The sequence below is a fragment of the Emticicia agri genome (genome assembly GCF_004168285.1).
Taxonomy (GTDB): domain Bacteria; phylum Bacteroidota; class Bacteroidia; order Cytophagales; family Spirosomataceae; genus Emticicia; species Emticicia agri.
Genome location: NZ_SEWF01000028.1, coordinates 1 through 57,671, shown reverse-complemented (window position 1 = coordinate 57,671; position 57,671 = coordinate 1). Strand labels below are relative to the sequence as shown.

General features: G+C 39.2%; 53 protein-coding genes (1 of these 53 running past the window's edge). 21 read left to right on the top strand and 32 right to left on the bottom strand.

What is annotated here, in order from left to right; all coding sequences use genetic code 11:
- The 7 genes from EWM59_RS17910 to EWM59_RS17880 all read left to right on the top strand — a co-directional run.
- Positions 1 to 511, top strand: the final stretch of a protein-coding gene (locus EWM59_RS17910; RefSeq protein WP_130022627.1) for a TolC family protein. The gene continues 947 nt to the left of window position 1, outside the view; 511 of the gene's 1,458 nt are visible here — the last part of the coding sequence; the start codon falls outside the window, past its left edge; its stop codon occupies positions 509 to 511.
- A gap of 164 nt (positions 512 to 675) precedes the next feature.
- Complete coding sequence (locus EWM59_RS17905) at positions 676 to 1,341, top strand: ABC transporter ATP-binding protein (RefSeq protein WP_130022626.1); 666 nt, start codon at positions 676 to 678, stop codon at positions 1,339 to 1,341.
- A gap of 211 nt (positions 1,342 to 1,552) precedes the next feature.
- Positions 1,553 to 2,806 (top strand): ABC transporter permease, encoded by a 1,254-nt coding sequence (locus EWM59_RS17900; protein WP_130022625.1) that lies wholly within the window; start codon positions 1,553 to 1,555, stop codon positions 2,804 to 2,806.
- 39 nt (positions 2,807 to 2,845) lie between these two features.
- Positions 2,846 to 4,003 (top strand): ABC transporter permease, encoded by a 1,158-nt coding sequence (locus EWM59_RS17895; protein ID WP_130022624.1) that lies wholly within the window; start codon positions 2,846 to 2,848, stop codon positions 4,001 to 4,003.
- A 249-nt stretch (positions 4,004 to 4,252) separates the two neighbouring features.
- The gene (locus tag EWM59_RS17890) at positions 4,253 to 4,624 is read left to right on the top strand and encodes a four helix bundle protein (RefSeq protein WP_130022623.1); all 372 of its coding nucleotides are present in this window, start codon (positions 4,253 to 4,255) and stop codon (positions 4,622 to 4,624) included.
- 199 nt (positions 4,625 to 4,823) lie between these two features.
- Positions 4,824 to 6,197: a sigma-54-dependent transcriptional regulator gene (locus EWM59_RS17885; RefSeq protein ID WP_130022622.1), complete on the top strand. Its 1,374-nt coding sequence runs from the start codon at positions 4,824 to 4,826 to the stop codon at positions 6,195 to 6,197.
- Positions 6,178 to 7,494 (top strand): sensor histidine kinase, encoded by a 1,317-nt coding sequence (locus EWM59_RS17880; protein WP_229239383.1) that lies wholly within the window; start codon positions 6,178 to 6,180, stop codon positions 7,492 to 7,494. The genes EWM59_RS17885 and EWM59_RS17880 overlap by 20 nt, the downstream gene beginning before the upstream one ends.
- A 124-nt stretch (positions 7,495 to 7,618) precedes the next feature.
- On the opposite strand, the gene EWM59_RS17875 is transcribed toward EWM59_RS17880, so the two are convergent.
- The 7 genes from EWM59_RS17875 to EWM59_RS17845 all read right to left on the bottom strand — a co-directional run bounded on the left by EWM59_RS17875 (position 7,619) and on the right by EWM59_RS17845 (position 17,316).
- On the bottom strand, positions 7,619 to 8,251 hold the full coding sequence (locus tag EWM59_RS17875) for an outer membrane beta-barrel protein (protein WP_130022621.1): 633 nt from the start codon (positions 8,249 to 8,251) through the stop codon (positions 7,619 to 7,621).
- 19 nt (positions 8,252 to 8,270) lie between these two features.
- A complete protein-coding gene (locus EWM59_RS17870) occupies positions 8,271 to 10,073 on the bottom strand; it encodes a serine/threonine protein kinase (RefSeq protein ID WP_130022620.1) in 1,803 nt (600 codons plus the stop codon).
- Positions 10,070 to 10,930 (bottom strand): Stp1/IreP family PP2C-type Ser/Thr phosphatase, encoded by an 861-nt coding sequence (locus EWM59_RS17865; protein ID WP_130022619.1) that lies wholly within the window; start codon positions 10,928 to 10,930, stop codon positions 10,070 to 10,072. The genes EWM59_RS17870 and EWM59_RS17865 overlap by 4 nt, the downstream gene beginning before the upstream one ends.
- 214 nt (positions 10,931 to 11,144) lie before the next feature.
- Positions 11,145 to 11,996 (bottom strand): serine/threonine protein kinase, encoded by an 852-nt coding sequence (locus tag EWM59_RS17860; protein ID WP_130022618.1) that lies wholly within the window; start codon positions 11,994 to 11,996, stop codon positions 11,145 to 11,147.
- Between the two features lie 220 nt (positions 11,997 to 12,216).
- Positions 12,217 to 13,908 carry a trypsin-like peptidase domain-containing protein gene (locus tag EWM59_RS17855; RefSeq protein WP_130022617.1) on the bottom strand — a complete coding sequence of 564 codons (1,692 nt, stop codon included), beginning with the start codon at positions 13,906 to 13,908 and terminating at the stop codon, positions 12,217 to 12,219.
- A gap of 155 nt (positions 13,909 to 14,063) precedes the next feature.
- On the bottom strand, positions 14,064 to 15,845 hold the full coding sequence (locus tag EWM59_RS17850; protein WP_130022616.1) for an ABC transporter ATP-binding protein: 1,782 nt from the start codon (positions 15,843 to 15,845) through the stop codon (positions 14,064 to 14,066).
- A gap of 172 nt (positions 15,846 to 16,017) precedes the next feature.
- Positions 16,018 to 17,316 (bottom strand): hypothetical protein, encoded by a 1,299-nt coding sequence (locus EWM59_RS17845; protein ID WP_130022615.1) that lies wholly within the window; start codon positions 17,314 to 17,316, stop codon positions 16,018 to 16,020.
- A 434-nt stretch (positions 17,317 to 17,750) separates the two neighbouring features.
- Here EWM59_RS17845 and EWM59_RS17840 point away from each other — a divergent pair, with 434 nt between their 5' ends.
- Positions 17,751 to 19,622, top strand: a complete 1,872-nt coding sequence (locus tag EWM59_RS17840) for a sensor histidine kinase (protein ID WP_130022614.1) — start codon at positions 17,751 to 17,753, stop codon at positions 19,620 to 19,622.
- An 11-nt stretch (positions 19,623 to 19,633) separates the two neighbouring features.
- Here the strand turns inward: EWM59_RS17840 and EWM59_RS17835 are convergent, their stop codons facing one another.
- Positions 19,634 to 20,281: a response regulator gene (locus tag EWM59_RS17835; protein ID WP_130022613.1), complete on the bottom strand. Its 648-nt coding sequence runs from the start codon at positions 20,279 to 20,281 to the stop codon at positions 19,634 to 19,636.
- Between the two features lie 373 nt (positions 20,282 to 20,654).
- Between EWM59_RS17835 and EWM59_RS17830 the strand changes: the two genes are divergently transcribed.
- Positions 20,655 to 21,413 (top strand): NotI family restriction endonuclease, encoded by a 759-nt coding sequence (locus tag EWM59_RS17830; RefSeq protein WP_130022612.1) that lies wholly within the window; start codon positions 20,655 to 20,657, stop codon positions 21,411 to 21,413.
- Positions 21,414 to 21,534: 121 nt separating this feature from the next.
- A complete protein-coding gene (locus tag EWM59_RS17825; protein WP_207220012.1) occupies positions 21,535 to 22,440 on the top strand; it encodes a DNA adenine methylase in 906 nt (301 codons plus the stop codon).
- On the opposite strand, the gene EWM59_RS17820 is transcribed toward EWM59_RS17825, so the two are convergent.
- The 5 genes from EWM59_RS17820 to EWM59_RS17800 all read right to left on the bottom strand — a co-directional run bounded on the left by EWM59_RS17820 (position 22,433) and on the right by EWM59_RS17800 (position 26,201).
- Positions 22,433 to 23,002, bottom strand: a complete 570-nt coding sequence (locus tag EWM59_RS17820; RefSeq protein ID WP_130022611.1) for a Crp/Fnr family transcriptional regulator — start codon at positions 23,000 to 23,002, stop codon at positions 22,433 to 22,435. The genes EWM59_RS17825 and EWM59_RS17820 overlap by 8 nt on opposite strands.
- A gap of 7 nt (positions 23,003 to 23,009) precedes the next feature.
- Positions 23,010 to 23,822: an oxidoreductase gene (locus tag EWM59_RS17815; protein WP_130022610.1), complete on the bottom strand. Its 813-nt coding sequence runs from the start codon at positions 23,820 to 23,822 to the stop codon at positions 23,010 to 23,012.
- Between the two features lie 238 nt (positions 23,823 to 24,060).
- The gene (locus EWM59_RS17810; protein ID WP_130022609.1) at positions 24,061 to 24,441 is read right to left on the bottom strand and encodes a hypothetical protein; all 381 of its coding nucleotides are present in this window, start codon (positions 24,439 to 24,441) and stop codon (positions 24,061 to 24,063) included.
- A 135-nt stretch (positions 24,442 to 24,576) separates the two neighbouring features.
- Positions 24,577 to 25,194, bottom strand: coding sequence for a hypothetical protein (locus EWM59_RS17805; protein WP_130022608.1), 618 nt, complete (start codon positions 25,192 to 25,194; stop codon positions 24,577 to 24,579).
- A gap of 68 nt (positions 25,195 to 25,262) precedes the next feature.
- Positions 25,263 to 26,201 carry a sugar phosphate isomerase/epimerase family protein gene (locus EWM59_RS17800; RefSeq protein WP_130022607.1) on the bottom strand — a complete coding sequence of 313 codons (939 nt, stop codon included), beginning with the start codon at positions 26,199 to 26,201 and terminating at the stop codon, positions 25,263 to 25,265.
- Positions 26,202 to 26,527: 326 nt separating this feature from the next.
- Here EWM59_RS17800 and EWM59_RS17795 point away from each other — a divergent pair, with 326 nt between their 5' ends.
- Positions 26,528 to 27,853 carry an alpha-L-fucosidase gene (locus EWM59_RS17795; protein ID WP_130022606.1) on the top strand — a complete coding sequence of 442 codons (1,326 nt, stop codon included), beginning with the start codon at positions 26,528 to 26,530 and terminating at the stop codon, positions 27,851 to 27,853.
- 181 nt (positions 27,854 to 28,034) lie between these two features.
- Here EWM59_RS17795 and bla read toward each other — a convergent pair whose 3' ends face one another.
- The 6 genes from bla to EWM59_RS17765 form a co-directional block, all read right to left on the bottom strand.
- Positions 28,035 to 28,793 carry a subclass B1 metallo-beta-lactamase gene (bla, locus tag EWM59_RS17790; RefSeq protein WP_130022605.1) on the bottom strand — a complete coding sequence of 253 codons (759 nt, stop codon included), beginning with the start codon at positions 28,791 to 28,793 and terminating at the stop codon, positions 28,035 to 28,037.
- A 116-nt stretch (positions 28,794 to 28,909) separates the two neighbouring features.
- Complete coding sequence (locus EWM59_RS17785) at positions 28,910 to 29,296, bottom strand: contact-dependent growth inhibition system immunity protein (protein WP_130022604.1); 387 nt, start codon at positions 29,294 to 29,296, stop codon at positions 28,910 to 28,912.
- Between the two features lie 2 nt (positions 29,297 to 29,298).
- A complete protein-coding gene (locus EWM59_RS17780) occupies positions 29,299 to 29,754 on the bottom strand; it encodes a hypothetical protein (RefSeq protein ID WP_130022603.1) in 456 nt (151 codons plus the stop codon).
- Between the two features lie 222 nt (positions 29,755 to 29,976).
- Positions 29,977 to 30,993 carry a tetratricopeptide repeat protein gene (locus EWM59_RS17775; protein ID WP_130022602.1) on the bottom strand — a complete coding sequence of 339 codons (1,017 nt, stop codon included), beginning with the start codon at positions 30,991 to 30,993 and terminating at the stop codon, positions 29,977 to 29,979.
- A 170-nt stretch (positions 30,994 to 31,163) separates the two neighbouring features.
- Positions 31,164 to 33,638 (bottom strand): zinc-dependent metalloprotease, encoded by a 2,475-nt coding sequence (locus EWM59_RS17770; protein WP_130022601.1) that lies wholly within the window; start codon positions 33,636 to 33,638, stop codon positions 31,164 to 31,166.
- A 295-nt stretch (positions 33,639 to 33,933) separates the two neighbouring features.
- Positions 33,934 to 34,524 carry a DUF1684 domain-containing protein gene (locus EWM59_RS17765; protein WP_130022600.1) on the bottom strand — a complete coding sequence of 197 codons (591 nt, stop codon included), beginning with the start codon at positions 34,522 to 34,524 and terminating at the stop codon, positions 33,934 to 33,936.
- Between the two features lie 198 nt (positions 34,525 to 34,722).
- On the opposite strand from EWM59_RS17765, the gene EWM59_RS17760 reads away from it, so the two are divergent.
- Together EWM59_RS17760 and EWM59_RS17755 are read left to right on the top strand one after the other, a co-directional pair.
- Complete coding sequence (locus tag EWM59_RS17760) at positions 34,723 to 35,355, top strand: riboflavin synthase (RefSeq protein ID WP_130022599.1); 633 nt, start codon at positions 34,723 to 34,725, stop codon at positions 35,353 to 35,355.
- A gap of 2 nt (positions 35,356 to 35,357) precedes the next feature.
- Positions 35,358 to 35,945 (top strand): Crp/Fnr family transcriptional regulator, encoded by a 588-nt coding sequence (locus tag EWM59_RS17755; protein WP_207220011.1) that lies wholly within the window; start codon positions 35,358 to 35,360, stop codon positions 35,943 to 35,945.
- A gap of 127 nt (positions 35,946 to 36,072) precedes the next feature.
- On the opposite strand, the gene EWM59_RS17750 is transcribed toward EWM59_RS17755, so the two are convergent.
- Entirely contained in the window at positions 36,073 to 36,714 is a 642-nt protein-coding gene (locus EWM59_RS17750; protein WP_165372210.1) for a DUF4386 domain-containing protein, read from the bottom strand.
- A gap of 183 nt (positions 36,715 to 36,897) precedes the next feature.
- A complete protein-coding gene (locus EWM59_RS17745; RefSeq protein WP_130022597.1) occupies positions 36,898 to 38,181 on the bottom strand; it encodes a citrate synthase in 1,284 nt (427 codons plus the stop codon).
- Between the two features lie 279 nt (positions 38,182 to 38,460).
- Between EWM59_RS17745 and EWM59_RS17740 the strand changes: the two genes are divergently transcribed.
- From EWM59_RS17740 to EWM59_RS17725, 4 genes are all read left to right on the top strand, one after another.
- Positions 38,461 to 39,204 carry a LytR/AlgR family response regulator transcription factor gene (locus EWM59_RS17740; RefSeq protein WP_130022596.1) on the top strand — a complete coding sequence of 248 codons (744 nt, stop codon included), beginning with the start codon at positions 38,461 to 38,463 and terminating at the stop codon, positions 39,202 to 39,204.
- 230 nt (positions 39,205 to 39,434) lie between these two features.
- The gene (locus EWM59_RS17735) at positions 39,435 to 41,345 is read left to right on the top strand and encodes a histidine kinase (RefSeq protein WP_165372209.1); all 1,911 of its coding nucleotides are present in this window, start codon (positions 39,435 to 39,437) and stop codon (positions 41,343 to 41,345) included.
- A complete protein-coding gene (locus EWM59_RS17730; protein WP_130022594.1) occupies positions 41,346 to 43,358 on the top strand; it encodes a histidine kinase in 2,013 nt (670 codons plus the stop codon).
- Between the two features lie 286 nt (positions 43,359 to 43,644).
- Positions 43,645 to 43,953, top strand: a complete 309-nt coding sequence (locus EWM59_RS17725) for a LytR/AlgR family response regulator transcription factor (protein WP_165372208.1) — start codon at positions 43,645 to 43,647, stop codon at positions 43,951 to 43,953.
- A 137-nt stretch (positions 43,954 to 44,090) separates the two neighbouring features.
- Here the strand turns inward: EWM59_RS17725 and EWM59_RS17720 are convergent, their stop codons facing one another.
- The 7 genes from EWM59_RS17720 to EWM59_RS17690 all read right to left on the bottom strand — a co-directional run bounded on the left by EWM59_RS17720 (position 44,091) and on the right by EWM59_RS17690 (position 51,418).
- Positions 44,091 to 44,558, bottom strand: a complete 468-nt coding sequence (locus EWM59_RS17720) for a hypothetical protein (protein ID WP_130022592.1) — start codon at positions 44,556 to 44,558, stop codon at positions 44,091 to 44,093.
- Positions 44,559 to 44,681: 123 nt separating this feature from the next.
- A complete protein-coding gene (locus EWM59_RS17715) occupies positions 44,682 to 45,083 on the bottom strand; it encodes a hypothetical protein (protein WP_130022591.1) in 402 nt (133 codons plus the stop codon).
- A 210-nt stretch (positions 45,084 to 45,293) separates the two neighbouring features.
- A complete protein-coding gene (locus tag EWM59_RS17710; protein ID WP_130022590.1) occupies positions 45,294 to 46,376 on the bottom strand; it encodes a ligand-binding sensor domain-containing protein in 1,083 nt (360 codons plus the stop codon).
- 287 nt (positions 46,377 to 46,663) lie between these two features.
- Positions 46,664 to 47,764 carry a WD40/YVTN/BNR-like repeat-containing protein gene (locus EWM59_RS17705; protein ID WP_130022589.1) on the bottom strand — a complete coding sequence of 367 codons (1,101 nt, stop codon included), beginning with the start codon at positions 47,762 to 47,764 and terminating at the stop codon, positions 46,664 to 46,666.
- A 50-nt stretch (positions 47,765 to 47,814) separates the two neighbouring features.
- Complete coding sequence (locus tag EWM59_RS17700; RefSeq protein ID WP_229239382.1) at positions 47,815 to 49,740, bottom strand: serine hydrolase; 1,926 nt, start codon at positions 49,738 to 49,740, stop codon at positions 47,815 to 47,817.
- Between the two features lie 132 nt (positions 49,741 to 49,872).
- Positions 49,873 to 50,502: a hypothetical protein gene (locus EWM59_RS17695; protein ID WP_130022588.1), complete on the bottom strand. Its 630-nt coding sequence runs from the start codon at positions 50,500 to 50,502 to the stop codon at positions 49,873 to 49,875.
- Positions 50,486 to 51,418: a fatty acid desaturase family protein gene (locus tag EWM59_RS17690; RefSeq protein ID WP_130022587.1), complete on the bottom strand. Its 933-nt coding sequence runs from the start codon at positions 51,416 to 51,418 to the stop codon at positions 50,486 to 50,488. The genes EWM59_RS17695 and EWM59_RS17690 overlap by 17 nt, the downstream gene beginning before the upstream one ends.
- Before the next feature lie 631 nt (positions 51,419 to 52,049).
- Between EWM59_RS17690 and EWM59_RS17685 the strand changes: the two genes are divergently transcribed.
- The 4 genes from EWM59_RS17685 (at position 52,050) to EWM59_RS17670 (ending at position 54,642) form a co-directional block, all read left to right on the top strand.
- Positions 52,050 to 52,958, top strand: coding sequence for a LysR substrate-binding domain-containing protein (locus EWM59_RS17685; protein WP_207220010.1), 909 nt, complete (start codon positions 52,050 to 52,052; stop codon positions 52,956 to 52,958).
- 187 nt (positions 52,959 to 53,145) lie between these two features.
- Positions 53,146 to 53,637, top strand: a complete 492-nt coding sequence (locus EWM59_RS17680; protein WP_130022586.1) for a hypothetical protein — start codon at positions 53,146 to 53,148, stop codon at positions 53,635 to 53,637.
- Between the two features lie 198 nt (positions 53,638 to 53,835).
- Positions 53,836 to 54,144 (top strand): ArsR/SmtB family transcription factor, encoded by a 309-nt coding sequence (locus tag EWM59_RS17675; RefSeq protein WP_130022585.1) that lies wholly within the window; start codon positions 53,836 to 53,838, stop codon positions 54,142 to 54,144.
- A gap of 12 nt (positions 54,145 to 54,156) precedes the next feature.
- Positions 54,157 to 54,642: an SRPBCC domain-containing protein gene (locus tag EWM59_RS17670; protein ID WP_130022584.1), complete on the top strand. Its 486-nt coding sequence runs from the start codon at positions 54,157 to 54,159 to the stop codon at positions 54,640 to 54,642.
- 213 nt (positions 54,643 to 54,855) lie between these two features.
- Here the strand turns inward: EWM59_RS17670 and EWM59_RS17665 are convergent, their stop codons facing one another.
- The 4 genes from EWM59_RS17665 to EWM59_RS28430 all read right to left on the bottom strand — a co-directional run bounded on the left by EWM59_RS17665 (position 54,856) and on the right by EWM59_RS28430 (position 57,626).
- Entirely contained in the window at positions 54,856 to 55,122 is a 267-nt protein-coding gene (locus EWM59_RS17665) for a hypothetical protein (protein ID WP_130022583.1), read from the bottom strand.
- Between the two features lie 167 nt (positions 55,123 to 55,289).
- The gene (locus tag EWM59_RS17660) at positions 55,290 to 56,237 is read right to left on the bottom strand and encodes a 3-keto-disaccharide hydrolase (RefSeq protein WP_130022582.1); all 948 of its coding nucleotides are present in this window, start codon (positions 56,235 to 56,237) and stop codon (positions 55,290 to 55,292) included.
- A gap of 367 nt (positions 56,238 to 56,604) precedes the next feature.
- Positions 56,605 to 57,255: an IS630 family transposase gene (locus EWM59_RS17655; protein ID WP_229239289.1), complete on the bottom strand. Its 651-nt coding sequence runs from the start codon at positions 57,253 to 57,255 to the stop codon at positions 56,605 to 56,607.
- Positions 57,195 to 57,626, bottom strand: a complete 432-nt coding sequence (locus EWM59_RS28430) for a helix-turn-helix domain-containing protein (RefSeq protein ID WP_130021386.1) — start codon at positions 57,624 to 57,626, stop codon at positions 57,195 to 57,197. The genes EWM59_RS17655 and EWM59_RS28430 overlap by 61 nt, the downstream gene beginning before the upstream one ends.
- Positions 57,627 to 57,671: the final 45 nt, after the last annotated feature.

Below are 57,671 nucleotides of genomic sequence, written 5' to 3'. Positions count from 1 at the left end.
CATCGGTGATAACGGGCTGAATATGACTTTGACAGCTACTTTAGGCTTCTCGAACAGAGGCTTGACGATACCGGAATTGTATCAGAAACCTCAAAGTCAGGAGTCGGTGCAATTGCAGTTAGATATTCCGATTCTGGACTGGGGACGCTCGAAATCAAGAACTAAAACTGCCGAGGCGCAAAAAAAACTGACAGAATATACAGTTGAACAAGCTAAACAGACTTTCAGGCAGGAAATTTATACGCAGGTTACGCTTTTAGAAATGTTGCGTAATCAGTTAAGTCTGACCGCTCAGGCCGATAGTATTGCTTCTGAAAAATACCAGATTGCGCAAGACCGCTATGTATTAGGCAACCTGAGTATCACGGATTTAAGTATCGCTTTTCAGGAAAAAGACCAGGCCAAACGTGATTACATCAATGCCTTACAGGATTACTGGAAAACACACTATGAATTACGGTATCTGACGCTTTATGATTTTGAAAAGAACCGGAAAATAGCGGTGGAATAATAACGAATTAGCGAATGGTGAATTAGCGAATAAATAATTGCTACAATTTAACATGACCTTATTCACTATCATCATTCGCTAATTAATCATTAAATTATTCACTAATTCACCATTCGCTAATTCGCCATTAACATATTTACCCATTCACTAATTCGCAGTTAATTATGATTAAGTTAAAGAACATCGAAAAAGTTTATCGTACCAGTACTATCGAAACCCTTGCCCTGAACGAGATTAACCTTGAAGTAGGAAAAGGAGAATTTCTCTCTATCATGGGGCCATCGGGCTGTGGAAAAAGTACACTGCTCAACATTATGGGTTTGTTAGATGAACCCTCTAAAGGAGAAATAACCGTAGATAATGAGACTATTAGTGGTTTTTCTGACAAAAAACTGGCGCATTTCCGCAATCAGAAGTTAGGGTTTATTTTCCAGAGCTACCACCTCATTAATGATTTGCCCGTGCTTGATAACGTAGAGTTACCGTTGCTGTATCGGTCGTCGTCGGCAAGTGAACGTACGCAACTGGCCACTGAAGCTCTGCAAAAAGTAGGGTTGAGCAATCGGATGAAACACTACCCTACCCAATTATCGGGCGGACAAAAACAACGGGTAGCCATTGCCCGTGCCATTGTAGGTCGTCCGGAAATTATCTTAGCCGATGAGCCTACCGGAAACCTTGACAGTGCGATGGGTAATGAAATTATGGATATACTCATCAACCTCAACAAGAATGATGGTACTACCATTGTGATGGTAACGCACGACGAAAATATGGCAAAAAAGACCAATCGTCTGGTAAGGCTATTTGACGGAACGCAGGTTATGTGAGGAATTTAGTGATTGTGTGAATGTGTGATTTAGTGATTAATAATAGCATTTTAAAAAATGGTCACTATGGACATGATTAGGCACTATGTTTCACAATAATTCACTAAATTAAAAACAATCACTTATTTACCAGTCGGCATTTGCTCAGTCACTAACTAAAAAATAATCACTCATTCACTCATTCACTCATTCGCTCAATCAATAAATTCTTATGTTAAAGAATTATCTAAAAATAACATTCGCCGTACTGAAACGTAGAAAGTTCTTCACGTTTATCAGTCTGTTCGGCATTAGTTTCACCTTATTGGTGCTGGTAGTCATTACTTCTTTTCTCGACCACCTTGTTTCGGCTGGCTATCCTGAGCTTAACAGGGACAGGTCTTTGTACATCGAAAAAATGTTGCAGCAAGACACCACTCAAAATGGGAGCAGAAGCGGCCCCGTGAGTATGTACTTCATTCAGAATTATGTACTGAAGATGACAACACCTGAAATGATTGGCTTTGCTTCGTACCCGAACACGATTAATGCCTATGCCAATCAGAATAAGGTAAAGTTGATGTATAAATATACAGATGGCAATTTCTGGGACATTACCAGTTTTGATTTTATAGAGGGTAAACCATTTACCAAACAGAATATTGATAATAATGATTATGTAATGGTTATTAACGACGACACCCGTGATAAATACTTCGGTAAGGGGGTATCGGCAGTAGGAAAAACCATGGAGCTTGACAATGTGAACTACCGTATTATCGGGGTTGTGCGGGGCTGTCCTGTTACCCGTATTTATGTGGCTTCAGATGTTTATCTGCCTTATAATACGGCCAAAAGAGACCAGACCAAGAAAGACCTGAACGGCAATTACCTGGTTTTCTTATTAGCTAAAAGCAGCGGTGATTTTCCGAAAATCAAGGCCGAGTTTCAGTCAATTATGAGCAAAGTACCTATCGGTAGTGAAGAAAAGTGGTTCAAACCAAATAAGATAGCCTCTACTGCCGATACTTATGTCGGTTCATTTTTAAGTCAGTTTACACATTCAGACGGCGACACCAAAAAGCAATATCTATACATGGCATTGATAGGCTTCGCTTTGCTTTTCATGTCGTTACCTGCCATTAATTTAGTCAATGTCAATATCAGCCGTATCATGGAGCGGGCTTCTGAAATTGGTATCCGTAAGGCATTCGGGGCTTCATCAAAAGTACTTACCTATCAGTTTATTACCGAAAATATCATTCTCACGCTGATTGGTGGGGTCATTGCGTTGATTCTCTCGGTAGGTGTTATCTATTTTATCAATACCAGTGGCATGATTAACTACGCCGATTTGACCATCAACTGGAAGGTTTTTGTAGTAGCTATCTTAGTAAGCCTGGTATTCGGGCTATTGTCTGGGGTTTATCCGGCATGGCGTATGTCTCGTTTGCAAGTGGTTACAGCATTGAGAGGGGGCGAATAGGCGAAGATTCAATCAATTACATTTAAAATCATTACAACTATGTTTAAACATCTTTTTAAATTAATATGGAAGAAGAAAAAGAGCAATTTTCTGATGATGCTCGAAATCTTTGTTTCCTTTCTGATATTGTTTGCAGTCTGGACACTTAGTTTCTATAACTATCGTAATTATTCAAAGCCTTCAGGCATTGACCACGAAAACGTCTGGGCAGTTTTTATAGATTTTAATACCGATAGCGACAGCCTTAAAAATATCTACCGTGATTTGGTAAGGCAAAAACTAAAAACCTATCCTGAAATTGAAGCCTTTGCGTTCAGTTCAAGTAATATGCCTTATAGTTTCAGCTCATCTAATAACAATATTTCCTATAAAGGCAATACAACTCACGCCGAAATCATGAGCGTTGACCCAAGTTACCCGGATGTACTGAAAATGAAATTAACGGAGGGTCGTTGGTTTACAGAAGGAGACAAAGTAAACAAAATCAAACCTATAATTGTCACGAGGCGTATGAAAGAAGAATTATTCGGTAATGAAAATGCGTTGGGTAAAATAATAGGAGAAAAGGACGACAAAAGACAGGTTGTAGGGGTAGTAAGTCATTTTAAATTTGAAAATGATTTTCAGCCGGAATCCAGTTGTATGATAGAACCTCTCGGTGGCTGGCCATCAGATATGTTGGTACGGATAAAACCCGGCACTACGGTAGAAACCGAAATGAAAATATCAAAAGCACTGGTACAATTAGGCAAAGACTGGTCGGTAGAGATTCAGCACCTCGACAATATGAAAGCCAATAAAAATCGTATCATCTGGGTACCTATCCTGATATTGTTTATTGTATGCAGCTTCCTGATTTTCAATGTGGCATTGGGTCTTTTCGGAGTATTGTTTCAGACCATTAGTCGCCGTAAACAAGAAATCGGCGTGCGCCGTGCCATTGGTGCCACTAAAGGTCATATCTTGTGGCATTTTGTAGGCGAAACAGCCGTTATTACTACTTTCGGCATTATTTTAGGCTTATTCTTTGCCATTCAATTCCCATTATTAAATGTTTTTGATTTAGAGGCTTTTGTTTATATAGTAGGAATTGTGCTGGCAATTATCTCTATTTATGTATTAGTGATTGCGTGCGCTTTATTTCCAAGCAAGCAGGCTTCAGAGATTTATCCTGCTGTTGCGTTGCATGAGGAGTGATTTTGCATAGGGCAGAGGGCATGGAGCAGAGGGGTAAGGGCTTGGAGCAAAGGGCATGGGGTAAGAGTAGAGGGTTGTAAGAGGTATTGAGAATTTTTGCGCAAGGCATAAGGACTAATACTAGAGAGTTCAACCAAGATTTTTACCCTATACCCCATACTCCCTAATTATTACCCCATGCTCCGCACCCTATGCCCCATGCAAAAATTACCTATATTTGTAAAAATAAATACCTAACACTCTATGCTTATGGCTTCGATAAAACGAAAGTTTCGTTTTGAAGATTTAGAAATATGGCAATCAGCCATTGAGGTCGGAGATCATCTTTGTAATATTTCTGATACTTTGGAAAATAAAAAACTTTTTCGTTTTGCAGAACAGCTAAGGGGTTGTGGTATGAGTATTTCGAATAATATTGCCGAGGGTGCGGGCTCTTTTTCTGACAAGGAATTTATTTTGTTCTTAAACTATGCCCGACGTTCCTGCTTTGAAAGTGCCAATATTCTTATCATTCTATTAAGAAGGAATCTCATTGATGAAATGGTGAAAAATCAACTGTTTGAAGAATTAGAAGTGCTAAGTAGAAAAATAACAAATTTCCAGAAAACATTACGTGGGTGATTGGGCATGGGGCGTGGAGCAGAGGGGAAAGGGCAGAGGGTGATTTGCGTAGGGCGTTGAGCGAGGAGGAAATAAAATTATAGAGTATAAAGATTTACTCTTTATTTCCATTTCCATCTTTACCATACCCTTAGCCACCTGCCCACGCCCTATGCTCTTTCCCACCGCTCCTTGCCCCATGCCCTATGCCCTATGCTCCATGCTTCTTATTATCGACGATGACATAGCTGTTAGAACCTCTCTTTCATTACTCATGAAAAAAGAAGGGTTTGAGTTTGTTGCTGTGGGTTCACAGCAGGAGGCTTTGGCGTTTCTGCAACTGGAAGTGCCTGATTTGGTTATTCTTGACATGAATTTCTCGAATGATACGTCGGGTGATGATGGCCTGAGTCTATTAGCCAAAATCAAGAAAATCAATAATGCTATTCCGGTGATATTGATTACCGGTTGGGCTACTATTGATTTGGCCGTAAAAGGTATGAAATTAGGTGCAAGCGATTTTATCAATAAACCCTGGCAAAATGCGCATCTGATGCAATCTATCAGAACTATATTAGATTTATCAGAAAAGAAAACCCTGACCCTGACACGCAAGAAATTAGATGCCCAGTATAATTTCAGTCAGTTGATAGGGGAAGATGCCGAGTTTCTGAAAATATTAGAAACCATTGGCAGGGTTGCCTCTACTGATGCTTCGGTGCTGATTATGGGGGAGAGTGGCACAGGTAAAGAACTGATTGCCGAGGCCATTCACCAGAATAGTCAGCGTAACCGGAAGCCCTTTGTGAAAGTGAATCTGGGGGGAGTTTCTACCAGTCTGTTTGAATCTGAAATGTTCGGACACGTGCGGGGAGCCTTTACAGATGCTCGCTACGACCGTGTGGGGCGTTTTGAAATGGCCAATAAAGGCACAATTTTTCTGGACGAAATCGGTGATTTAGATATGAGCAGTCAGGTGAAATTATTACGGGTATTGCAAGACCGCACCTATGAGGTACTGGGTAGCAGCCGTACCAAAACCCTTGATGTAAGGGTAGTATGTGCTACCAACAAAAATCTGGAAGAAAGCGTACAGAAAAACGCTTTCAGAGAAGATTTGCTGTATCGGATTAACCTGATTACGATTCACCTTCCTCCCCTACGCAAACGTCCGAACGATATTCCATTACTGGTGAATTTCTTTGTGCAGAATCTGCGTGAAATTTATAACCGTCCGAATCTGCGAGTTACACAAGAAGCCATGAAGTGGCTGAAACAATTGCCGCTACCGGGGAATATCCGTCAGTTAAAAAACTTAGTGGAACGCACTATTTTAGTGAGCAACCACGATACTTTAGAAGTAGCCGATTTTCAGGCACAATGGCAACCAACAGCACGCAAACCAAGCTCGGTAGCCTTGCCCGAAGTAGGTAGCATGACTCTTGAGGAAATGGAAGTGCAGATGATACGCAGGGCATTAGAGTTTCATAAGGGAAAGGTAATGACGGTAGCCAAAGCATTAGGCTTGACACGCAGTGCTTTATATCGTAGATTGGAGAAATATAATATCCCGCATGATGAAGATTCGGACTAAGTTTTTACTTTTTATGGTGGTCATTCACTCGGTAATGATTGGCCTTTCTTTCTATATTTTTCAGGATAATAAAGAGATATTTATCGTTTCAGAGGTTTTTGTATTAATCTCTATCTTCATAGGGTGGCAGTTGTACAATGATTTAATTGCACCAATCCGATTATTAATGACGGGCGTCGATGCCATGCGGGACAAGGATTTCAGTGTGAAATTTCTGAAAATAGGCAAGATTGAAATGGATACGCTGATTGATGTGTACAACGGTATGGTTGACCAGCTCAGGCATGAACGGACACAACAGGAACAGCAACATTATTTCCTCGAAAAATTAGTACAAACCTCTCCTACGGGTATTCTGATTCTTGATTTTGATGATAAAATTGCCAATATCAATCCGAAGGTTTGTGAGATATTGGGTATGGAAGCAAAAGACCTGATAGGGCAATCTATTTTTGATTTTGACAAAGTACTGCTACAAGCCATTGGTACCCTGAAAACGGGTGAATCAAGGACGATTTCGTTGAATGGAATCCAGACCTATAAGTGTCAGAAATCGCATTTTATCGACAGAGGTTTCCCAAGGTTTTTTGTAATGATAGAAGAACTGACGGCCGAGATTCTGACCGCTGAAAAGAAAGCCTACGGCAAGGTAATACGGATGATGGCGCATGAGGTAAACAATTCCATAGGCTCGGTTAATTCTATTTTAGATACTACTATTCAGCTACAGGAAAATGAATCAGATATAAAGTATGCCCTTGAAATAGCCATTCAGCGGAACGACCATCTGAATTATTTCATGCGGAATTTTGCCGATATGGTTCGTCTGCCTGAACCTCGCCCTGAAAAAGTAGATTTGAATGAATTGATGAGAAACGCTATCCGGCTGATGGAATTCAGGGCAACGCAATCGGGAATTACCTTGGTGGTACAACTCACCGAAATGCCTTTTCTGATTTCAGCAGATTTGCATCAGTTAGAGCAGGTCGTTATCAATATCATCAAAAATGCTATTGAATCAATAGAAATACGTCAACTACGCAATCGTGATGCTGCTTCTGATGGAGTAATCACTATCCGGACTTCTTATAAGCCCAAGCAATTGGTAATCGTAGACAATGGCATGGGTATCTCGCCGGAAGTAGAGCAACAGCTTTTCTCACCTTTCTTCACCACCAAAGAAAACGGACAAGGCATCGGCCTGACACTCATCCGTGAGGTATTAGTCAATCATGGATTTCAGTACTCTTTAAAGACGAATGAGAATGGTTTGACGGGTTTTCAGATACGGTTTTGATGTTTTTGTTTTTAACCACGGAGTGGCTCGGAGTTAAGCACGAAGCTTACACGGAGGCAAAAAAATACTCTGTGACACTCCGTGCCAAACTCCGAGGTACTCCGTGGTTAAGCCATATATAGTATCAATTAAAAAAATAATTCAACCCTAACCCAAACTGAAAAGTCTTTACATCGGGGCGGTCTTCTATGCCGCTTTCGTTTAAGAGGAAGCTATTAAATTTGCCTAAGTTGGCTCCGCCTTTAAGATTTATGGCAAATCTGGGCGATACAAAGAAATTAATCCCACCGCCCAACGAAAGTGCGCCACCACTCAGTTCATATTTAAACAATTGTCCATTCAACTGCACAGGGCTAACCACCAGATACTGATAATTATAGGCTAATTCGGCATAAGGTCGTACTTTTTGCAGTGTACCTCCAAAATTATAACGGGTTCCTACACCAGCAATGGTCATACCATAAGCGTCCCAGTCGTTCTGAAAAGCAAAAGTATGGTAATCGAGCGTTGCAAAAAGTTCTATATGCTGATTCAGCCCGAAACCTAAGTTGAGCCCTCCCCCGATACCTGTAGGTTCCAGTTCATCTAATTGATTGAAGTATGACGAAATCCAGTGTTTATAGCCACCACTCAGCCCAATATGAAAGCCCTCTGTATTGGACCGCAACGTGAGTGCATCCTGTGCAAAGCAAGAAAGACTTATGGTGGAGCATAACCATGCAAGAGCCATGTATTTTTTTACCAAGATAGTTTTCATAAAGATTATGTTTTTAAGTTTACAGTGTAATAGTTAAGATAGCATTAGCGGTTTTCGGGTCGGGTAAGATGCGCATCCCTCTTGTAAAAACAACAGGTTCAGTAGAACTCCCTGATTTGCCTAAATCAGGACTTCTGAGCGGTACCCAGTCACCATTGACGGCCTGTACACGCTCGGGTCTGAACTCCAGGAATGACTTTCCGGCATCACTCGAACGGGCACTGGTTACTTTTCCGGTAGCTCGGGCACCTGCGGCAATTACCACAATTCCATCTACCCGTATATCGTTCAATACCCGCAGGTTAATACTCTTGCCTCTGATACCCGGGTCGTTAGAAGAAATGGTTTCGTCTAATACCACTGCTACCGATAAGCCCCTGATAGAAACATTCTGCGTATGTTTGGCTTTGGGTTCTTCTCTCACAGGTTCAGGCTCTTTGACTGGTTCTGTTACAGGTTGTTTCACAATAGGTTCAGTAGGAGATGGCTTAGGTTCTTCTTTCTTTTTTTCCTCCTCTTTTTTCTCTATCGGCTGTTTGCCCTTGTCTTTCTCCTTTCCTTTTTCTTTATTGTCTGTCGGAGGTATATTTATAGGTTTGGTTTCTTTTTTTTCAGTCGGATTAACTACCTTATCCAAAGGCTGTTGGAAACCTATATCCTGATTGCTGACCTTTTGCGAATCTGTATTGGCAACTGTCTGCGGAATTACTACTTCAGTAGTGGGAGTAAAACTCTGCTCTTGCTTGTCCGGCTTTTCAGGCGACATAAAGAATACACCACCAATGACAATCATAATCGCCACCAGCACTGCCCCACCTAAAATCATTCCCTCGGTTGATAACATGCTTGATTTAACCGTTTGTACTACTGTTGGCTTAGACCCTGTTTTTCGTTGTTGCTGATGTTCAGCCAATCGGGTCGGGTTGGTATTGGCCTTGGTATACATTTCTGTAGGGGCAATGTTTACTTCTACTTTTTTTGGTTGCAATGTTTGCGGTATTACTTTGCCCGGCGTTACAATTGTACTAAGTAAATAGCGCAAGTCTGCTGCACTTTCAAAGCGTTTTTCGGGTTTCTTTTGCAGCAATGTATCCAGTATTTCCTCTACCTTTTTGGGCAGATTACCTATGCGTGAGCGCAATGGAATTGGCTTCTTAGTGAGAATCTGAGTAATGAGTGTTGAGTCCGTTGAGGCTTCAAAAGGCATTTTGCCAGATAGTAATTCGTACATCAGAACACCAATGGCATACAGGTCTGATTGTACACCTGGCTCGCTGCCATCTAATAGTTCGGGAGCCATGTATTCAAGTGTTCCTACAATTCTATCTGCCCGTGTAAGTCTTTGAGAGCCTACCATACGGGCAATCCCAAAGTCCATGAGCTTCACGATACCGTCACGGGTGAGCATAAGATTAGCAGGCTTTATATCACGGTGCAGAATACCCTTTTCGTGGGCGTGATGCAAGCCATCTAAAGTCTGCATCATGATTTTAAGCACCGACTCCAAGGGTAAGCCTCCGTTTTGCTTGAGCAACTTCTCTAAGGTCATGCCGTCGATATACTCCATTACCATGAAGTTGTCGTTGCGGTCTCTGAGGAAGTTATACAACACAGCCACATTGGAGTGATTCAGCTTGGCTGACAGGATGGCCTCATTGCGGAAACGCTCAAAGAATGTCGTGTCTCGCACCAGATGTGGGTGCAGAATTTTAACTGCCACCGAACGTTGTAACAAGGTATCAGTAGCCCGATAGACGGTTCCCATGCCCCCTTCGCCCAGTAGTTCTTCTACGTTATAATTTTGTATCTTCTGGCCTATCATGGTATGTCAATATTTTCGGTGGGTTTGGCAGGCTGAAACTCTTCGGGGTTTACACGCTCTACCAGCAGCACAGTTATGTTGTCGTGTCCGCCTCTCTGCTTGGCCGCATCTACCATTTGTTGTGCGGCTTCATTCAGCGCAGGAATCGTTAGAAAAGTAGCAATTTCTGCCAGGCTGAAATAGTCGTAGAGTCCATCGCTACAAAGCATAATCCGGTCGTTGTTCTCAAAAAGCGTCGAAATAGCCTGTACATCTACTTCTACTTTGTTGTGCGTACCCATAGCACGGGTCAACATATTGCGGTCGGGGTGCTTTTCGGCCTCTTCTGCCGAAATAACGCCCTGCTGAATGAGTTCCTGCACATAAGTATGGTCGGTTGATAACTGAATCAGTTGGCCATCTTTAAACAGGTACAGCCGACTGTCGCCTACATGTGCCATATACAGCCTATTCTGGCAAATGGCAACAGCCGTGCATGTTGTACCCATTCCTTTTTGCATCACGTTTTTATTAGCCGTTTGCCAGATAGCTCTGTTGGCTTTAGCAAACGCCACAAACAAACTTGATTCTGGCGTATCTTCCTGCTGATAATAGGCTTTGGCAATGGTTTCAACAGCCATTTGCGAGGCTATCTCTCCGGCGGCGTGTCCACCCATGCCATCAGCCACAAGGGCTAAGAAACCTTTTTGTATTCTTATCAGAATTTTTGATGGACGTACAAACCGGGCCGCATCTTCATTGTTGGTGCGTACTCGCCCTACATCGGTTACCACCACCGCCCTCAGGTCTTCTTCTCTGATGGAGTGTTCTTCTGTAGGCTTAGGCTCGCCTCCCGATAACCATTTTTTCCAAAACATCTTTATAGATGGTTAAATGATTGATGTTAAATGTATCTTGCTTATGGTCTCACCGACTGAAGTCGGCGGCTAAGCAAACAAAGGAATAGTTTTAGTAGCGTGATGCGGACCGGGCGTCGGTCGCTTAAGTCCGCATATGTAAGATGATATTTCCATTGTTATCTTAGGCGGCGAATTCTATTCGCTGTCAGTCGCAGTAATTAGGTTTACCATGCTAAAACGCATTCCTCACCCAGTCACTAACCCTATTGAATAAATTATTCGGGTCAGTTTCACCTCTCAATTCGCTTAAAAGTGCTTCGGCGGTCATGCGTTTTTTAGGATTATGCTGTAACAATTTCTCTATCAGCCGCTTGCTCTTTTTTGAAATATGCGGATTAATCAGATTCGGTGCCATGTACTCGCCACGCTCAATTCTGATACGGGTTTCTGTGTCTGTTTTGCCGTCAAAAGGCAGTTGTCCGGTCAGCATTTCGTAGAGAATCACACCTAATGCCCAACAGTCTGACTGTACATTCCCTTTGCCCTGAAACTGTTCAGGAGCCATGTAGTACGATGTACCAACAATATATCCCTCCTGTGTAAGTTTGGGGGTATAAGCGGCTTTGGCAATACCAAAATCCAACAGCTTTACCACACTCTCTTTGGTTACTTTGATATTAGCAGGTTTTAAATCCCGATGAAAAATGGTATTGGTATGCAGGTGCGCTACTGCGGCAGCCATTTGTTCCAATACTTTCCAGACAAAGGTTTCAGGCAATGCTCCCTGTCTTTTTATGAGCCTTTCGAGTGTCAGTCCCTCTACATACTCCATTACAATGCAAGGGATGCCATTTTCGACCGAATACTCGTAAAGTGCGGCAATATTCGGGTGCTTCACCGACGATTGCACATAGGCTTCATTACGGAAACGCTCTACCTGGTCGATACGATTCAGTACTTTTACAGCAGCAGTCTGACGAGAGTGTTGATGTTGTGCCTGATATACTTCTCCCATCCCACCCGAACCCAACCATTGCGTGAGTATGTATCCTCTGATATTCTTATTTAAAAATGGTTCCTGCATGTTGAGATAAAAATTAATTGAGTGATTTATTGAATGATTTAGTGATTAAATAATTCACTGTAATCGAGTTGCTACTATGCATACAAATGCACGGAGACACCCAGTCTATATTCCACAATTATTCCTTCGCTAATTCTTAACTAAAAACATTTACCGTGCGGCGGCTAAATCACCAGCGTTTTAATCATTAAATCACTCATTCACTAAATCACTAAATTCTCTAAAGCACCTTCGTATTTCCCATCAATTCCATACCGTATTTAATCGGAACGGCGAAGGAGATTTGTGTACCACGGGCATCGCTTTTGCCAGCGTAGTAAATGCCTATCACACGCCCTTTATCATCGAACATCGGGCCGCCGCTGTTACCGCCACCTGTAGCGTTGATAGTGAGTTGATAGGAGTCGCCAAAGGTGCTATATAGATTGTTTTTCTCAGTTGAAGTTTTAATCAGGCGACCGATATTCCCCGGTGTAACAGTAGGCGACGGTACGCTGTTGAAATCCATATTCGGTTTGAATGGGTCGCTTGATTTACGCACTACGTATTGCTCCGGTGCTACACCCGGATAACCCATTACAGTTACGGCTTGTCCGGCTTTTATATCGTCGTAATTATCCAGAAGCTCTACGCTTGCCAGTTTGCCCGGCATCGATACTTTAATCATGGCAGCATCATGGTTGTCTGATACAGCTTCTACGGTAGCATTACGACGCAATACATTGTTGGCAAAGGTTACTTTGAGATAAGTATTACGACCTTCTACTCTTGAATTAAGCGCCCGCCCGCCCAGCATAGAAGTTTCAGAGGGCACCCAACCATACACATCTCCTGCCGAAATCATCTGATTGGTAGCTTTGCCTTGTGCATCTAACAACACTCCCGGAAAGGCATATTCAGGAAAAGAGAAGCCTGTATTCCATGAGGCGGCCACATGGCGGTTGGTGAGGATAAACCCTGCATCTGATACTACAAAGCCTGAGCCGGAAGCACCTGTCATACCGATAGGTACACCCATAGCTACATTTCTTTTGGTATTCAGATAAGGCTCAATGCGTCCTTGAGAATTTTGTATATAAGCTGCCATGTAACGCTCGCTACCATCCTGCATTTTCATTGGAATATACACGTGCCAGATTTCATCGCTAGTACTTGGGTCAAACAACTGCCAGCCAAACTCAATTTTTACCACTTTGTCCTGATTGGCCGCTACAATTTCTTCCGGCGATAAAGATTCTCCCTTCTGTTGTTTGATAGATACTGAGTTTTTTAACGAATCTAATTGTTTGCTGGCATTACCCATTTGTGCCGCCATTTCATCGTTTTTATCTTTTCCGTTTTTCCAGACAACAAAACTCACGGCACTCACCAATACCAATGCAGCGGCTAATCCTGTCCACAACATGCGTTGCGATTTTTTGCGTTCGTGAGTAATCACACGCTCAAAGGTTTGTTTACCAATGCCTGTTTTACCTGTGTTAGCAGTATTGGCTACCTCTGTCGGAATAAACTCGGCTGTTGGTTTGCTGATGTCCACCATGCGGGTTTGTGGCATAAATTCCTGCGGACGAGGGTCAAGGTCGAATACGAAAATCGGGCCGTTGTTTCCCAACTGAATTTCATCGCCGGGGTATAGTCTGGTAGAACCTTTTACCTTGATTTTGTTAACCATAATGCCATTACGGCTATTATTATCAATCAGCATAAACGAAAGCGGGTCAATTGAATCTTTCACAATTTTGCCGTGCTCACGGCTTACTACAGTATCAAGGTCAGGGTCAAACTGCACATCGCTGGTGCTGGCTCTGCCTAATGACAGCTCGTTATGTTTCTGAAAATCAAATTCTTCAATCTGGTTGGCTTTTGCACCCGCCATATGGCGAATGACAAAATTTTGTACTGTGGTGCTCATGGTCTTTGTTAGATATTAAATAATGTTATTTTAATAGATTTTTTTGATGTTTTTCCTCATCCCAACCCTTCTCCTGAAAAAGGAGAAGGGCATTTAGTTCAAGGGTCTTAAAATCTCCCGCTCCTTTTTTCAGGAGAGGGCCGGGGTGAGGTATTTTACCCCAACACAGTAGCCGCCAGGCGACCAATGTTAAGGGTTCTTGCATTAGAGTCAATAATCTGGCTATACAAGCCGCCTTCTTTATAGAGCGACTCATGGGTGCCGTGCCCTACTATCTCGCCTTCGCTCAGTACATAGATATGGTCGGCATCCATTATCTGGCTGATGTTATGAGAGATAATCAACACGGTACGGTTATTTTTTACAGCGTCAATACTTTCTTTAATCTGCTCAGTTGTAATGGCATCAAGGCTTGCCGTAGGCTCATCTAAAAAGATGATAGGCGGATTTTTGAGGAACAATCGGGCAATGGCAATGCGCTGTTGCTGTCCGCCTGAGAGTTCACGTGCCTGTGTTTCGTAGCCATTGGGCATTCTTAAAATCTGGTCGTGCAGACTGGCTTTTTTAGCGGCTTCTTCAATGGCCTCGCGGGTAGCATTCAATTCACCATAGCGGATATTCTCTTCGATAGTACCCGAGAATATATGGTTTTTCTGCATCACCAGGCCAATGTTTTCACGCACAAAGTCGGTATCATAATCGGCTAAGGGTTTGCCGTCTAATAAGATGCTTCCCTGCGTTGGGTCATAGAACCCTGCCAGAAGATTCATGGCTGAACTTTTACCTGCACCCGACAATCCTACCAAAGCAGTTGTTTTGCCATTTTTCAGTTCAAACCTTACATCTTTCAAGGCTTGTTTTCCATTAGGATACACAAAATCTACGTGCTGAAAACTGAAATTTCCCTGTAGATTGTTAGAACGAATACCTCCTTTTTTCGACAGATATTTATCATTTTCTATCATATCAAAAAAACCTTCCGAATAGGTCAATGCCTCTGTATATTCATCATAGATGCGGTGCAGATGGCGCACGGGTGAAGATACATTGTTGAACAGCATGATATGCAACAGAATGGCTCCAACGGTCATTTCTTTGTTCAATACAAAGAAGATTGTCAGTGTAAATACCATCACAACCCCCAATTGCTCGGCTATGCTTTTAAGCCCGTCAAACAAATAATTGGTGCGATGATGCTTGATTTCGTTTTCGGTCAGTTTCAGGTTAATGCCTTGCTGGCGGCCTGTTTCGTAGCGTTCTCTTACAAATGATTTCACCACAAAAATCGACTCTAATAATCCGAACAATGAGTTAGCCTTTTCTTCTCTTACATGCTGAATATTATGGCGGATACTCTTCTGCCGGAGTGTCTGCTCACGGCTGATATAAATATAGCAAGGCAGAATAATGGTAGCAACCAGACCTACCCATACATTCTTTTTATAAATCAGCATCAGCGCAAAAGCAGCGTTGGCGAGCATCGGCAGAATATCTACAAAAATATTCTTCACGGTTTTGGTCAGGCTCTCAATGCCCTTATCAATTCTTTTTTCGAGTTTTCCCGTCTGGTTCTGCGACAGTGCAAAAAAGCTCAGATGATAAGAGGTAATGCGGTTAATGGTATAATCGTATAAGTCACCTGCCATACGGAAACGGATTCGGTCGCTCAGAAATTTCTGTCCTAAAGCCACTAATAAACTCAGTATTTCTTTCCCTAATAAGATGGCCACAAGCGTACCTACTATTATATATATACGTTGTTTATCGACGGGCTTGTCAAGCATCCCTTGCACCGTGTTTACCGAGTACTCCATCACCAGTGGTGTTACCTGCGAGAGCAATGCACCAACGGTCGTCAGCACCAATGCCAGTATCAGACTACCTCGGTATTTTCTGATAAAAGGGAATAATTTTTTTAATATATGGATGGTGTTCATTGAGTATTTTTTTTTCGTAGAGACGTATTGCAATACGTCTCATGGGTCTGTCTATATCAGATTAATCATCTATTTTTTCGATACATTCCTCGTAAGTTATTTATGGAATTGGATAGACCCTTGGAGACGTATTGCAATACGTCTCTACGGAACGTCGTTTTCATTATATCCCCTACACCAATGGCCGGATAAACTCTTTCGTATTCATCTGTGCATCATTCTCATAATCATAGAATAGCTCTGTCATAGATGCGACAATATGTGGGTCATCAGTCAGGAAGGCTGTTAGTTTTGAGGCTCTGCCGCTGGTACTTGAGCCACTACCTAAAATACACACACACAAGCCTTTATAAATACCCGGTTTATTTTCTAAAGGAGCGGAGATAAACAACTGAATCGGCAAGGTTTTATTAATTTTGGTAACTTTGATACCTAATTCCTGCATTTCCTTAATCGCCTGTACCTGTTGGTCGTATAATTGACGTACCAGATATGCCTGCGGATTATCTACATCAGTCGTATTGCTTGGTACCAGAAAGCGGTTATGGTGCGGTACACTGTCTAAGTTACTCAATAAGGCATTGCTTCCGCTACGGTAGGTTTCCACCACTACATGCTCGTTGAAAACCTTGCCTAAATATTTCAGAAACGCATGAGTAGCGCCTTCACTCTGGTCATTAAGGGTTACATAATCTACCTTTGCATCGCTACCCATGTTTTGCAGATAGATAGATACTTCTTTCAGTTTATTTTCTATATCGGTGGCATCTCGTTGCAAGGCTTCTGCTTTACGGGCATAGTCAAACTGGGTAGCGTTTTTCAGTTCATGTGGTTTCAATCCGGCATGTTTCGCTACGTACTCCATTCTATAAGGTGAGATGCCTTCAATACGTGCAGTATTCGACAAAACTAATAAGTTGTTACCCTGATTTTTGGAAGATTCTATCACTTTTGAAATACCGTCTAGTAGTTCGGTAGTGCCTTCCATCAACTGTACCTTTTCGTTTACCTTGCCGCTTACATCAATCATCAGCGTGTTTAATGATTGCGTAGCCTGTACCAGCAGGCTTGTTTGGGTTTTAATGCGCTCCATGTCCTGCTGATTGGTACGCTCTTTCTGGCGGTTGATTTTCTCGGTAGATACTGCTACATACAAACCAATGAAAATACCTACAATACCACCCATCAAACCTGCGATGTCGAGCTCTCTGATATAGCGGTCAATACCCGGACTGAAATAAACGCTTGTATCATTCCATTTACCATTTACTACTGAGTAGTCTGACAGGTAGTGCATCGAATCGCTGAACACATAATGCCATTTGAAGGCCATTGAAATCAACAAGGCAATCAATGGTATCAGGAACAACAATGTAAAAATCATCGGGTGTTTTTGAATAATATCATAAAGTATTGTCCAGAATCCATCATCATCGGTAGCTTCAGTTGGGGGGGTGTGCTGGCGTTTCATAAATTTGATTGGGTATTAGTTTAATCGCTATGCTTTTTGAACGATACAAAATTAGAGCGAATACCAACGCCTGTAAATCTGCAAACGCCTACATTTTGGGGGTAGGTTTCCCTACATTTTTTTTATGTAGGGAAACCTATAGCTCAGAAGGATAATTGAAATAAATAATTATTTGGAGACATTGTACAAGGAATGAGCCGTTTGCATACTATGACTTACTACAAAGTTCTGTCTTAGGGCAATACCAGTAAATCTATAAACCTCTACATTTCACCTACAGGAAACCCTGTATTTCACTATAGAAGTAATATAGGTTTCCCTACATTTTGTGCCAAACGCTTGGAAATAATGGCTCTCTGATTGTATCTTTTGAGAGAATTACCTAACATAAAAACTCTTTTTGCTAAATCCTGTAGAATTAAACCCTTTGCCTTATGAAGAGCGTTTTTCTCTTTTTACTATTCTGCTTCACATCTCAGGTTTTATCAGCACAAACGCCTGATAAAACCCTTGATTCGCTCAGAACCGTTTTTGAAACGCTGAAAAAAGAAAAGGTTTCTATTGCAAGAGACTCATTGATGATTAGGACGCTTGGCGATATGGTTTATGAAATACCTGCAGGAGATACAGCACTATATAATGAGGCAAAACGCCATTTTCAACAGCTATTAGCAACTACCCAATGGAATAAAGCGCAGGCACATTATGCTTATATGAGTGGCACTATGCACCTGTTCGCCAACGAATTGTATTCAGCTTTTTATGAGTTAGAGCGGGCCATGCTCATGTTTAAGGAACAGAAAGACTACAGGAATTACCTTAAAGTCAACAACAAATTTATTCCGCTTATCAGTTGGAATATCATTGAAAACGAAATTCCGAGAGATGCCCAGCAACGGTATCTGCAATACATTAAAGATGCGCTGGCCTTGCCACAGGTAAAGAAAGATACAGCAGTATGGGCCAATATTCAGATTACACTGGCAGGCTACTACATTTTTGTTTTAAAAGACTACGAGGAATGTTACCGCAATGCCGGAGAAGTGATACAACTGATAGAAAAGAAAAACCGCAGGCAATGGTTTGATTATTACTATATCAGCAAATTGGGGCAAAGCCTGAGCCTGCTGAATATGGGCAAAGAAAAACAAGGCCGGGCTATGCTCGACGAGATAATTGCCGTATGCCAGCAAAACAAAAACCTTAACGAAGCGAAATATGTATTGAGCCAGATAGGTGCCTTTGCCGGACGCTATTATTTAGAAAAGAAAGACTATCAGAATGCCCTGCAACTCTCTTTACTTGGCGAGAAGAATGCCAATTTCCTGAATTTCCCTTATTATAACAATGCCCTGAACAAAACGCTCTATCAGACCTACAAAGCACTTAACCAACCCGCCAAAGCGTTTATTTATCTGGAAAAAGTAAAGGAGTATGAAGAGGAAGCAGAAGCCAAAAAACTGAATCAGAATTTTGGGGAATGGCAGGTAAAATATGAAGACGAAAAGCAGAAAAACCAGATAAAAACCCTTGAAAACGAGAATCTGAAACGTGCCAACGAACGTGATGAATGGATTAGAAACACCTTGCTTGTCAGCCTGTTGATTGGGTTGGGGCTGGTAGCTTATGTTTTCTCAAACAACAGACAGTTGAAAACCAAAAATGAAGAACTAAAAGCCAAAAACGACGAAATTTCAGGAGCCATGTTTAAGGGGCAAACACTTGAGCGCAAACGGGTAGCTTCTGAACTGCACGACAACCTGAACACCAAAATAGTAGCCTTGAAATGGCGTTTTGAAGCGTTAGATACTTCTAAATACAGCGCATACGACCAGAAAGTCTTGTCAGACTTTGTACAGGTATTAGACGATATTTACATGGATGTACGCCTGATTGCACACAACCTGCTACCTGCCGAACTCGAAACACAAGGTTTACCGGTAGCTCTGCAAAAATTACTGAACAATATCAGCAACCGACACATTCATTTTCATTTTCTGACCGAAGGCGTTACGCAAAGGCTTGAACCCCAGTTAGAACACGAACTTTACAACATTGCTTTAGAGTTGATTAACAATATTCTGAAACACGCACAAGCCACACAGGCCTGGGTAAGCCTTACACAGCAAGACGATAGAATTTCGCTGACGGTATCAGACAACGGCAAAGGGATAGATTTAGACCAGCATATAAATGGCGTTGGCTTGCGGAATGTACGCTCAAGAGTAGATAACCTGAACGGCAGGGTACAGATAACCCGACAAAGTACCCACGGCACCAATGTACAGGTAGATGTAACACTGTAAGAAAAAGGTTCTTAAATCAAACGGTACTTAATAGCATATTTAATAATACCGATGGTATTCTTTACAGCCAGTTTCTGCAGAATATTGTGGCGGTGATTTTCTACTGTACCCACACTGATAAACAATCGGTCAGCAATCTGAGACGAAGACAATTCCTGCGCAATCAGTTTTACAATCTCTAATTCCCGTAAAGTCAAAGCTTTAGGTTCCGGCTGAATTTCTTCTATCGGACCTGCATTAAACGAGACAGGTGTCAGCAATTCTTTCAATACGGCTTCACTAAAATATTTTTCGCCTTTGCTGATAGTCGTAAGTGCCCGTTCTAACTCAGCACGATTGGCTTTTTTGGTAACATAGCCTGATATACCTGCCTGAAACGCATGACGGATATTCTCGGCCTCATCGTTTACAGTCAGCATCAGAATTTTCAGATTCGGATATTGATTTCGCAATTTCAGGGTAAGGTCAATGCCTGTCAGATAGGGCATATTCATATCACTTACCAGTATATCTATTTCATGATTTTCCAGGAAATCCGGTACTTTCCGGCTGTCGTACAAGGTACCTACTACATCCATATTCGGGATAGATGAAATCAATAAAGACAGGCTATCCAATAGAATCTGGTGGTCGTCTACAATGAGGATTCTGATGGGCATTGCAGTTTCGGGTTAGAGGGCTATAATTATCAGGCCCAAAACTAATCAATTGTTAGTTGATAATCAATTGTTTAGCGGATTTGTTGAATATTTGCAAATGGCGAATGAATATAGTTTGTAAATTGAAATATTTTTTGTGTGAGAATAAGAGATTTGGGTAAATTTGCATGTCTTATACCTAAACAATACAATAATTTACTGAAATTCAACAGCCTAAAAAATAATATCTAATCTTTTGTGTAGGTATTTTTTATCAATTAGGTTAAATAGTATTTAGATTCAGGATATTATTAATAAATGATTGTTGCTAACTAACCCTCAACAATTATTATTTGAAAGGCCTAAAGATGAGTAATATATATTATTTTTAACAATGAGTTTAGACAAAAAAGATTTACATCCTTTAGGCGAAGTTTTTGGCTTTCCTATTGACAATGAAAGCGATAGAGCAATGCGGTATAGGGATAATAAGTTATGCCCATTTAATAATATCGTTTCAAACTGCACTAAAAATAGCATAGAGTTTCCTTTGGGCGTTTGTAGTCTAAAACATAAAGGAAAACAAGTAATCATTTGTCCAATACGATTCAGGGAAGACTGGATAATTATTAGCAATGCTGCAAACTTTATCTTTGGAGATAAAGCTACCTGGACACATGTAGGCGAAGTGAAATTGAAAGACAAACATGGTAAATCAGCAGGAAATATTGACTATGTTTTAGTTTCTTATGATGAAAAAGGTCAAGTTGTAGATTTTGGTTCTCTTGAAGTTCAGGCAGTATACATTTCAGGAAATTTAATGGGTCCTTTTACTACTTATTTAGAAAACCCTGTATCAGATTTTACTTGGACAAAGGCTTTTAAATATCCAAAACCTGACTATCTATCTTCGTCCAGGAAAAGACTTATTCCGCAAATAATTGCTAAAGGGTCAATCTTGAATCAATGGAATAAAAGCAAGTTGTTGCATTGCAGACAAGCTTTTATTACACCTTACCCGCACTTCCAGAGGTTGAAAAGACAGAATCAGATTTTGCCTTCTTTCTTTACGAGCTTATTCCTGACAATAAAACAAGAATACTTTCTCTTAAACTTCAGAGAATTGTTTATACAAAATTCTCAAATGCTTTAGAGCAGATTGCAAAATTTGAAGCCGGATCTATTAGCTATTTTACAGAACTATTGCAGAAGAAACTTGATGCCAAAAGAACAAGTGCTTCTGATATCTATAACCTTGAAAACATAGTTGTAGAATGAAGAACCAAATGACTATGTTCGATATTAGCGAACAAACAAATGGACAATCTATTAGCAACGTTGCATCAGTACCGCAACGCAGTCCATTCCGGTATCCAGGTGGCAAGACATGGCTAATCCCAACTGTGAGGAAATGGCTAAAACAAGAAAAAAAAATAGCAAATGAATTAATTGAACCTTTTGCAGGTGGTGGTATTGTTAGTTTAACAGCGGCATTTGAGAAATTGGCTAAACAAATTATAATGGTTGAGATGGACGAAGAAATTGCAGCAGTCTGGGAAGTTATATTTAATGGAAAAAACCAATGGTTGGCGGATAAAATTTACTCCTACGACTTGACTCATGCAAATGTAAAAGCTGAATTAGAAAACCCAAACAAAGAGCTTCAGGACATTGCATTTTGTACTATTTTAAAAAACAGGGTTTTTCATGGTGGTATTATTGCGAAAGGTTCGGGAATGATTAAGAATGGCGAGAATGGGAAGGGATTATCTTCACGTTGGTATCCGAAAACTTTGCGCGACAGAATACTTTCCATCAATTTCGTAAAAGATAAAATTAAATTTATAACTGGCGATGCATTTAATGTTTTAGAACAGAATCTAAGCAATGAAAGTGCCTATTTCTTTATTGATCCTCCATATACAATTGCAGGAAAACGACTTTATACTTATTTCGACATTAACCATGAAAAACTTTTTGAATTAACTTCAAAGCTCAAAGGAAAATTTATGTTGACCTATGATGATACACCTGAAATACGACAACTCGCAGATAAATATAACTTACAATATAGGACAATCCCAATGAAGACAACTCTTCATTTTGAGAAGAATGAACTCATTATTTCAGATAACTTCTTATGGTGGGAAAACAGTACCAGCCCAAGGTCTTTCACCTAATATTCTTTCTTATCCTACTCAATGAAGACTGTGTAATACCCAGATAGGAAGCTAAATATGAAAGCGGAATGCGGTTAGCCAGTTTAGGGAATTTTTCAAGAAAAGACAGATATCGCTCGGTGGCATCTTCAGCCATCATCGGACTAATTTTATTTACCTTATCTGCCAGCCCTTTGGCTGTTATTTTGGCAACAATGGCGTCCCATTCAATAATCGTCATCGACAGGTCTTTCATGGCACTTTTAGATAGTACCAGATAGGTACAAGGTGTTATGGCTTGTATATATTCAGTAGAAGGAATTTCCTGATTATAGCTATTAATATCTGCCACAAAATTGTTTTCATCTATAAAGTACTTCGTAATCTCATCGCCTTTGTTGTTATAATAACAAACCCGCATAATTCCCTCTGTCAGAAAAATCACCTCACGAGGTATTCTTCCCGCTTCATGAAAATATTCGTCTTTTTTGAGTTCCTTTACCACAGCCTTGCTTTTAATTAAATCAATCTGCTGTTGGTTCAGATGGGCGAATTGTAATAAATAGTTAATCAGTATTTCCATAAAATGATTATTTCATCTGACTCATAATGAGCCTGTCAAATAATTTATCTGATAAAATTTTTCTGAGAAACAATATCAGTTTTGCGCCTGCAGCACCTGCATATCTTGTTTTCGGATGCGTGGCTTCAATTCCTTGTTTAATCAATTTAGCAATCACAATCGGGTCGGCAGCATCCTTTTGCATAGTTGCATACATTTTACTCACTCCCTTTGCCAAAGAACTGTAAACGGTATTGCCTGAAACCCCTGTCATATATTCGTCGCCTAAAGCTGTCATTTCTGATTTTGTACCGCCCGGTTCAATTACAATTACGTCCACACCGAATGGCTTTACTTCTTTCCGAAGGGCATCACTTAAACCCTCAATGGCAAATTTACTGGCATGATACCACGCCCCCATTGGCAAGGTTACCTTACCGCCAACCGATGAAATATTGACGATTTTCCCATAGTTATTCTTTCGCATAGTCGGTAACACCAGTTGTATCAGTCGGGCCACGCCAAAAACGTTTACTTCTATCTGGTATTTTGCGTCAGCCATCGGCATATCTTCCAAAGCGCCATAATAGCCTGACCCGGCATTATTAATGAGAATATCTATACTTCCTGCTTCTTTCAGCATCTGTTCAACACACGCTACCATGCTTTCTTCTTTGGTAACATCTAAAGCAATCGGATGAATGCCGTATGTTTTTAGGTCTTGCATTTTTTCTACTCTGCGAGCCGCACCATATACATTGTATCCATTCTGTGCCAGATATATAGCAGTTGCTTTACCGATTCCTGACGATGCGCCTGTAACTAAAACTGTCTTTCCCATATTTTTAATTTTTTGAATTAACTAATTATGGGACAAAGGTGCTACATTAAAAAATAAAACTTTTTGCCAAATGGCAAAAAGTGAGGTTTGGGGAGTTAGAATCTTTGTTTGGCTTACGCACGAGGAAACATAAAATATGTATGACGATTTTTCAAATCGTCGCTACGTAAATCGTCAAAATTCAGAAGGATTTTATCGTTATTGTTGAAATGTAGTTGCAGATAAATTAGTCCAAAACTTACTCTTTCACCCGAATCCCTTCCACAGTATAGGCTTCCAGTAAGTTTCCTGCCACGTGTTCATCGTCTTTTCTGGTTAGAAGCAACACCGCATCTACATCATTTGCATTGTAATAAATGGTTATTTCGTTGTCTTTTACTTCCACTTTTGAAATTTTGGCGATTTCTTTTCCGGTTGCGTCATCTTTCACAACGCCCGATAAGCCATTATCTTTTTTCTCAAGAATGATTAACCGCTTTAAATCTCCCAAGGGTGTTCCGGGTATGGCTATTTTCCATTTTCCCTCAAAATAATCAACTCCTTTTTTTGTCTGGGCATTAACCTGTAGCGAGAGCAGGAGTAACATTAGTCCTGCAAAGAATGTATTTAGTTTTTTCATATAGGTTTGAGTTTTAGATTCTGTCAGAATAAGTATGTTTCAGGAAAGTCTTTGATTGGCTTTTATGTATAAATGTCATCTACTTCTGAAACAGATAATAGTATTTTTTTTGTATGACAAGTCGAACTAAGAACATTAATCCGGGTATAATATTTTTCTTATATTTTCATTACCAATCGAATCAACAGATGTTATGTTATAAAATAAAACACTGTCTTTTTTGAGTCTATTTTCTTCAATTACCCAAAAGTTAAATACAATATCCCTATTTGTTGATTTTTGTTTAATTTTTATGCTATTCATCCCAGTTTTATTTACAGGCACATAATATAAACTGACACGTCCTGTTACTTCCTTAGTAATGATATGATAATTTTTGTAAAATAGGCGGTAAATATCATCATTATTATATATGCTGATTTTTAGTTTTTGACTAATTGAAATAGTATCGTCTGAAAAAGAAATAAAGGTGTTTTTAGCATATTTTTCCGGAAATGCCAAAAATGATTTCAAATACAGTTGGTCAGTATGATAGTAATAAGCCTTCATGCTATCATTTAAACTTTTATAGTGGTAGTCAATGAAATTGTATTTAGGCAGAATCAAACCATCTTTATTCTTTTCAAAAACATTATAGGTAGGTCCACGCCCAGGCAAAGATGCATCAAGTATCAAGTTATTATTATCTTGAGTATTACATGAAGATATGCATAAAGCAATTGCTAAGTATAGAACAGTAATTATGTTTTTCATTTTTTCTGATGGTTAAATAACCATTCATCGGCTGTTGGGGTACACATTGTGAGTCCAGACATTTATTCTCACAAATACCGCTCAAGCAAGGCAATTGTTTTACGTACGCCCTCTTCTTCATCGCCTTTAACTCCTTCAAACTCTATCCCGATATACCCTTTAAAGCCTGATTTTTTTACGATGTCTATTAATCTTTTGTAGTCCATGATGGGTTGTTCTCCTTTAGCATCAAAGTCATAGGTTTTTGCGCTCACGCCTTTGGCAAATGGCAGTAATTCACCCAAACCTTTATAGCGGTCATATTCCTCCTGACAACCTTCTTGTGTGGTTCCCCACGGATGTGAAATACAGAAATTACCAAAATCAGGAAGCGTACCTACATTCGGTTTATTTACCTGCTTCATTACTTCAGCCACCCAGAAACCCTTTGATGAATCACTCCCATGATTTTCAACAACCACATTTATATTCATCGTGCTGGCAAATTCTCCCAATCTTGCAAGCGAATCTATGGAGGCCGTCTTTTTGGCATTCGTCTCTCCGTCTCCATGCAGGTTCACACGCACGGTCAGGCAACCTAAAAATCTGGCGGCTTCTATCCATTTCTTATGGTTGTCCACAGCCTGCAATCTTTCTTTATCATTGGGCAATGCCAACGACCCTTCTTCATCAACCATAATCAGGTGATTAAATACGCCAGCATCTTTGCTTCGCTTCAACACTTCATTCAGGTAATTCTGGTTTTTTGCAGCTTCTTTAAAATTCATGGTTTTACCACCAAAGAATCCATTTACATACTCTACGGCATCAATACCAAATTCATTTTTGGCTTTGGCAGCAAAATCCAGATGATCCAGTTTGCCTGACTGAAGCATTCTGTGGAACGACCATTGAGCCAGCGATAATTTTAACCCTGCCTCTCTGGCTGCGGCAAACACGGGGATATTCATTACCAATGCACCTGTACTTAATAAAGCCTGCTTCATAAAAAGTCTTCGTGTTGACATATAAACTTATTGAGTTAAAGTATTATGGATTGCAATATAAGTTAATATTGCAAAGTCTTAAAACAGGTTCGTGTAAACTTATTTCTGGATTATATGTGTCCATAACTTTTGTTCTCTCAGTCTCCCATTCACTGAGGAAAGAATTAATCAATGAGACGCTGAGGGCAAGGGGCTTAACCATTAGGAAAGTGATTTTTCCTGAAATAGATTTTCGCAAAACATTTCCTCCCATAAAAATACTATTAAACAAATGCAAATTCACTAATTTTGACCCTACAAAAAATAGCCGATACCCATCGGTCAACACACTCTACTACAAAACACTCATGAGAAAAATCCTCTTTTTATGCTTGCTTGCAGGCATTTCAATGGCTCAAACCCCTAAGCCTTATGGTGCCACACCCTCTGCTGACCAACTCAAATGGCATAAGATGGAATACTATGCTTTTGTGCATTTCGGGCCGAATTCCTTTACTGATAAAGAATGGGGCGATGGTACAGAAAAGGAAGAAGTATTTAATCCCACACAATTAGATTGCCGTCAATGGGCAAGGGTTGCCAAAGCTGCAGGCATGAAAGGCATTATTATTACCGCCAAACACCACGATGGTTTTGCGCTCTATCCAAGCAAATATTCAACCCATACCGTAAGAGAATCGAAATGGAAAGATGGGAAGGGCGATGTACTGAAAGAATTATCAGCCGCATGTAAAGAATATGGGCTAAAAATGGGCATCTATATCTCTCCGTGGGACAGAAACCACCCTACCTACGGCACACTAGAATACAATCAGGTATATGTAAATATGCTGAAAGAAATCACTACCCAATACGGCGATTTATTTGAAGTATGGTTTGACGGTGCCAATGGCGAAGGCCCTAATGGCAAAAAACAGGTATATGATTTTCCGTTGTTTAATAAAACCGTGAAAACCTACCAACCACATGCCCTTATTTTCAGTGATGCAGGCCCTGATATTCGTTGGGTGGGTAATGAAAGAGGATTTGCCGGAGAAACTTGCTGGAGTACTATTAACGGGGCACAGTTGTTTCCTGCCTATGATAAACCCAAACACCTGAATGTAGGCGATGCGAATGGCACCCACTGGATTCCGGCAGAATGTGATGTGTCTATTCGTCCGGGCTGGTTTTATCACAAAAACGAGGACGACAAAGTAAAAACGCCTGAAGCATTGATGGACATCTGGAATAAATCAGTGGGCAGAGGGGCTAATTTATTATTGAATCTTCCGGTAGATGGTCGTGGACTGGTACATGAAAACGACGAAAAATCGTTGGTGGAATTCAAGAAAATGCGTGATGAATATTTTAAGAAAAATCTTTTAACCAAGGGTACTTTCACGAAAACTGTGGGCGAAAACAGTGTGGATATTAAAATGAACAAAGCACACAATTTTAATTGTCTGGTGGTGCAGGAAGATATTCGTTACGGGCAAAGAGTAAGTGATTTTGCAGTACAGGTAAAAGAAAACAATGAGTGGAAAACTGTTGCCACAGCTACTACCATCGGCAACAAACGCATTGTGTATTTCCCGAGAACAAATAGCAAGGAAGTGCGTGTAGCTATTCAAGGCACATTAGCCAAACCTTTGATTGCGAATGTAGAATTGTATGATACGCCTGCGAATTGAGGTAGTTGTTTTCATTTGTATAACGATTTTTTAAATCGTTGTTTAGCCCATGCAACGTGTAATTTCTGATTACCGATGTGCGAAGCGAAACGATTAATAAATCGTTATACAAACAATTTTTTCTTCCGGTGGAATGTTAAAGAATATTCACATAAAGGCTGTAGTAGGTACAAAATTTCCTCTACCTGGTCTTGAATAAATTAATAGTAAAATCCAATAATTTTCCACTTCCATAGTTTCCATGTCCCGGAACAACAATTTTTACATCGGGGTAGGCCTTTTTAACTTTTCCAACTGTATTAGACCATTCTGCCACATTTGCATCGCCCAAATAACCTTTTCCGGCCTCTAATTCTTTAATTAAACAACCACCAAATAGAATATGGTCGCCCGGAAAATACCCTACTACATTATCTTTGGTATGCCCTTCTCCGAAAAACTTAGCAGTAATATATTCTTCGCCTACTTTCAGTTTAAGTGAATCCTTAAAACTGTTTCCGGGAACGGTATATTTATTCTGCGTGGCCAGTTCTATGGTTGTAAAATTAGCAAAAGATGGAATCGAATGTTCGTGAAACGCTTTCAGCCCGCCCAAACAATCATCGTGAAAATGGGTGGGAATAATGGCATTTATCTGACAATGAAGTGAGTCCTGAACCCATTTGATTAACTCTTCTGAGCTTTTATCGTTAGTAGGTGTGTCAAAAATAATGGTTTCATTCCCATTTCTCACCACAAGGCCATTACAAGGCACGTATCCAAAATCGTTGGTTTGTTTAAATGAGGTATGCTGAAAGGAGTTTTCGGCAATCTGGTTAATCACTAAGCCCTTTGATTTGTAAACCTCACCGGGTTTAAATACTTGTTGTTTTTGAGGCGTGCAATTTAAAATTGTGAGAGCAACTGCAATCAGTAATAGCGTTTTTGCAAGGATTTTCATGCTGGATTTATTGATTTTAAGCGTTTATGGAAAGTACGTCAAAGTATTATCAAAATTAATAAATTTATAGGCCTGCAATAGGTTTTTGTAAATCTATTTCAGAGGAAAACTTAATTTCAGAAATTATCAGCTAAAGATTGAAGCATAGCTTTTATTTCATCAGTAGTCTCAATCTTATTCATATCAAAATCCTGTTGTATAATTTCTTTAAGCCTTAAATAAAGGTCATTATTCTTTGTCCAGAAAACTTTATCAATTGATAAAACATTTTGCAACAAGTCTCCTTCATAAAAATCTCCTTCTGCAAAAATATTCTCTTGCAAAACCTGAATAGCCATTGGTACTAAGTATGCCAAACCTGTTTTTTGACCAATCATGAATCGCAAGTCTTTCAATTTCTTTATTAGTAAGGCATTATGATTCTGTACTAAGGGCGTAGGTTCACTAGTAGCAAGCTTCAGGGAATTATCCAATTCAAATAATGACTGGTAGTTATTTTCCATGCTTACTCAGGTGAAATAACCTTAATTTTATCATACCAAAAAACTTGGGCTTCTTCAGGTATTTCTTTAGTAAAACGATTGCGTGGTATTCCTTTTTCTTTAGAAAATCTTCCGGTGACTTTAATGGTAAGAGGAAGATGCTCGCCATCCCATATAGTATTCGCATCAATTAAATCTTTACTTATCGGCTCTACATAGAACTTTCCAACACCTTCTAAAAATGCTATATCCTTAAATTTTGTTTCAAACCATTGTGGACAACCACATGCTATGGCAGCATAAGAAACAGTTATGGTGTTTTCTTTCTCAGACAATCCACTTCTTAAAGAGTCAATAATCTTTACTGTGTCTTTTCTTGCTATGGCTAATGTATCTTTATTTTGAACATAACTGGGCTTATCTGTACCACCACAAGCAATTACAAAATTGACTATTGATATAATCAGAAGAGCTTTCATTATGGTTGTTTTATATGTAGTAATTTCTGCAATAGATTTGTGTAAATCTATTGCAGAGGAAGTTTATTTAATTAAAATCCTACACTCTTTCAAATCTGTAAACTGATAACTATGACTCTTTCATAAGGTATTTCGTGTTTTTCGATTTCTTATTTCATGGGGGAGGTTATTTATTAATTAGAATATTGTTTATCTGTTGCTTAACAACCAACAATCTATCTTTTATCTATTCCTTATTTCTTTTAGTTTACGGTTTGCATCTTTGTAATTAGACTTACTCAGCCAATAAACCGCTTTATTATATTGTTTTAAAGTTGCATAAATTTCACCCATTCTGAACCTTGCCTCTCCAATATCATTAGAATAATCATCCACTAATTGATACATACTAATAGCTTTCTGATATGCTTTTTTTTCAACGTAAATAGCCCCCAAACGAAATAATGAAGAATTTTTAGTATGGTTGTATTTTTCCGATAAGAGATAGGCTTTATCAAAATAGTAAATTGCTTTATCTAAGTCTCGTTCAACTTCTTTTCCCTCATAATAAAAATAACCTAAACTCCAGGCCGCCTTTCCCCAGCCAGTTTCCAAGGATTTAGAAAAGCAATCAAGCGCCTTACTAATATCTTTTTTTAACCACTTTCCCTTACTATATAGTGCTCCTAATTGATAAAGGGCCTCACTATGTTTATTATCGGCGGCCATATTCAACCATTTAATACCTTCTAAGGAGTCTCCTCTTAATAGTAACCCTGTTGAATACATTAATTGGGCATCTAAAATGTTTTTCTCCGCGGCTTTTCTGATGATTCCTATTCGTTTTTCTTCCTTAAATATAAGTGAGCCCTCTGGTGCAAGATTTCCAGTTGAAGTATAATCAGGGTTGTGAGAAATAGCAACATATTGAGTTCTAATGGAGTCTTCATCCGAAGGGTTTTTAGTCAATAGCCAATCATGGTTATTAGCTTTTCCAAGCCAATTCTTTGCTTGTACGACTCCTTCATCATATCTCTTTCCATTTAAGTCAATTATCTTAATTCCTATAAGCTTCGTCATTAAATATTGTGCTTCTGCATCGCCATTTTCTGCATATTCCATGACCAATTTTTCAGCCTCTTTCCAATTGTCTTTTTCAAGCAGTTTGTGAGCCCGCAACATGGTTTCTTTTTTTGTTTTCTGCGTTAATGCCGGAAAACAAAGCAATAAAAGGATAATGAGTAATGATATTTTTAGCATGATTGAAGTTTCTTTTTTAGTCTAAAAAATTTCACAATTATACCCGAAAATTTTCAATCTCAATTAGGTCAATTAAAATTTCTTATACTCCCTAAATAAATAGTTCTGCAATAGATTTATTAAATCTATTGCAGAATTAAAATTCCCCTTTAGGGGTTAGGGGCGGTTTCTCACTTCCACTCACAATCCTCATTCAACCACTCATAGCCCGGGTCGATTGGGGCACCATCAGGGGCAGCTAAAGCATTAGTCGGGATAGTAATATCAGGGTTTTCTTCAAATTGTTTGATTTTCAATAATGCCAGACGAGCAAAGCCTGCACCGTCAACGGTATTGCTTTTCAGCCAATCCTGTATATCGTCAATAGCACCATAAGCATTGGCACGGGCTTCCATAGCGGCATCTTTGTTATTTGCCAGACTCATCAACTGGTCTAAAAACAACATGGCTACCATCCGGTCTATTTGTGCATAATAACTGTTATTTTTAAACATTTCCGGCTTTTTCCACAATTTTTGCACCATCAGGCTTGAAATTTCTGCCAGAGTCGGCAAATCAGGTTTCATCACTTTCTGGCTCACTAATCTGGCACTACGTTCAGGGTTCAGCATCAGTCGTAGCGTAAAAGCTGCCGATGCTTCTGCCGGAGCCAATGGGTCAAATCCCAAACCTGTATGACGTTTAAAAACTTCTCTTGGATTAGCCTGGTAACGGAATGCCCTTGGCGGAATCATTTTCAGAATATGGTCTGGCACGGCTAAAAACTCCGGTGTGAGGGTTTGCATTAACGCATTGAAGGCTTCACGCTGTTTAGCGGCAGGTACAGGGTCATAAATAACCTGTCCGTCACCACGCAAGGCAAAATTATAATCGGCACCACCTAATACCTTAGCCGCCGATTCGGTCTGATAGCGGTGAAACATATATATCGGCACCAATACTTCTTCTACAGATGACATAGGTGTATTAACTCTGATTTTGTTGTCAGTAAACTCTCTCAAAGCAATTTTACGCAGTTCTGTTACTCTTTTTAATTCTGTAACAGCATCGCCGCCATTGTCCCACAAGTGCGCCGACGGACTCACCGAGCCTTCAGGACGGGCATCCTGGTCGGTTAAAAAGCGTAATCCTTTTCTAAGTGTATTCTGTACAATTTTCTCTAACTCTGCTTTCTCGTTTACATGATCAGGGAAATCCTGATAACCCCAGATAATAGAGGCTTTATCGTACTCACCAATGCCCATTGCGTACGCACGGGAAAGGTCGAACTTACCATTGGCATAGCTGATAAGCGGATGCGGATAGTCCATTACTGAAGCACGGCCATTAATACTTGAAATATAGTTATGCGGCAACCCCAGCGTATGTCCGATTTCATGAGCAGATAGCTGTTTCAATCTGTCTAAGGCCATTTGGTTGATTTCACCGACTTTTGAAGTATCAGTTTCATAATTGCCGATGAAACCCTGCGCAATCAGGAAGTCCTGACGAACACGCAATGACCCCAAAGTTACTTTACCTTTTAGTATTTCTCCGGTACGAGGGTCTATAATACTGGCGCCATAAGACCAGCCACGTGTACTGCGATGCACCCATTGAATAAGGTTGTAGCGAACATCCATTGGGTCGGCATCAGCTGGGAGTAGTTTTACCTGAAAAGCATCTTTGTATCCGGCCGCTTCATAAGCCTGATTCCACCAGGCACCACCCTCCATCAATGCCGAGCGTATGGGTTCAGGCGCACCCGGATCCATGTAATAGATAATCGGTTTTACAGGTTCGCTCAGAATGGAAGTCGGGTCTTTCTTTTGTAGCCGATGGCGAGAGATATATCGTTTCATGATAGGCTCGCTAATAGGCGTGGCATAATCAAAGTATTCTATGCCGCCATACCCAATGCGTGGATCAAACTCTCTGGGAGTAAAAGCTTTTGTTTTTCTGTCGGCTTCTATGTCAGGCAACTCCACAAATGAGTGGTGCTGGTGCATGGTTACGATGTTAGCAATAGGTACTACCTCACGCAGATAGCCTCCCGGATTATCGCCTGTTAAAGTAATGATTACTTCAAACTCAGAGTTCTTAGGAAAGTTTTTGGTATTAGGAAGGTATAATGCCGAGCGGGAAGCATCTAAACGAAAAGCCCCTTGTCGGGTTCGGGCAATATCCTGTATAGCTCCTACGGCATCCTGAATCAGAAAAGGCGTCAAATCCACTAATACTCTGCCATAGGTTTCAGCCTTTACTTCAAAACCAAAATGAACTGATTTGGCAAACGATTGCTCTACGGCTCTGCGTTCCAGAGGGTCTTCAGAAATGGCTCTGTACGAATAGTTCGGCTCAATCATCAAAACCTTATTGCCGCTTCTTTGAAACTTCACTACATGTTCTTGCCCCAAACGCCCACGGTCTAAACCAATGTCGTTTGAGCCTACACCCTGCGCCAATGAGGGATAATACAATAGTTCGGTATCGAACTTGTCGATTTCAAGATAGACCTTGCCATCTTTATCGTTCCAGTAAAAATTCAAAAAGCCTTCGTTCTTATACATTCCGATAGTAAAGGCATCGATAGATTTGATGTCTTGTGCCAGTGAATAAGCACTGATAATAACAAAGGTTAGTGTTTGGATGAAGCGTTTTTTCATGAAAGATATTGTTTGTTTTTTGGTTATTTGTAGGGTTGGTTTTTATTTTCTTAATAAGGGCCGACTTGAGTCGGCATATACTGAAATTGTTCCGTTGTTATCTTAGCCACCGAATTCTATTCGGTGAACCCGGGTATTGGCTGTTTTCCTTTGCACCTGGCAGACAGCGAATAGAAACGCTCCGCCGTTGCGGTCGCCGCCTAATTAAACAAAGCGGACGCCGCGCGGGATTATTTTTAGTTGCTGATGCCGACTCAAGTCGACATTATTAATCCATATATTTAGTTTTTAACCCCTACTTATACACCTTCTCTCCTACCTTAATTTCTGCTTGAATAAAATTCTCTTTCGGTGGAATCGGGCATATAAAGCTTTCGTTATAGGCACAATAAAAATTATGAGCATTGTTGAAATCAATCTCTATTTTATCGCCTACCAGTTTTTCTTTCGGAATATTAATGTAGCGTCCGCCACCGTAGGTTTCTTTACCGCTTGTTAGGTCTCTGAAAGGTAAAAGATAGATTTTCCCTTCATCAAAAAGACTTACTGTATAATTCTCACCATTTAGCAGAAAGGTGGCTTCTCCGGCTTTTTTGATTTCGCTCTGGGTGCTGTCAGTCATCAGAATCATGGTTTGTCCGCCATCTGCCGTGCCTTTATAATCAGCCTCAATGCGGTAGTCCACATTAGGTTCAAAGTATTTGAAGCCTGTAAAGTTAGACAGATTGGCAATGGGCGAATCTTTATCGTTAGCTAATGTCTGGGCATATTCATTACGTCTCTCACTGATGGTAGCAATGTAGTCTTCTGTACCCCTGAGCGAGTAAAACAGAATACCTGCAATAGCGATAACAAGAAAAAAAAGAACAAATTTGTTTTTAAACATATGATTAGATGATTTTTGGAAACCTTTTATAGTTTATTCCCCTTTAAGAATTTTAGCTTTATCGACAATTCTGCAACTCCCCTTTAGGGGTCGGGGGTTTGTAGTTTATCTTCCGCTAATATAGCTAATAAGAACTTTTTTTCGCTATTCTCAATTGAAATATCGTAATTCGCAGTCGAAAACCTTATTGTTTAGTATATGTTTACCGGAATCGTAGAGTCAATGGGACACCTCATTGATATTCAGCCAGATGGCACAAATTTAACTTTTACTTTTGAATCTGATATTGCCCACGAGCTAAAAATAGACCAGAGTTTATCGCATAACGGCGTTTGCCTGACAGTTGTAGCATTGCTGAATGCTGAATATGAATCCATTAAAGGAACAAATGGGGATACAGCCGTGCGATACAAAGTAACGGCCATTGACGAAACCCTGAAAAAAACCAATTTAGGTAAATTAGCCATTGGCAACAAAGTAAATTTAGAACGTTGTATGCCTGCTAACGGACGTTTTGATGGTCATATTGTGCAAGGCCATGTTGACCAGACAGGTATCTGCACAGCCCTTGAAGACCAGAATGGCAGTTGGCTGATTTCTTTTGAATATGATGCTGCAACCAATAATATAACAGTTGAAAAAGGTTCTATCTGTGTGAATGGGGTAAGCCTGACAGTTGTCAACTCAAAAGACAATGGCTTTAGTGTAGCTATTATTCCTTACACCTGGGAGCATACCAATTTCCATCAGTTAGCAGTAGGTAGTACTATCAATCTGGAGTTTGATATATTGGGCAAATATATGCAGCGTATTATGCAAAGAAAACAATAGCCATGAATGAGCCATTGATGAAAGAAAAGGTTGTCAGCTATTTTTCTGCCATACAAACGCTCTCAGCCGACGAGGCAAAGGCTATTGCCGATAGTGCAGTAATAAAGAAATATTGCAAGGGAGATTTTCTGGTACGTGAGGGGCAATATGCTAGCGACACTTTTTTTGTTTTAGAAGGCTTGGTAAGACAATATAATCTTATTGATGGTGAAGAGAAAACCACTGCTTTTTTTACCGAAAATCAATGGGTACTTTCATTGGGTACGGCTGATGTACCATCAAAATATTATTGGATATGCGAGGAAGATTGTTACTTGTTGATAGGCAATGACCAAAAGGCGCAAAACATTTTCGACCAGTTTCCCCGCCTCGAATCCATTGCCCGAAAGATTGTAGAAAATGCTTTTATCGACTACCAGCACACCATCAATACCTATCTTACAGACAGTCCCGAACAACGCTATATAAGACTTCTTGAATCTAAACCAGATTTAATTCAGCGCATTCCTCAATATCAGTTAGCCAGTTACATTGGTGTAAAACCGGAATCTTTGAGTAGAATCAGGAAACGGATGGCTAAAAACAGGTAGTTCCTGCGTGGCACGCCTACTACTCGTCCGCAAAAGCGCGTGTCACGTATAAATTGGAGTGAAAGAACAGAAAGATGATTAGCTAAAATACCCGTGCCACGACCTATTGCGGACGAGTATAGCCGTATCACGGGGACCTGAACCCCTTAAAAATCGCCACCAACGAAAGTGTTATCTCAAACAACCCACCCACAATAGAAGTATAAGTACCAATGGCTACTCCAAAAATCTCAAACAAACAGCCTGCCATAAAAACCACATAACCTATAAATCCCCAAACGGATAGCCATTTGGGCACAACTCTGGTTTGTATTAGTATATTACACATAATTAACCCTCCAATACACCAAAGCATCATTCCAAACTGGTAGAAATAGAATTGTCCTTTTTGCAAAAGTTTGTCTAACAACTGCTGATTATAGGTGTTCGCCCATTCACTTACCGGAATAATCAACACCAGGCAAATACCTCCTATAGCCAGAAGAATGGTGGAGATAAGAGTGGTTGCCAGATACGCATAGGCTTGTATATTAAATACGTCTTTAAACGCCGAAAACAGAATAACAACTAACCCTATATTCGTAAGAGTATGAAGGAACGTTATCAGCAAAGCACCAATCAGCATCTGGTTTTTTTGCTGATTAATGGCTGACAAATTTTCTAAATTATGAATCTGGGATTCAATCAGGTAATTTCCGATTGCGTAAAAGATAAATGCCCCAATAAAGAAGATACCGAAGAATTTTAATACTGTGTTGTTTGCGCTCATCATTTTAGAATTTTGTTTCAAAATTAGAGCAGCATACTTTCTTAAAAATTGACTTGGGTTAAGAAATGGTGTGTATCACGATTTTTACCGTCCGTTGTTACGGAAATCGTTTATGGTATCAGATACCAAAAAAGCCCCAGAGACTTATCTCCAAGGCTTTCATATATCTTCAAATCAAAACTCTTATCTGTTCTCCAATTCTACAAAAGGACGCAAAGTAGCTCCGGTGTAAATTTGGCGAGGGCGACCGATTGGCTCTTTGTTGGCTCTCATTTCTTTCCATTGCGCAATCCAACCCGGTAGGCGACCTAAAGCAAACATTACTGTAAACATATTGGTCGGAATGCCCAAAGCACGGTAGATAATACCTGAGTAGAAATCTACATTCGGATACAGTTTTCTTGATACGAAATAATCATCGTGCAAGGCTGCTTCTTCCAGTCCTTTGGCAATTTCCAATACAGGGTCATTCACCCCTAATTTACCTAAAATATCGTCAGCCGCTTTTTTAATGATTTTGGCACGCGGGTCGAAGTTTTTGTAAACTCTGTGACCGAAGCCCATTAAACGGAAACCTGAATTTTTATCTTTGGCTTTATTCACAAACTTCATTACATCACCACCATCGGCCTTAATATCTTCCAGCATTTCAATTACTTCCTGATTGGCACCGCCATGTAGTGGGCCCCAGAGTGCTGAAATACCTGCCGATATAGATGAATACAAATTAGCTTTTGATGAGCCTACCAGACGAACCGTTGAGGTAGAGCAGTTTTGCTCGTGGTCAGCATGAAGAATCAATAATTTGTTCAAAGCCGCCGAAACTACCGGGTCAACTGTATATTCTTCTACCGGCAGCGAGAACATCATATGTAGAAAATTCGAGCAATAATCTAATGAATTTTTAGGATAATTGATCGGGTGACCGTTTGATTTTTTGAAACACCAGGTAGCCAGTGTAGGGAATTTAGCTAACAAACGGATGATATGCGTTTCGGTATGGTCAGGGGCTTTATCGTCATAAGAATCAGGATAAAAACCACTCATGGCACTAATCATGGCCGACATCACGCCCATCGGGTGTGCATTTACCGGAAATCCATCAAAAATGCGACGCATATCTTCGTTTACTAACGTATGTCTGCGAATAGCATTATCAAATTTATCATATTGCTCTTTATTCGGCAATTCGCCATAGATTAATAAATAAGCTACTCCAAGAAAATTAGCTTTTTCAGCTAAATCTTCAATGGCATAGCCACGGTAGCGTAATATTCCTTCTTCACCATCTAAGAATGTAATGGCACTTTTGGTAGCTCCTGTATTTTTATAGCCGCTATCGATTGTTATATAACCTGTTTCATCACGGAGTTTGGCAATATCTATCGCTTTCTCTCCTTCCGAACCTTCTATGGTAGGGTATTGGTAAGATTTACCATCAAGTATTAATTCTGCTGTACCAGCCATAAAAACATTAATTTTATTTTGTGGTTATCAATTTTATTGATGAATTATTTTGCTAATTCCGTTGCAATAATAACAAAAAAAGCGTAAAAATAACCATATACAGACAAATATTTGTTAAGGCAACTAAAATTTAACCTCAGCCCATAAAATCGGGGGCTGAAATTTACAATTTCTTAAATTATAACCCCTGCGTTCTCAAAAAAGTTTGTGTTTTCATAAAAAGATACACAAATTTCGAAGAAATGTTTGTAGCTTCACTTTCCGAAAATCCTTACTGTTATGCTTACCGCGATTTTAATTGACGACGAAAAAGGTTGCCTTGATACCCTTGAAATAGAACTACAAACCTATTGCGCCGATGTAAAAGTACTTGCCAAATTCCAGTCAGCAGAAAAGGCTCTTGAAATGCTGGATACTATCAGACCAGACATGATTTTTCTGGACATCAGTATGCCGCAGATGAACGGTTTTGATTTTCTACTGAAAATTCCGAAAATCAACTTTGAGGTTATTTTCTGCACGGCCTATGATGCCTATGCCCTTACGGCCTTTGAATTTTGCGCCATAGATTATTTGCTGAAACCTATTTCAAAAGAGAAACTCATCAGAGCCGTTGACAAAGTGCGCCAGAAACAAAGCAAACAGGTGGACATACAAAACCTTGAACTATTGCTGGCAAATATGCGTGGGGGTATTCATCATAAACCCAATGTGGCTGTGCCAACACCTGAGGGGCTGGAATTTATCTCTATCAACGATATTATCTACGCTGAAGCAGACGGAAATTATTCGAGAATCATGATGGCCAATAAAGAAAAAGTACTGATTTCACGTACTTTGAAAGACCTTGAAACTTTACTATCCAACCATCCTTTTGTGCGTATTCATCAGTCATATTTGGTAAACCTGACACATATCAAAAAGTATATCAAAGGCGAAGGTGGCTATGTGGTCATGAACAACGGCACCAGCTTGCAGGTTTCAAGGGCAAACCGCATGAAATTGATGGATTTGGTGAGATAATTTTATTATTCACTGCAAGGTATCCCACAACCGACAATAAATATACGTGAGAGCATGTTTAAAAATTATGATTCGACCTACAAAGTTCATCTTTTTCAACTATACTGCGTTGCATTTTTTCGATGTAGCTGCTGGCTACATCTGCAAAATGACGCCTTGTCTATCTGAAAAATATGAACTTTTCGATCAGAATAACAAAATTTAAATATGCTCTAAAACAGAAATTTACCTTGAGGATTTTTCTCACATTTACGCTTCTTTTATTCATTGGCTCCTACTGTTTTTCGCAAAAAACAGACACGATTACTATTAACAAGAAATTTATAGACAACAAAGTAATTCTGTGTTCTGAACAAGCACAGTTGTATATCGATTCGAGTGGCAAAGCACCTGTACAACAAATTGACAGGCAAGCATTTATTCCGTTAAACGATTATCGCTTCCGGCCCTTTGCTTTCGATTATTTCGACTATGTTTTCTGGCTTAGAATTACTGTCAATAACCCCACCAACGCCATGCTTCCTGCCTTGTTTACGGCAGGAGTCCATAAGGGGGTTAAGATATTCCGTAAGGTAAATGGCAAATTTGTCTTACTTGAATCTACCCAACAGGATTTACTACCGCACGAACGACCTTTCCGGTATGATGAAAAATATGTTCCCTTAAAATTTGCGCCGCATCAGACTTATGAATTACTGATTAAGATAAGTGAACACCCACAGTTATACATGAATCTACAGCCAAAATTAGTGAGTTACGGCTGGGAGTATAACGACAAAATGCGGGCGTTTTTTGATGAATACCGTTACCTGATGGCCGACGGTTTCTTTGCCTCTATTCTGTTTTTTGTAGCTATGTATATGTTTGTACTTTATTTTGTAGAACATAGACGCTATTATGGCTATTATGCAGGTTATCTGATTTTTATTCTGCTCTTTGCCTTGTGGGGTATCGAACATTCGCCCTATATGCGGGCATTTTTTAGTTTTATTCCTTTTCTCAAATTCTCGGCCAACAACAATACTTATGCGCTCATCTCCAATATCTTTTATTACCTCTTTCTGAGCAATTTTCTGGAACTTCCTAAAGTTGCCCCAAGATTTGAAAAAATTATCAGGCTATATATTAAAGTTTTAGTGGTGCTATTGATAGCAGATACGTTGTTAAACTTTGTTTTTCAGGCGTATCAGGCTGGAGGCTATATTTGGATACTCTCCCAACCTATGATTGCTTTTTTTGGCATCTATTCAACCATTGTTGTGCTTACCATTAAAGGTTCAGTTGTAAAGTATATCAAGTGGGGTTCTGTTGCTTTGCTGTTAGGAGTAATTGTTGGTATTTCAGAGCAGCTATTAATGATGAAACCCTTTGAAAACGTATTGATGCGCCTGCCCTTAAGTATGCCTTTCAATATCGGGGTTCTAGTCGAAATCCTGTTTTTTTCTACGGCTTTAGGCTATAAAACATGGCTCAGACAACGCAACCGGAATTTGCTGATGAAATCGGTAAAGGAATCTGATTTACGTACGCTTCGCTCTCAGATTAATCCGCATTTTATTTTCAATAGCCTCAATGCCATCAAAAGTTATATCCTTAACCATCGCTCGGTTGAAGCTGCCGAATACCTGACTGATTTTTCAACCCTGATGAGGTCTATTCTACAAAACTCCAAAGAAAAACTTATTCCGTTAGCCGATGAATTAGAAACTACTTTTCTGTATGTGAAACTTGAAAAACTAAGGTTTGACGATAGTTTTGAGTTTGTCTATCATATTGATGAACAAATTGACACGGAAGAAACCTTTATACCACCCATGCTTTTACAGCCTTATATCGAAAATGCCATTAAACATGGACTCATGAATAAACCAACAGACAGAACGCTATCTATGAGCATACAAGCATTGCCCTATAAAACCCTGATAATCATCGAAGATAATGGCATAGGGCGTGAACAGGCGTCATTGCTACGTAAAAACATATTCAAACATCAGTCAATGGGAATGAATATCAACGACGAAAGGGTAAAATTATTAGCCATGACCAACGACTGGCACATTGATATACAAATTATTGATAAAAAAGCATCAGGCAAAGCCCTTGGCACCAAGGTAATGATTTATTTACCCGTGATTGATTAGATGAAAAAAGAATCTTATCCTCAACTCTTTCCCAATTATGGAGAGGGAAGCAAAAGTATCTCTCCACAATGGTGGAGAGAAAAACTTTTTTTGTTCCCTCCCCATTGTTGGGGAGGGTTAGGGAGGGGTCTTTTCCTATTCTGCTTTTTCAATCTCTTAATCCCTCACCAAACCCACGCACAAGTATCCCTCTATTTTGAATTAGAAAAAAATGGTTTTCTCGACTGTTCAGACAGCAGTTTTCTGTTTATAGACTCTACCCGACAAGTACCTGTGCAAGCCATTCCGAAACAAAAGTTTGCCAGACTCAAAAGCATATATATACCTCAATCATTTTCTTCAGGGTATCGTTACGATTACTGGTTGAAACTCGCCATACACAATCCTACCAAAGATACACTTGATTTACTGTTTACTGTCGGGCTACATCATTCTGTTATAGTTTACAGAGATATTTATCATCAGTTGGTAGAACTTTATAAAACCAACGAAGAATACCTGCCTGATAAACGCCTGTTCCGCTACGACGACCAGTATATACCGATTCGTTTTCTGCCAGGTACCCAATATCAGTTATATGTCAAGGTAAACGATTACCCAAAAAAAGATTTTATCCTGAAACCCAAGTTAGTAAGCTATCTCTGGGAAAACCACCATAAGGTAAAAGCATTTTATGACGAATACATTTATCTGGTCAATAATGGTGTAATCATTTCTATTTTATTGTTTGTTGCGCTATTTGTACTGACCTTCTACATTCTCGACCGACAAAAATATTACCTTTACTATGGATTTTATACCACCTCAATTGCACTCTTTAATCTCTGGGAATACGAGCATTCGCCTTATTTCCATATATTGTTCAGTTATCTGCCTTTTCTGAAATACACGGGCAATAGCAATGTATATATTTTACTCACACAAATCTCTTATTACCTGTTTATCTACCAGTTTCTTGAACTCAAAGAAAAATTTCCTCACCTCGGATTCATCTTTCGGCGTGTTATCCGCACCTTACTGGTATTTCTGATAGTAGATGTTATCGTGTTATTCGTTTTCCGGCGTCTCGATTGGAGCAATGGATTCTACTGGCTTTTCCAAGGCGTATTCCCTATACTCAATATTGTGCTGTTAGTAATGGTGTTCAGAATCAGAGGGAAGATTGCCCGGAATATCAAAATAGGGAGTACATTTCTAATGTTAGGCGGTTTTGTTGGTTTCATGACCCAATGGTTCAGCCATGAGTCTTATATCATTCTACGTATCGAACCCAGTATTGTATTTGTAGGAGGCACATTGTTAGAAATCTTTTTCTTTTCTATTGCTATTGGTAGCCGTAGTTATCATATACAAAAAGAACAGAACTCACTATTCAAAGCCATTAAAGAATCTGAGTTGCGTACGCTCCGTTCGCAGATTAATCCGCACTTTGTTTTCAATAGCCTTAACTCTATCAAAAGTTATATTCTTACGCACCGCTCTCTTGAAGCAGCCGAATACCTGACCGATTTCTCGATGCTGATGCGGTCTATCTTGCAACACTCAAAAGAGCAGTTAATTTCGCTGACTAACGAACTGGAAACTGCTGTGCTGTACATCAAATTAGAGAAGCTCCGTTTTGAAGATAACTTTGAGTTTATTTATGAATTAGATGAAAGCATTGATACCGACGAGATATTTACCCCACCTATGCTTTTGCAACCTTATATTGAAAATGCCATTAAACATGGCTTGATGAACAAGGATGAAAAACGGGTTTTAGCTCTAAAAATCAGACAGTTGACCGAGTCAATAGAAATAGTTATTGAAGATAACGGCATTGGCCGTGAGCAGGCTTCTTTACTGCGCAAAAACATACCGAAATACAAATCGATGGGTATGGATATTAACGACGAGCGCATCAAACTCCTGAGCCAGGCCAACGATTTGCATATCCAGATTATGATTGAAGATAAAAAATCAAAAGAAAATGTACCGTTAGGCACAAAGGTGACGATACATATTCCCATATAAACACCCCCCGCCCCTAAAGGGGAGCTTCAGATTCGTCGTAAAATAGAATGCATAGAATTTGTTGCTCCCCTTTAGGGGCGGGGGGTGGCTCCCCTGCAGGGGCGGGGGGCGGGTGCTTCTCCAAATACTAACCGAAACCTACCAAATATCTGCCATATCCGCCAAATACTAAATGCGTATTGAGAGATACTATTTTTCTTGTCAAATTTGACAATCCATATTATAATCCCTTTTTTGAACAGCCATGAGAAAATTTTTTATTAAGCCAACCTATTGTGATCCTCAGATGATTTGGTTTGATCACGGTAAAACCTGTGTTCAGCCAGACGAAGTAGTGTATTTGAGTAGTCTTGAAAATTACACCGAGTTTCATCTTAAATGCGGAAAGAAAGTAGTGTCTTCACGCACGCTGGGGGTACACGAAAAACAATTAGTTGAAAAAGGGCATTTTGCCCGTATTCACAGAAAGTTCATGCTTAATCTGCAATACCTCAAACGTATAGAGTCGGTAGGTGAAGAACACATTGCCCACCTGACAACCGGAGATAAAATTGTAGTTTCAAGAAGAAAAGCAAGAACACTTATTCATCAATAAAATGCTATAAACCATCTGTAACAGCATTAAAAGCACAAAAGCCCTGAGAAATCGGGGCTTTTGTGCTTTTAATCCTTATCTGGAGTTATGCAGTTTCCCGCCCACACCTGAAAAGTAACTGCTATATTAATTCATTTTTATTTTCTTGACTCTACCAGTTTATTTTTTAATTCAGCAGATAAATCGACATTATCCATAGTTGATTTTTCACAGAATGCTTTTGCCTGATTTCCCAAGTATTGTTCATACCCCGATGTCTTGACAGTAGCAAATAGTAACCAGTTTTCCTTTTCCTCTTTTGCGAGAAACTCTCCACATAATACATATATCTTTTCGTTAGTGGATGATAGTGTATAACCCACCTTTACCTGGCGAAAATCAATGGGAGTTGGATGCTTTTGCTTACTGAAATCGTTTGATGCTGATGTGATTAAAAACTGTACAGTGGAATCGGGTATTGATTTGCTAATTTCAGAGGTTGCGGAAGTTACTGTTGAATCACTCTTTTGTTCTTTTTTATTATCAGAGTTACAACTCAATAGTACCGATGTAAAAAATATAAAAACAAATGCCTTTAAGAAGATTAAGAAATTGTGCTTTTTCATAATAAAACTCAATTGATAGCGGTGCTGTGCTTTTTGTTTAAGAATGAGAAATACTGTCTTTAAATTGTAAAGCTAAATAAACTTCATTTAAGAATATACCTAATAGCAAACTTTATCTTTGCCTCATTTCTTAAAAACAATACTTCCACAGGGAAGCAATGAATCAAGCATATTAATTTTATAAAAAAGCTGCTGTTCTTTTAAAACAAGCTCCGCTCGTACGGCCCCATTATACCCCTCGTCAGAAACCACCGCAATATAAAAAAGGTACTCTTCTTTGGGCTTAATCGTTTTTTTCAATTGCGTTGGTTTATGAAAGTTGTCGTTTAAAAAAGATTTTAAAGTCGTTAAACCATAGTCATACACAGAATCCTTTTCAGGGGTCATTGTGCCAGGAGGTAGAAAAAACTTTACATAGCCTTCAGGCTGACCGGAAATCGCGAATGAATCAGCAGGGAAATTCATTGTAAACTCTACCGGAGTAGCATTTTTATTCGTGACACTCGCCCAGAATACTATATACATGAAGTTTTTTCCGGCAGGGTCGTTGTATATTCCCTCGTGGCAAGCTATGCTGTAAGATTATGTCTTTAGTCGTGTCTGTCTGTTTTGTTGAGGTATCACATGAACCGAGGGCAAAGAAACCTGTCAGGATGAACAGATAGAAGAAGAATAACCGCATATTTGTGTCTTTTAAAATTGTTTTTTAATTCCTGAATATAGATTAGATTACCCCTACTTATCTTTAAAAGCAGTAATAACTCTTTCTCCTGCTCTAAGAGAAGCGGCAGGGTCATACCGAAACACACCAGCTAACGAGCCAAACCAGATACCTCCATCATTTGCTTCTAAAATACCGAAAAGCATATTTTTATACCCTTCATAGTCTACCATAACATCGGTTGCCATCGGTTTTGAAATAGACAACGTGGCTGCATCATAGCGAGAGAGTGCCCATCTATCGGTTCCATTATAATCAGGTTGTGAGCTCGTCCAGATATTTCCTTTTCTATCTTCATAGACATACCCGGCAAAATTCTTTGTAAATTCGGTAAAGTTAGTGCCATCAAAACGCCAGAGTCCTACTCCGCCAGCTAACCAGATATTGCCCTTTTTATCTTCCATAAGGGTGCGGATATTAGTAAAAGATTTACCCTTATCAATGACAGGTGTAAACTTTTTACCATCGAAAGTGAAGAGATAGCCTCTTGTAGCAACCCAGAATTTTCCGGTTTTGTCTTCAATAATTGAATTAACATCATTATCGTTGGGGTCTGCCTCAATCAACCCTTCATTAGGCTTAAAAGTCTGAAAAGATTTGCCGTCATAACGACTGGCTCCGCTTTCAGTACCAAACCAGATATTGCCACTTTTATCTTCATAAATATGAGGAACCCGGTCATTAGCAAGCCCATCTTTCGTAGTAAAATGATGAAAGGCATCCTTGCTTGTCTTGGAAGGGTCATAATAAAACACACCCAAACCAATAGTAGAAAACCAGAAATTCCCTTTTTTGTCTTCTAAAACATCAAAAAAACGAGCCTTACTCACTTCACTGGTTATATTGGTAAAAGCCTTTCCCCCTGCCTTGCGTGCAGCAGCAGAGTCATAGCGAAAAACACCATCGAATGCAGCAATCCAGATATTACCTTTCCTATCCTGTTTGATATTACGCGTTATACTCAGAGGGCCGTGCGAAGTAATTGCTTCCTCAGTTTTAGTGTCGGTCGGATAATAACTTTTTTGCTGGGTTTGCCCTTCACACAAAGTGCAGGAAACAAGCATTAATAAAGCATATAGCTGTACGAGTTTTTTCATCTTTCTTTTTGTTTAAAGGATATAAACAAACTTACCGATTTTTATAAATGGGCAAGGTTAATGAAATGTTAATGTATTCAGGTAAGAAACTTTGCCTGAGTCTTAGTAAATATTTCAACCAATCTAAAGTTCTTATACCAGAACCTAATAACCTTACCTGATTGACTTACAGTCCTTTATGGGTTCAGGTATTTATTTTTTTGCTATAATCTTTATTGATTGATTAATACTCGTTGACAAATGTTTGTAAACTCGGCCATATACATAAACGCTGATTTTGGCGTTTTTCAACACCCTTTATATGGTATCACATACATCACATTGCCCGAAACAGATAAATTGAAGCCAAATTCTGTAGGTGGCATTAATAATTGTTGCCATGTTTTGCCCATATCAGATGACCGGAATAGCCCATCTCCGCGACTACATATTAAATATTTACCCATTTGTTTAATAGATAAAATATCCGATGAAGATTTGATTAAGCCTACTTTTCTCATGAAAGAATGACTCCAGGTAGGCTGAAGGTCTTCGCCTATGGCATTCCAGGTTTTCCCACCATCCATTGAAATGTGTATGGTATTTGTTTTGGTAACTGTATTGTTTACTATAGCAGCAAATCCCCCATCTATACGTTCCACAGCCATGCCAACACCCCCTTCATTAAGCACGAGATTCCAATTTTGACCATTATCGGTTGATCTTAATATTCCATCTTTGTAGGTAGCCATAAGTACACCGTTTGACTCCATCAATTTCATTGCCACGCCACCGGTATGCACTTTTTCCCAGGTTTTTCCATGGTTAGCTGATCTGAATAGAATATTGCTGGCATTGATGAAAACTGTACCTCCTGTTGTTTCAAAAATGTTGGTTACCTGTCTCTCTTTATAATTCTTGTACATCCAGTCTACCGTTTTGTCTAAGCGTACGGCTTGCTCCTGAAAATCTGTGTACACAGGCGACCAATCACTCGCTCCGTTTGTTTTTTGTACAAATTGCCCCCTGAAATCATAGGCTAATATCCCATTCTTGCCAGGGGTAATGTTGCGTTGTTTACCGGGAAAATTCTCTTTTGTCCAAAAAGTAGTTATGGAATTTGGTTCATTATGATAAATCCCATCACCGGCCCGTAAATAGAGCCCACCGTCATTGGCAATTAAACCATTGCTCCACACACCCTCTTTCTGCAATTTTTCAGGCAACCCTTTGCTAATGTCCTGCCAGGTTTGCCCGCCATCAGTAGATTTAAAAATGATGTTGGCAATCTCTGATGATTTGCCTTCTTTAAGAATTGTCTTTTTTGCTTCCCTTTCTTTCAGTACAAAAGAATTTAGCAGAAATAATCCCAGTAAGATAGCAGGAATAAACACAAATAGTTTTTTCATTTTTTTATATTTTAAAGTAAAATCATATTATACCTGGAAAAGAGCGTTAATTATGGCTTATAATTATCAGCCTTTTTCCATACATCCTTATTGTGTACAAGCATCTCAACAATGGCTCCTTCTTTATTTTTAGTAAACTTTATCGGGTAATTTCTTGTTTCATTAAAAAACTCCAATTCAGACTGCTGATCTAAAGTAATTTCTCCTCCATGCCATGTTTCAATTAAACCCAGATGGCCATTTTTAGTGAGTATCTTTATATACACGTCTTTGCCAGGTTCAAACTGAAAGGTATAGTATCCTTCATAAGCTTTAAAATCATCCTTCCTTTGTAAGTCCAAATCCTGAAAATCAAAGCTAAAGTCAATATTTGACGAGATGCCTCTCATTTTTATTGATTGCGCTCTGCCTTTTTCATCTAATGAAAACATGGCCAGTGCATCGGCATTCATCGCCTGATATTCCCATTTGATAGCAAAAGTATTGGCATTATAAAAAGCCATCGGGCCATTTAATTTTGGAGAGCGGTAAGATTTGAACCATAAATTTTTATCCTTTTCAAACACTTCAATTTTTCCAAACCAAGAGTCTTCGTATATCCCGATAAAGTCGTAGTTTTTGACTTTTACGTTTTTGGCTGATTCAACTTTTTCCCAAACCTTTTTTGTTACTCCATCACCCATATTCTGTTGATATTGCATCCATCCTGCTACTTTATCCGTCCATCCATAGTCGTCCAGGCCTAAATAACTGTCACTAATAGTACTTGAGACCGCCTGTAAAAATGCACCACCCTCATCTGAATTGGTTAATATCACGAATCCCAGATTTAAATCAGGAATCATAGTTACTTCCGATATCATTCCCGGTAAACCTCCCGTGTGCGATACTTTTAAATTTCCTTTCACATCGGTTAAGAACCAACCTAAACCATAACCGTTAAAATGAGAGTTGTATCTTGGGAATCGATTGGTTTCTAAAACAGTATGCAACCTCCACATTTCATTGTGGTTTTTCGAAGAAAATAAGGTTGATTTCAAATCAGCTCCGTACTTACCTCTGTTTAATTGAGTCAGCATCCATTTTGACATATCTGCCACATTCGAAAGTATTCCACCGGCAGGGCTATCTACTCCTGCCTCTTGAGCGGCAATTGTTTTTATAGACCCAGACACTGCTGAGTGCGGTGTTGCCCGGTTACTTTTGTCTTTCATCATGCTACCAACAAATGTATTTTTCATTTGTAGGGGCTCAACGATTCGTTTCTGGACAAATGCGTCATAACTCATACCGCTGGCTCTGGCAATTACTTCTCCTGCCACGATATACAGTAAATTGTCATAATCATATTTGGTTCGAAAAGCAGAAACAGGTTTAAAATATTGAAAACTGGTCAGAACATCCTTGATGGTAAAATTGGAACCATCAGGAAAAAACATCAGATCACCTGCACCTAATCCGAGTCCGCTTCGATGCGTTAAAAGGTCCTGTATGTTAAAGTTCTCCGTTACATAATCATTATACATTTTAAATTCAGGCAGGTGATCTTTTACTTTATCAGTCCACTTCAGTTTGCCTTCATCTTCTAAAATAGCAAGTGCAGCCGTTGTAAATGACTTGGTATTTGAGCCAATCTGAAAATTGGTGTATTCATTCACCTTTTCTTTTGTGGTAACCGAAGCAAGCCCATACCCTTTTTGGTGAATTACTTTACCATCCTTAACAATGGCTACAGCTGCGCCAGCTACTTTCAACTTTAAAAGGGCATTTTCCACTAACGAATCAATTTTTTGAGATGATAATTGGGCAATGGTTTCAGTAGATACAAAAAGTATAAGGAGCAGTGCTGTTAAAAGAGTTGCTGTTTTTTTCATAATTTTATTTTGAAAGTGAGATTGTTGTTCGTAATAGGCTTGCAGTATCTTTTGATAGGTCTGTTTTGCTTTTTTCTTTACTGGAAGCACAAAAACAAACATCAGGAACAAAGCAGATACATGCCATTTTTCTTTTGGTATCAGGTGTTTCAGCAAATATAAATGGCTTTGTATGGGGCTTTAGTTAAGGGCTTGTAAAAAGATGTAAACCAAATGTAAATTTGTTTAGACCTGTTAATGAAATGTCAGCGTATTTGCTTCAAAGAAAGGATATAAAGGAAGATTTTTAACTTTTTCTAAAAAGGTCCTGGCCTCAATCAGATAAATATCCGAGTTAATCTGTCCTATTTTCGGATAAAACTCATCAATATTTCCTGCCTGAATACCATCCACAGCTTCAATAAAAGGAATAGCGGCTAGGTTAAGAATTGGTTTATTAACAGTGGTAGTAAACAGTGTTTCGTATCCTTGTTCAAATACCCATTTTACCAGATTATAGCAGAGTATCAATACTGATTTTCTATGCCCTTTCAAAAAAGCCAGTTGCTCAAAATAGCCAAGTCTCTGTGATTCATAATCGGCTAAATTAATAAACCAGTCGGCACTACTTCTTTTCTCCCAGACTTCTGAGGCACGAAGGGTCGAATCTTTCAGAATAATACCAAACCCTATTACCTGTGTATCAACTTCTGCTACGAGACAATAGTCATTTTCTATAAAACTGCGATAGGTATTAATATCAGTGCCCAATAAAAAACCACCTTTGGTAGTGGTACCATCTACCATTGAGATTGGTAGCTGATTTTTGATAGCGATAAAGGCTTCAGTATCATTTAACTCAGCTTTTCTAATGCGTGTGTTCATGAGTAATATGAGGGCCTTTGAGTTGATTAAGAATGGCTCTGAAAAAATTCCAGGTGTTCTGGTTCTTTTCGTCGTATTCATCAGGCAAAGCCTTTCTTTTGTCCGGCAGTTCATACCATGGAATATTCGGATGCTGATGGTGAGTAGCATGCTCGTTAAAATTCATCAGTATCCACGAAATCACAGGCACTTTTTTAACCGAACGTACATTATACCTTACCCCGTCGCCAATGGTGGTATCATAATGAAAAATATACACTAACAATGAAAGCACCCAAGCAAACGACAACATCGGATAACCCAAGGTAAACAGATAAATTTCTTTACCAAATACAAAGAATACAGAGAGATGTAATGAAACTCCCAGAATAAACAGGGCGATAGACTTTAACTGGTCGAGCATTGTCCAACCTTTGAATGCAGGAGAGATTTTAACAGACAAGCTGGGTGGAATAAACAAAAATAAGATAACTGATACCAACGAATGGATGAAGAATCCACCAAAAAACACACTCAGATACCAGACTATATAGTAGTATATTTTTTGAAAAGCAGTAGGCTCTTTTTTTACCACAAATGTATCTAATGCCGAAGTATGCTCGTCTTTACGATTGAACCCATGATGGAAATAATGAATTTTTCTGTAAATGGTAATTGGCACCATCAGGGGCAAAAGAATGATACTCCCCCAGAAATCATTAGCCTGCAGATTGTCAGCAAACAGTTTTTTATGAGACGCTTCATGCCCAACTATATAAAAACGATAAAACCACAGCCCCTGAAATAATAAAACAGGTACATACAGCATAGTCTTTATCAATTTGTCAATTTCCAGTCGCTGAATAAAAACAGCCAATACACTGACAAGTAAAAAAACACTGATAGTTTCGATAATTAATTTTGTATTTCTGTGCATGGGAATATCTTAGCTAATAGTGACAGCATAAAAATCAGAGGAATTGATTGACAATATAGCAAAAGTAGGGCTAAATATAAAACAACAGACCATCGAAAAGTAATGAAAGCCCAATTGAGTAGTTAATTTTCCTGCGCACTACCTCATTCTTCCATATAATTTTTTAATTGATATTTCTAAATCAAGTAGCTAAATCACCCTCATTCCATAACCAAAGGTTATTGGCAATCAAAAACTATCCTTTTAATGCTACTCACGAAAGACATACTTTTGTTGCATATAAACGATAGCACAATGGAAAATGAAAATATAAGCAGCGACCGAGTACTCTTACAACGATACATGACTATCTTGTTTCTATTGGTCTCATTTTTATCAATATTAGGTTTATTTCTTTTATCTAAAATATACTGGAAAGAGGGTTCTGTGGCTGATACACAAAAAAGTAGTCTTTTTGAAAAACGGGTGAATCATGGTCATAAACTGAGCAATTTTGTCAAAATGCACACCACATATACAATGTTTCATTAATCAATTGTGTAACATTGACTTGGCGTCCCCGTGTTCTTTGTGTACATTGTGGCAATTTTTTTGGGAATCTGATTTTAACCCGTTCTCAGAATTGAGCATTATGATAGCCATTGATTTCAAAATGTCGGTTTTTATTGCGGCAGCAAGACACCTCAATTTTACGAAGGCCGCACAAGAGTTAAATATCTCGCAGCCTGCCATCAGTAAAAACATACATGAACTGGAGATACACACAGGGCGTAACCTTTTTGAGCGAAACGGCAACCGATTGGTGTTGACAGAAACCGGGCAATTGCTGCTAAATTATGCCCTGCAAATACAGCACATCTATAACCAGTTAAATGAAAATCTGGATATTCTCGACGGACGCACTGCCGGAGAACTGCGTCTGGGAGCAAGTACTACCATCTCACACTATATCATTCCCGAAATTTTAGCAGACTTCCATACGCAATATCCTTTAATAAAGATCAAAACCTTGCATGGAAATTCAAAGCAGGTGGAAGAATGGTTACAACAAAAAGAAATTGATTTAGGTATTGTTGAGGGGCTATCAGACAATGCTTCGATGAAATATGAAGAGTTTCTGAAAGATGAGTTGGTACTGGTAACCCGTCACAAAAATCCGTTGGTGGCTAATAGGCACGCCATAAACCCCGAACTATTGAAAGAGGTTGATTTTGTGCTGAGAGAACAAGGTTCGGGAACCAATGAGGTTATCAGAAAAGCCTTAATGAAAATAGGCATTGGCCTACATGAGTTGAATGTAAAAGTGGTGCTGGCCAGTACCGAGAGTATCAAGAATTTTCTGCTTACTACCAACTGCTTCTCTTTTTTATCTATTCACGCCATTACCAAGGAGTTAAAGAACGAAGAATTACAGATAGTAGAACTGAATGATTTTGAAATAGAACGCTACTTCTTTTTTGTCCATCCACAGGGTGTCATAGGCAGATTGCCCGATAATTTCAGAAAATTTGCCATGCAACGATTCAGGCGACAATCCTAAGCGAGTAACCCGGAATTTTGAACCACTACCAGGCAATAGTATTGAGATAAAGCAGTTTATTGGCGGCTATGATGAAAAATACAATGCGATATAACTAAAAAAAGCAGATGCCAAACGGATATCTTTGCAGGTAGAATTATATTATTTAAACAGACTCTAACATATTACGCATTAGCTGTAACTTAAGATGACTAAAACAGACAAATCAAAACACAATATCTGTATCGCTGCCATTAAGAGACACACCATGAAGCCTTACGACTTTAAATGGACAAAGTTTTATGAATCGAATGCAGAGTTTCCCTATACAGCACTTCCACTTCAATTGGCTGAGAACGAATTATTTATCTGTTCTACTATGATTGATGCAGATAATTATAGTATTCTGACAACCCGACGAATTATAACAACAGAGAAAGGAGAAACCAATGCCGGAAGCATAGAAGGTGCAGCACATGAAACGTATGGCGATTTTAAAGGACTTAGAGATAAAAAACCATTTACTTTCGGACAGATTTTATTGTACAACGGTACTAATTTCAAGTATTTTATTGAAACAGGAAAAGCTTCGATGGTTATGATACATGGGATACGTACATTAATCGGAACGCAACAAATGACAAATACTCAAATGGAAAACTTACCAAAAATCTGGAACAAAAAAAGCGAACAATCCTGAAATGGATTTACAAGAACTACTTCAGAACCAGTAAGCCCTACATACAAATCATATTAAACTCATCCCCATCAGAGTCAGCAAATACAAGACCATAATAGCCCTTAGCTTGCCAGTGGATTTTTAGGTGCTAAAAAAATTCTTCAAAAAACTTGCGCAGTCAAATAGCTGCATATATATTTGCAGTCAAATAACTGCATAATGAAAACACGTAGAGATATTTTTCAGGCCATCGCCGACCCAACCCGTCGGGCGATACTTACGCTGGTTGCATTGCAGGCAATGACACCCGGCGCCATTACCGAAAGTTTTGACTCGGCCAGGCAAACCATTTCCAAACACATTCAGATTCTTACTGAATGCGAATTGCTGACGCAACAACAAAACGGACGAGAGATTTATTACCACTTAAATCTTAACAAAATGAAAGAATTAGCAGAATGGTTAGCACCGTTTGCCCAAATGTGGGACGACAGGTTTAACCGATTAGACGACATTTTAAACAATTAAAATCAACCGCAAATGATTACTCACAACAACACACAAGTAATTGCCGAGCCCGGCAAACAGGAGTTATTTATTATCAGAGAATTTAAAGCCCCACGGGAAAAGGTTTTTAAAGCATTTACTGACCCGGACATTCTGATTAAGTTTTTTGCTCCTTTCGGTAATACCATGCACTTTAATCATCATGACTATAAATCCGGCGGAAGTTATAGCTGGTATAATAAAAATGCTGAGGGAAAGATTGTATGTACTTTTGCCGGTACTATTCACGAATTAACAGCACCGGAGCGGGTCATTCAGACCTCTGAGTTTATGGAAATGCCCGAAAGAGGTCATGCTGTAATGGAAGCAATGTTTTTTGAAGAACTGGAAAATGGAAGAACAAAATTAACCATACACGACGTATGTTTTTCGGTAGCAGACCGTGATGCCATGATTAATAGCGGCATGGAACATGGACTTGTTGATATTTTTAACCAGTTAGATGCCTTGCTTAATTAAGCAGTTTTAGTGTCCTTTGAATTTCAACATTCTTTAAATGATCAGGAGTGATATATGCTTAAATATCACGCCTGATTAAAATATATAGCCATTTGATTTAAAGCGAAGTTATTGGTAGAATTGTGTGGTTCTGTCTAAACCTGTACACCAAAATTGGCCAGATTTTTTGGTTTCCTGTACTAAAAGTTTTGCAGGATGCGTAAATCTATTGCATCAAAGCTGCTCCAGTATCGAATCAATTTCAAATACTTTACCTGCCAGATAGCCACTTTCTATATCTTCTATCCAGAAATCATCTTTAGCAGTCATGTGGCTGTTAATCTGTATTTTTGCCTGACTTAGCCCGTCCCTGACAATATTTTTAAATTCTTCATCAGCAGTCTGGGTATTCATAGCTACTGCTATGGCATTTTTCAAACTCTCATAAAGTTCCTTATTGAAAATATTGTTTATGCCTAAATCAAGTAGGAACTTATCCATGTCTTGTTTTAATTGTTCATTGTTGTTCATTTCATCAAAAGATTGTATTTGTATTATAAACTCATAACAATTGAAGAAAGTTTAAATATATTTCTAAAGTATATAGCCCTGAAACAGGTTTGTGCAAACCTCTTTCAGGGCTATAAATTCATCACAAAATATACTACTTACTTCGCAGGCGTAATCACAATATTTCTGTACTCAATTGGGCCGTGGTCGCCTTGGAAGAAGATAGGGCCTGGCTCGCCTTCGTTGCTATCTAATGCACCACCTGTAATACCCGGAATTTCGTTTTTATAAATAATGGTTTTGCCATTTAATACGACAGTTACCACTCTGCCTACCAGTGTAATATCAAAACTCTGCCATTCTCCGGCTGGTTTGGCTGGCATTTCTAAAGGTGCAATAAAGCCGTACACTGCCCCTAACTGGTCTTTCAGTGGGTCTCTTCCTTCACTGTCAGTTACCTGAACTTCGTAACGGCCTCTTAAATAAACCCCGCTATTACTTTCTTTCGGGTATCTGAATTCCACATGCAATTTGAAGTCGTTGAATGTTTGTGTACTACGAAGATTTGAACCTGATTTCGGACTTTTTAGAATACCGTTTTCTACAATCCATTGGTTGTTAGCACCTGTTGCCTGCCAACCGTCCAGATTTTTACCATTGAACAATTTGATTGGGGCTCCCCACACAGGTGTTCGGGTACTGTTTAATTTAGGTGCCCGTACCCCTACCCAATTCATTATTTCACCGTTAGGTGTGTTCATGGTTCCGGTTATCTTATCGCCCGATAAAACGCCTTCTACTACCAGGTCTTTTTCGGCAGCATCCCATTGTGGCGGAATAGAAAACGACACCCTATCACCTTCAAAATTGATACGGGAAATCGGTCTGGCACTTCCACCGCTACCCACAAAATGTCCGTTCAGGTATTTTACACCCGAGTGGTTTACTTCCAGCCATGATGGTGAAGTTTTTCCATCTTTTCCTGTAACAGTAATATCCCATCGGCCTTCGATATGTTTGATAGGTGCCAATTGGGCAGACAAGGTATGACCTATAATACATAGAGCGCTAAAAATGCTGGCAAATTTTTGAAATCGAGTAGTCATTTTAGAGTTTTTTTGGTTGAATTAAAAGTTAAAGTAATACATTTATTAATTGAAAAAGCTGATTTCTGATAATTAAAATTTCAATAACAAAATTGATAATTTTAGATCAATAATTATTGTTTATTTTTCAGCAAATTGCATTTGCTTAGAATCTATTTGGTAAACTTTGGTTTACATACTTTGGAACTTATAGTATGTGAATTAAAAAAGTATTTTCATTACATTAGCATAAAAAATTGGGATTAACTTGTCTTTTATAATTAATCAATAATTGACATATTTGTAATATATCTCTTGGTACAAGTTGGAAAAAACACTAAACTTATACATTCATAAATTCACATTTAAGTAATACGACAAAATTATTTTAAATTTTAATTTTAGAAAAGTCGATTTGATAGTCAAAACCAAATTTAGACCAAATTTTGTCAAGGGCTTTTTTGAGGGTTTCCAAATCTTGATAATCACTAGGCTTAAGCCAATAATATTTAGTATGCCTCCAAAGCCTTTCGATTCTGTTTAGATGTGGACTGTAAGCAGGCAAATAGAAAATATAGAGCCCTTTGTTTTGCCACAATTCTAACTTTTCTTGAAAAACTTTGGCGTGATGAATTCTGGCATTATCAATTACTAAAACTGTTGGTTTTCTAATTTTATCAATAAATATTTCTATTGAATTGATGACAAAATCAGCATTAATAGTACCTTTTACATCAAAAGTGTAAAGTTCATTTCCATCAGCATTCATCAACCCAAATACATTGATATTCTTGCCTTTTTGTGGCAGAATATAAACGGGTTCATCTGGAAATTGCCAGCAGTAAGGTACGACACAATTGAGCGAAAAACCAGCCTGATCACCATAAAATAAGTCAATATGACTTTGTTGGTGGAGCTCGAGTAAGTCATTTAAGCAGTCTTCTTTATATGCGTACTCAGAAGTGTTTTGCTTTGACTTTAAACTTTTTCTGGCTCTTTTCCAACTGGCTCGACAAGTGTTTTTAAAAAACGCTCTAATGTTCTTTGAGAGAAGTCTTTCTGTAATGCTTCTTTCAGTTCTTGACGTACTTTTTTCAGAGTCTGAGGGCTTGATTTTACTTTGCTTTTTACCAATGATTCATCAGCTGCATTGAAAATAGGTTTGCGACCCTGACCCAATTGATTGCGTAAACCTACTATCCCATGCGTTTCCCAACTGTCAAACCAGTTAGTGATGGTAGGGTGGCTTACTTGAAATATAGATTTTAGGCTATACATATCATACCCCTGATGACTTAGCAATAGACAATGACAACGTTGTTTGAATTGATGATGGGTAGCATTTTTGTACCCTTCTTCCATTGTGATGACCTCACTTGGCTCTAATTTAATATATCGTTTTGCTCGCATAGAGCAAAGTTAACAATTTTAAAATAATTTTGTCGCATTACTTAA

What these genes read in the sequence shown, in the direction of transcription:
- EWM59_RS17905 (WP_130022626.1), top strand. Translation starts at nt 676, where the DNA reads ATGATTAAGTTAAAGAACATCGAAAAAGTTTATCGTACCAGTACTATC.
- EWM59_RS17900 (WP_130022625.1), top strand. Translation starts at nt 1,553, where the DNA reads ATGTTAAAGAATTATCTAAAAATAACATTCGCCGTACTGAAACGTAGA.
- EWM59_RS17895 (WP_130022624.1), top strand. Translation starts at nt 2,846, where the DNA reads ATGTTTAAACATCTTTTTAAATTAATATGGAAGAAGAAAAAGAGCAAT.
- EWM59_RS17890 (WP_130022623.1), top strand. Translation starts at nt 4,253, where the DNA reads ATGGCTTCGATAAAACGAAAGTTTCGTTTTGAAGATTTAGAAATATGG.
- EWM59_RS17885 (WP_130022622.1), top strand. Translation starts at nt 4,824, where the DNA reads ATGCTTCTTATTATCGACGATGACATAGCTGTTAGAACCTCTCTTTCA.
- EWM59_RS17880 (WP_229239383.1), top strand. Translation starts at nt 6,178, where the DNA reads ATGATGAAGATTCGGACTAAGTTTTTACTTTTTATGGTGGTCATTCAC.
- EWM59_RS17875 (WP_130022621.1), bottom strand. Translation starts at nt 8,251, where the DNA reads ATGAAAACTATCTTGGTAAAAAAATACATGGCTCTTGCATGGTTATGC.
- EWM59_RS17870 (WP_130022620.1), bottom strand. Translation starts at nt 10,073, where the DNA reads ATGATAGGCCAGAAGATACAAAATTATAACGTAGAAGAACTACTGGGC.
- EWM59_RS17865 (WP_130022619.1), bottom strand. Translation starts at nt 10,930, where the DNA reads ATGTTTTGGAAAAAATGGTTATCGGGAGGCGAGCCTAAGCCTACAGAA.
- EWM59_RS17860 (WP_130022618.1), bottom strand. Translation starts at nt 11,996, where the DNA reads ATGCAGGAACCATTTTTAAATAAGAATATCAGAGGATACATACTCACG.
- EWM59_RS17855 (WP_130022617.1), bottom strand. Translation starts at nt 13,908, where the DNA reads ATGAGCACCACAGTACAAAATTTTGTCATTCGCCATATGGCGGGTGCA.
- EWM59_RS17850 (WP_130022616.1), bottom strand. Translation starts at nt 15,845, where the DNA reads ATGAACACCATCCATATATTAAAAAAATTATTCCCTTTTATCAGAAAA.
- EWM59_RS17845 (WP_130022615.1), bottom strand. Translation starts at nt 17,316, where the DNA reads ATGAAACGCCAGCACACCCCCCCAACTGAAGCTACCGATGATGATGGA.
- EWM59_RS17840 (WP_130022614.1), top strand. Translation starts at nt 17,751, where the DNA reads ATGAAGAGCGTTTTTCTCTTTTTACTATTCTGCTTCACATCTCAGGTT.
- EWM59_RS17835 (WP_130022613.1), bottom strand. Translation starts at nt 20,281, where the DNA reads ATGCCCATCAGAATCCTCATTGTAGACGACCACCAGATTCTATTGGAT.
- EWM59_RS17830 (WP_130022612.1), top strand. Translation starts at nt 20,655, where the DNA reads ATGAGTTTAGACAAAAAAGATTTACATCCTTTAGGCGAAGTTTTTGGC.
- EWM59_RS17825 (WP_207220012.1), top strand. Translation starts at nt 21,535, where the DNA reads ATGAAGAACCAAATGACTATGTTCGATATTAGCGAACAAACAAATGGA.
- EWM59_RS17820 (WP_130022611.1), bottom strand. Translation starts at nt 23,002, where the DNA reads ATGGAAATACTGATTAACTATTTATTACAATTCGCCCATCTGAACCAA.
- EWM59_RS17815 (WP_130022610.1), bottom strand. Translation starts at nt 23,822, where the DNA reads ATGGGAAAGACAGTTTTAGTTACAGGCGCATCGTCAGGAATCGGTAAA.
- EWM59_RS17810 (WP_130022609.1), bottom strand. Translation starts at nt 24,441, where the DNA reads ATGAAAAAACTAAATACATTCTTTGCAGGACTAATGTTACTCCTGCTC.
- EWM59_RS17805 (WP_130022608.1), bottom strand. Translation starts at nt 25,194, where the DNA reads ATGAAAAACATAATTACTGTTCTATACTTAGCAATTGCTTTATGCATA.
- EWM59_RS17800 (WP_130022607.1), bottom strand. Translation starts at nt 26,201, where the DNA reads ATGTCAACACGAAGACTTTTTATGAAGCAGGCTTTATTAAGTACAGGT.
- EWM59_RS17795 (WP_130022606.1), top strand. Translation starts at nt 26,528, where the DNA reads ATGAGAAAAATCCTCTTTTTATGCTTGCTTGCAGGCATTTCAATGGCT.
- bla (WP_130022605.1), bottom strand. Translation starts at nt 28,793, where the DNA reads ATGAAAATCCTTGCAAAAACGCTATTACTGATTGCAGTTGCTCTCACA.
- EWM59_RS17785 (WP_130022604.1), bottom strand. Translation starts at nt 29,296, where the DNA reads ATGGAAAATAACTACCAGTCATTATTTGAATTGGATAATTCCCTGAAG.
- EWM59_RS17780 (WP_130022603.1), bottom strand. Translation starts at nt 29,754, where the DNA reads ATGAAAGCTCTTCTGATTATATCAATAGTCAATTTTGTAATTGCTTGT.
- EWM59_RS17775 (WP_130022602.1), bottom strand. Translation starts at nt 30,993, where the DNA reads ATGCTAAAAATATCATTACTCATTATCCTTTTATTGCTTTGTTTTCCG.
- EWM59_RS17770 (WP_130022601.1), bottom strand. Translation starts at nt 33,638, where the DNA reads ATGAAAAAACGCTTCATCCAAACACTAACCTTTGTTATTATCAGTGCT.
- EWM59_RS17765 (WP_130022600.1), bottom strand. Translation starts at nt 34,524, where the DNA reads ATGTTTAAAAACAAATTTGTTCTTTTTTTTCTTGTTATCGCTATTGCA.
- EWM59_RS17760 (WP_130022599.1), top strand. Translation starts at nt 34,723, where the DNA reads ATGTTTACCGGAATCGTAGAGTCAATGGGACACCTCATTGATATTCAG.
- EWM59_RS17755 (WP_207220011.1), top strand. Translation starts at nt 35,358, where the DNA reads ATGAATGAGCCATTGATGAAAGAAAAGGTTGTCAGCTATTTTTCTGCC.
- EWM59_RS17750 (WP_165372210.1), bottom strand. Translation starts at nt 36,714, where the DNA reads ATGAGCGCAAACAACACAGTATTAAAATTCTTCGGTATCTTCTTTATT.
- EWM59_RS17745 (WP_130022597.1), bottom strand. Translation starts at nt 38,181, where the DNA reads ATGGCTGGTACAGCAGAATTAATACTTGATGGTAAATCTTACCAATAC.
- EWM59_RS17740 (WP_130022596.1), top strand. Translation starts at nt 38,461, where the DNA reads ATGCTTACCGCGATTTTAATTGACGACGAAAAAGGTTGCCTTGATACC.
- EWM59_RS17730 (WP_130022594.1), top strand. Translation starts at nt 41,346, where the DNA reads ATGAAAAAAGAATCTTATCCTCAACTCTTTCCCAATTATGGAGAGGGA.
- EWM59_RS17725 (WP_165372208.1), top strand. Translation starts at nt 43,645, where the DNA reads ATGATTTGGTTTGATCACGGTAAAACCTGTGTTCAGCCAGACGAAGTA.
- EWM59_RS17720 (WP_130022592.1), bottom strand. Translation starts at nt 44,558, where the DNA reads ATGAAAAAGCACAATTTCTTAATCTTCTTAAAGGCATTTGTTTTTATA.
- EWM59_RS17715 (WP_130022591.1), bottom strand. Translation starts at nt 45,083, where the DNA reads ATGTATATAGTATTCTGGGCGAGTGTCACGAATAAAAATGCTACTCCG.
- EWM59_RS17710 (WP_130022590.1), bottom strand. Translation starts at nt 46,376, where the DNA reads ATGAAAAAACTCGTACAGCTATATGCTTTATTAATGCTTGTTTCCTGC.
- EWM59_RS17705 (WP_130022589.1), bottom strand. Translation starts at nt 47,764, where the DNA reads ATGAAAAAACTATTTGTGTTTATTCCTGCTATCTTACTGGGATTATTT.
- EWM59_RS17700 (WP_229239382.1), bottom strand. Translation starts at nt 49,740, where the DNA reads ATGTTTGTTTTTGTGCTTCCAGTAAAGAAAAAAGCAAAACAGACCTAT.
- EWM59_RS17695 (WP_130022588.1), bottom strand. Translation starts at nt 50,502, where the DNA reads ATGAACACACGCATTAGAAAAGCTGAGTTAAATGATACTGAAGCCTTT.
- EWM59_RS17690 (WP_130022587.1), bottom strand. Translation starts at nt 51,418, where the DNA reads ATGCACAGAAATACAAAATTAATTATCGAAACTATCAGTGTTTTTTTA.
- EWM59_RS17685 (WP_207220010.1), top strand. Translation starts at nt 52,050, where the DNA reads ATGATAGCCATTGATTTCAAAATGTCGGTTTTTATTGCGGCAGCAAGA.
- EWM59_RS17680 (WP_130022586.1), top strand. Translation starts at nt 53,146, where the DNA reads ATGACTAAAACAGACAAATCAAAACACAATATCTGTATCGCTGCCATT.
- EWM59_RS17675 (WP_130022585.1), top strand. Translation starts at nt 53,836, where the DNA reads ATGAAAACACGTAGAGATATTTTTCAGGCCATCGCCGACCCAACCCGT.
- EWM59_RS17670 (WP_130022584.1), top strand. Translation starts at nt 54,157, where the DNA reads ATGATTACTCACAACAACACACAAGTAATTGCCGAGCCCGGCAAACAG.
- EWM59_RS17665 (WP_130022583.1), bottom strand. Translation starts at nt 55,122, where the DNA reads ATGGATAAGTTCCTACTTGATTTAGGCATAAACAATATTTTCAATAAG.
- EWM59_RS17660 (WP_130022582.1), bottom strand. Translation starts at nt 56,237, where the DNA reads ATGACTACTCGATTTCAAAAATTTGCCAGCATTTTTAGCGCTCTATGT.
- EWM59_RS28430 (WP_130021386.1), bottom strand. Translation starts at nt 57,626, where the DNA reads ATGCGAGCAAAACGATATATTAAATTAGAGCCAAGTGAGGTCATCACA.